52 protein-coding genes (1 of these 52 running past the window's edge) are annotated in these 57,671 nt (G+C 66.7%); 24 read left to right on the top strand and 28 right to left on the bottom strand.

Going from position 1 to position 57,671, the window contains the following annotated elements:
* A protein-coding gene (locus IRT45_RS27740) for a methyltransferase domain-containing protein (protein WP_194808802.1) crosses the window boundary here: on the bottom strand, window positions 1–406 show its 5' portion. The gene continues 434 nt to the left of window position 1, outside the view; 406 of the gene's 840 nt are visible here — the first part of the coding sequence; it begins with the start codon at window positions 404–406; its stop codon lies beyond the left edge, outside the window.
* A gap of 140 nt (window positions 407–546) precedes the next feature.
* On the opposite strand from IRT45_RS27740, the gene IRT45_RS27735 reads away from it, so the two are divergent.
* On the top strand, window positions 547–1,134 hold the full coding sequence (locus tag IRT45_RS27735) for an HhH-GPD-type base excision DNA repair protein (protein WP_062994662.1): 588 nt from the start codon (window positions 547–549) through the stop codon (window positions 1,132–1,134).
* A 15-nt stretch (window positions 1,135–1,149) separates the two neighbouring features.
* Here the strand turns inward: IRT45_RS27735 and IRT45_RS27730 are convergent, their stop codons facing one another.
* Together IRT45_RS27730 and IRT45_RS27725 are read right to left on the bottom strand one after the other, a co-directional pair.
* Window positions 1,150–1,905 (bottom strand): SDR family NAD(P)-dependent oxidoreductase, encoded by a 756-nt coding sequence (locus IRT45_RS27730; protein ID WP_194808793.1) that lies wholly within the window; start codon window positions 1,903–1,905, stop codon window positions 1,150–1,152.
* Between the two features lie 219 nt (window positions 1,906–2,124).
* Entirely contained in the window at window positions 2,125–3,276 is a 1,152-nt protein-coding gene (locus IRT45_RS27725) for an LLM class flavin-dependent oxidoreductase (RefSeq protein WP_039775402.1), read from the bottom strand.
* A 174-nt stretch (window positions 3,277–3,450) separates the two neighbouring features.
* Here IRT45_RS27725 and IRT45_RS27720 point away from each other — a divergent pair, with 174 nt between their 5' ends.
* Window positions 3,451–4,146 (top strand): hypothetical protein, encoded by a 696-nt coding sequence (locus IRT45_RS27720; protein ID WP_094024856.1) that lies wholly within the window; start codon window positions 3,451–3,453, stop codon window positions 4,144–4,146.
* A gap of 234 nt (window positions 4,147–4,380) precedes the next feature.
* Window positions 4,381–5,097, top strand: coding sequence for a hypothetical protein (locus IRT45_RS27715; RefSeq protein ID WP_194808801.1), 717 nt, complete (start codon window positions 4,381–4,383; stop codon window positions 5,095–5,097).
* Between the two features lie 98 nt (window positions 5,098–5,195).
* Here IRT45_RS27715 and bla read toward each other — a convergent pair whose 3' ends face one another.
* Window positions 5,196–6,140, bottom strand: a complete 945-nt coding sequence (bla, locus tag IRT45_RS27710; RefSeq protein WP_194808800.1) for a class A beta-lactamase — start codon at window positions 6,138–6,140, stop codon at window positions 5,196–5,198.
* Between the two features lie 127 nt (window positions 6,141–6,267).
* Between bla and IRT45_RS27705 the strand changes: the two genes are divergently transcribed.
* The 8 genes from IRT45_RS27705 (at window position 6,268) to IRT45_RS27670 (ending at window position 15,383) form a co-directional block, all read left to right on the top strand.
* Window positions 6,268–7,164, top strand: a complete 897-nt coding sequence (locus tag IRT45_RS27705; RefSeq protein WP_194808799.1) for a LysR family transcriptional regulator — start codon at window positions 6,268–6,270, stop codon at window positions 7,162–7,164.
* Window position 7,165: 1 nt separating this feature from the next.
* Entirely contained in the window at window positions 7,166–8,116 is a 951-nt protein-coding gene (locus IRT45_RS27700) for a serine hydrolase (RefSeq protein WP_194808792.1), read from the top strand.
* Between the two features lie 30 nt (window positions 8,117–8,146).
* Complete coding sequence (locus tag IRT45_RS27695; RefSeq protein ID WP_194808791.1) at window positions 8,147–9,367, top strand: acyl-CoA dehydrogenase family protein; 1,221 nt, start codon at window positions 8,147–8,149, stop codon at window positions 9,365–9,367.
* Window positions 9,364–10,794, top strand: a complete 1,431-nt coding sequence (locus IRT45_RS27690; RefSeq protein WP_194808790.1) for an LLM class flavin-dependent oxidoreductase — start codon at window positions 9,364–9,366, stop codon at window positions 10,792–10,794. Before IRT45_RS27695 ends, IRT45_RS27690 begins: the two co-directional genes overlap by 4 nt.
* A gap of 78 nt (window positions 10,795–10,872) precedes the next feature.
* Window positions 10,873–12,252 (top strand): styrene monooxygenase/indole monooxygenase family protein, encoded by a 1,380-nt coding sequence (locus tag IRT45_RS27685; protein WP_194808789.1) that lies wholly within the window; start codon window positions 10,873–10,875, stop codon window positions 12,250–12,252.
* 197 nt (window positions 12,253–12,449) lie between these two features.
* Entirely contained in the window at window positions 12,450–13,568 is a 1,119-nt protein-coding gene (gene sfnG, locus IRT45_RS27680; RefSeq protein ID WP_194808788.1) for a dimethylsulfone monooxygenase SfnG, read from the top strand.
* A complete protein-coding gene (locus tag IRT45_RS27675; protein WP_194808787.1) occupies window positions 13,565–14,821 on the top strand; it encodes an SfnB family sulfur acquisition oxidoreductase in 1,257 nt (418 codons plus the stop codon). Before sfnG ends, IRT45_RS27675 begins: the two co-directional genes overlap by 4 nt.
* 37 nt (window positions 14,822–14,858) lie before the next feature.
* Window positions 14,859–15,383 carry a flavin reductase family protein gene (locus IRT45_RS27670; protein ID WP_063006954.1) on the top strand — a complete coding sequence of 175 codons (525 nt, stop codon included), beginning with the start codon at window positions 14,859–14,861 and terminating at the stop codon, window positions 15,381–15,383.
* Here the strand turns inward: IRT45_RS27670 and IRT45_RS27665 are convergent.
* The gene (locus IRT45_RS27665) at window positions 15,366–16,037 is read right to left on the bottom strand and encodes a hypothetical protein (RefSeq protein ID WP_194808786.1); all 672 of its coding nucleotides are present in this window, start codon (window positions 16,035–16,037) and stop codon (window positions 15,366–15,368) included. The genes IRT45_RS27670 and IRT45_RS27665 overlap by 18 nt on opposite strands.
* A gap of 109 nt (window positions 16,038–16,146) precedes the next feature.
* The gene (locus IRT45_RS27660; RefSeq protein WP_194808785.1) at window positions 16,147–16,767 is read right to left on the bottom strand and encodes a hypothetical protein; all 621 of its coding nucleotides are present in this window, start codon (window positions 16,765–16,767) and stop codon (window positions 16,147–16,149) included.
* Window positions 16,768–17,068: 301 nt separating this feature from the next.
* On the opposite strand from IRT45_RS27660, the gene IRT45_RS27655 reads away from it, so the two are divergent.
* The gene (locus IRT45_RS27655; protein WP_194808784.1) at window positions 17,069–17,749 is read left to right on the top strand and encodes a hypothetical protein; all 681 of its coding nucleotides are present in this window, start codon (window positions 17,069–17,071) and stop codon (window positions 17,747–17,749) included.
* On the opposite strand, the gene IRT45_RS27650 is transcribed toward IRT45_RS27655, so the two are convergent.
* Window positions 17,743–18,600 carry an SDR family oxidoreductase gene (locus IRT45_RS27650; RefSeq protein ID WP_194808783.1) on the bottom strand — a complete coding sequence of 286 codons (858 nt, stop codon included), beginning with the start codon at window positions 18,598–18,600 and terminating at the stop codon, window positions 17,743–17,745. The genes IRT45_RS27655 and IRT45_RS27650 overlap by 7 nt on opposite strands.
* A 136-nt stretch (window positions 18,601–18,736) precedes the next feature.
* Here IRT45_RS27650 and IRT45_RS27645 point away from each other — a divergent pair, with 136 nt between their 5' ends.
* From IRT45_RS27645 to IRT45_RS27630, 4 genes are read left to right on the top strand one after another with little or no spacing between them, the layout of a single operon-like run.
* Window positions 18,737–19,288 (top strand): DUF3558 domain-containing protein, encoded by a 552-nt coding sequence (locus IRT45_RS27645; protein WP_194808782.1) that lies wholly within the window; start codon window positions 18,737–18,739, stop codon window positions 19,286–19,288.
* Between the two features lie 27 nt (window positions 19,289–19,315).
* Window positions 19,316–19,696 carry a hypothetical protein gene (locus tag IRT45_RS27640; protein WP_194808781.1) on the top strand — a complete coding sequence of 127 codons (381 nt, stop codon included), beginning with the start codon at window positions 19,316–19,318 and terminating at the stop codon, window positions 19,694–19,696.
* Window positions 19,697–19,701: 5 nt separating this feature from the next.
* The gene (locus IRT45_RS27635; RefSeq protein WP_194808780.1) at window positions 19,702–21,000 is read left to right on the top strand and encodes a hypothetical protein; all 1,299 of its coding nucleotides are present in this window, start codon (window positions 19,702–19,704) and stop codon (window positions 20,998–21,000) included.
* 28 nt (window positions 21,001–21,028) lie between these two features.
* Window positions 21,029–21,802: an ESX secretion-associated protein EspG gene (locus IRT45_RS27630; RefSeq protein ID WP_194808779.1), complete on the top strand. Its 774-nt coding sequence runs from the start codon at window positions 21,029–21,031 to the stop codon at window positions 21,800–21,802.
* Between the two features lie 162 nt (window positions 21,803–21,964).
* Here the strand turns inward: IRT45_RS27630 and IRT45_RS27625 are convergent, their stop codons facing one another.
* The 8 genes from IRT45_RS27625 to IRT45_RS27590 form a co-directional block, all read right to left on the bottom strand.
* On the bottom strand, window positions 21,965–22,228 hold the full coding sequence (locus tag IRT45_RS27625; RefSeq protein WP_194808778.1) for a colicin immunity domain-containing protein: 264 nt from the start codon (window positions 22,226–22,228) through the stop codon (window positions 21,965–21,967).
* 71 nt (window positions 22,229–22,299) lie between these two features.
* Window positions 22,300–22,743 (bottom strand): hypothetical protein, encoded by a 444-nt coding sequence (locus tag IRT45_RS27620; protein ID WP_194808777.1) that lies wholly within the window; start codon window positions 22,741–22,743, stop codon window positions 22,300–22,302.
* A gap of 394 nt (window positions 22,744–23,137) precedes the next feature.
* On the bottom strand, window positions 23,138–23,653 hold the full coding sequence (locus IRT45_RS27615; protein WP_194808776.1) for a hypothetical protein: 516 nt from the start codon (window positions 23,651–23,653) through the stop codon (window positions 23,138–23,140).
* A 537-nt stretch (window positions 23,654–24,190) separates the two neighbouring features.
* Window positions 24,191–24,676 (bottom strand): hypothetical protein, encoded by a 486-nt coding sequence (locus IRT45_RS27610; RefSeq protein WP_194808775.1) that lies wholly within the window; start codon window positions 24,674–24,676, stop codon window positions 24,191–24,193.
* A gap of 243 nt (window positions 24,677–24,919) precedes the next feature.
* Window positions 24,920–25,414, bottom strand: a complete 495-nt coding sequence (locus tag IRT45_RS27605; RefSeq protein WP_194808774.1) for a hypothetical protein — start codon at window positions 25,412–25,414, stop codon at window positions 24,920–24,922.
* Between the two features lie 325 nt (window positions 25,415–25,739).
* On the bottom strand, window positions 25,740–26,126 hold the full coding sequence (locus IRT45_RS27600) for a hypothetical protein (RefSeq protein WP_194808773.1): 387 nt from the start codon (window positions 26,124–26,126) through the stop codon (window positions 25,740–25,742).
* Window positions 26,126–31,048 carry a DUF6531 domain-containing protein gene (locus tag IRT45_RS27595; RefSeq protein ID WP_194808772.1) on the bottom strand — a complete coding sequence of 1,641 codons (4,923 nt, stop codon included), beginning with the start codon at window positions 31,046–31,048 and terminating at the stop codon, window positions 26,126–26,128. The genes IRT45_RS27600 and IRT45_RS27595 overlap by 1 nt, the downstream gene beginning before the upstream one ends.
* Window positions 31,045–31,371, bottom strand: a complete 327-nt coding sequence (locus IRT45_RS27590; protein ID WP_106957278.1) for a type VII secretion target — start codon at window positions 31,369–31,371, stop codon at window positions 31,045–31,047. The genes IRT45_RS27595 and IRT45_RS27590 overlap by 4 nt, the downstream gene beginning before the upstream one ends.
* 295 nt (window positions 31,372–31,666) lie before the next feature.
* Here IRT45_RS27590 and IRT45_RS27585 point away from each other — a divergent pair, with 295 nt between their 5' ends.
* Complete coding sequence (locus IRT45_RS27585) at window positions 31,667–31,900, top strand: hypothetical protein (protein WP_194808771.1); 234 nt, start codon at window positions 31,667–31,669, stop codon at window positions 31,898–31,900.
* Window positions 31,901–32,180: 280 nt separating this feature from the next.
* Window positions 32,181–32,501 carry a type II toxin-antitoxin system HicB family antitoxin gene (locus IRT45_RS27580; RefSeq protein ID WP_223273316.1) on the top strand — a complete coding sequence of 107 codons (321 nt, stop codon included), beginning with the start codon at window positions 32,181–32,183 and terminating at the stop codon, window positions 32,499–32,501.
* Window positions 32,502–32,539: 38 nt separating this feature from the next.
* Here the strand turns inward: IRT45_RS27580 and IRT45_RS27575 are convergent, their stop codons facing one another.
* The 7 genes from IRT45_RS27575 to IRT45_RS27545 all read right to left on the bottom strand — a co-directional run bounded on the left by IRT45_RS27575 (window position 32,540) and on the right by IRT45_RS27545 (window position 40,834).
* Complete coding sequence (locus IRT45_RS27575) at window positions 32,540–33,754, bottom strand: arylsulfotransferase family protein (RefSeq protein WP_194808770.1); 1,215 nt, start codon at window positions 33,752–33,754, stop codon at window positions 32,540–32,542.
* A gap of 86 nt (window positions 33,755–33,840) precedes the next feature.
* Entirely contained in the window at window positions 33,841–36,543 is a 2,703-nt protein-coding gene (locus tag IRT45_RS27570; RefSeq protein ID WP_194808769.1) for a fumarate reductase/succinate dehydrogenase flavoprotein subunit, read from the bottom strand.
* Window positions 36,544–36,658: 115 nt separating this feature from the next.
* The gene (locus tag IRT45_RS27565; protein ID WP_228535270.1) at window positions 36,659–37,414 is read right to left on the bottom strand and encodes an ABC transporter ATP-binding protein; all 756 of its coding nucleotides are present in this window, start codon (window positions 37,412–37,414) and stop codon (window positions 36,659–36,661) included.
* On the bottom strand, window positions 37,411–38,289 hold the full coding sequence (locus IRT45_RS27560; RefSeq protein ID WP_194808768.1) for an ABC transporter permease: 879 nt from the start codon (window positions 38,287–38,289) through the stop codon (window positions 37,411–37,413). Before IRT45_RS27560 ends, IRT45_RS27565 begins: the two co-directional genes overlap by 4 nt.
* Window positions 38,286–39,713 (bottom strand): ABC transporter substrate-binding protein, encoded by a 1,428-nt coding sequence (locus IRT45_RS27555; RefSeq protein WP_194808767.1) that lies wholly within the window; start codon window positions 39,711–39,713, stop codon window positions 38,286–38,288. The genes IRT45_RS27560 and IRT45_RS27555 overlap by 4 nt, the downstream gene beginning before the upstream one ends.
* Before the next feature lie 55 nt (window positions 39,714–39,768).
* Window positions 39,769–39,996, bottom strand: coding sequence for a ferredoxin family protein (locus tag IRT45_RS27550; protein ID WP_030516520.1), 228 nt, complete (start codon window positions 39,994–39,996; stop codon window positions 39,769–39,771).
* On the bottom strand, window positions 39,971–40,834 hold the full coding sequence (locus IRT45_RS27545; RefSeq protein WP_194808766.1) for a GntR family transcriptional regulator: 864 nt from the start codon (window positions 40,832–40,834) through the stop codon (window positions 39,971–39,973). Before IRT45_RS27545 ends, IRT45_RS27550 begins: the two co-directional genes overlap by 26 nt.
* A 474-nt stretch (window positions 40,835–41,308) precedes the next feature.
* On the opposite strand from IRT45_RS27545, the gene IRT45_RS27540 reads away from it, so the two are divergent.
* Entirely contained in the window at window positions 41,309–42,589 is a 1,281-nt protein-coding gene (locus IRT45_RS27540) for an ROK family protein (protein ID WP_194808765.1), read from the top strand.
* 193 nt (window positions 42,590–42,782) lie between these two features.
* Here the strand turns inward: IRT45_RS27540 and IRT45_RS27535 are convergent, their stop codons facing one another.
* Entirely contained in the window at window positions 42,783–42,995 is a 213-nt protein-coding gene (locus IRT45_RS27535; RefSeq protein WP_255535615.1) for a class I SAM-dependent methyltransferase, read from the bottom strand.
* 151 nt (window positions 42,996–43,146) lie between these two features.
* Here IRT45_RS27535 and IRT45_RS27530 point away from each other — a divergent pair, with 151 nt between their 5' ends.
* Window positions 43,147–43,323 carry a hypothetical protein gene (locus IRT45_RS27530; RefSeq protein WP_194808763.1) on the top strand — a complete coding sequence of 59 codons (177 nt, stop codon included), beginning with the start codon at window positions 43,147–43,149 and terminating at the stop codon, window positions 43,321–43,323.
* Here IRT45_RS27530 and IRT45_RS27525 read toward each other — a convergent pair.
* Window positions 43,304–44,923: a DUF2207 family protein gene (locus tag IRT45_RS27525; RefSeq protein ID WP_194808762.1), complete on the bottom strand. Its 1,620-nt coding sequence runs from the start codon at window positions 44,921–44,923 to the stop codon at window positions 43,304–43,306. The genes IRT45_RS27530 and IRT45_RS27525 overlap by 20 nt on opposite strands.
* Before the next feature lie 519 nt (window positions 44,924–45,442).
* Between IRT45_RS27525 and IRT45_RS27520 the strand changes: the two genes are divergently transcribed.
* Window positions 45,443–46,285, top strand: coding sequence for a neutral zinc metallopeptidase (locus IRT45_RS27520; RefSeq protein ID WP_309241180.1), 843 nt, complete (start codon window positions 45,443–45,445; stop codon window positions 46,283–46,285).
* 207 nt (window positions 46,286–46,492) lie between these two features.
* On the top strand, window positions 46,493–47,530 hold the full coding sequence (locus IRT45_RS27515) for a neutral zinc metallopeptidase (protein ID WP_228535268.1): 1,038 nt from the start codon (window positions 46,493–46,495) through the stop codon (window positions 47,528–47,530).
* Window positions 47,531–47,559: 29 nt separating this feature from the next.
* Here IRT45_RS27515 and IRT45_RS27510 read toward each other — a convergent pair whose 3' ends face one another.
* The 4 genes from IRT45_RS27510 to IRT45_RS27495 all read right to left on the bottom strand — a co-directional run bounded on the left by IRT45_RS27510 (window position 47,560) and on the right by IRT45_RS27495 (window position 52,838).
* The gene (locus IRT45_RS27510) at window positions 47,560–48,246 is read right to left on the bottom strand and encodes a TetR/AcrR family transcriptional regulator (RefSeq protein ID WP_194808761.1); all 687 of its coding nucleotides are present in this window, start codon (window positions 48,244–48,246) and stop codon (window positions 47,560–47,562) included.
* Entirely contained in the window at window positions 48,243–50,504 is a 2,262-nt protein-coding gene (locus IRT45_RS27505) for an MMPL family transporter (protein WP_194808760.1), read from the bottom strand. Before IRT45_RS27505 ends, IRT45_RS27510 begins: the two co-directional genes overlap by 4 nt.
* Before the next feature lie 87 nt (window positions 50,505–50,591).
* Window positions 50,592–51,902: an ammonium transporter gene (locus IRT45_RS27500; RefSeq protein ID WP_063063674.1), complete on the bottom strand. Its 1,311-nt coding sequence runs from the start codon at window positions 51,900–51,902 to the stop codon at window positions 50,592–50,594.
* 93 nt (window positions 51,903–51,995) lie between these two features.
* A complete protein-coding gene (locus IRT45_RS27495; RefSeq protein ID WP_228535266.1) occupies window positions 51,996–52,838 on the bottom strand; it encodes a hypothetical protein in 843 nt (280 codons plus the stop codon).
* A 426-nt stretch (window positions 52,839–53,264) separates the two neighbouring features.
* On the opposite strand from IRT45_RS27495, the gene IRT45_RS37180 reads away from it, so the two are divergent.
* Window positions 53,265–56,318, top strand: coding sequence for a DNA polymerase III subunit gamma and tau (locus tag IRT45_RS37180; protein WP_309241179.1), 3,054 nt, complete (start codon window positions 53,265–53,267; stop codon window positions 56,316–56,318).
* Window positions 56,319–56,617: 299 nt separating this feature from the next.
* A partial coding sequence (locus IRT45_RS27485) for an acetyl-CoA C-acetyltransferase (RefSeq protein ID WP_194808759.1) occupies window positions 56,618–57,671 on the top strand: 1,054 nt, incomplete at its 3' end.

Raw genomic sequence — 57,671 nt, 5'->3', positions numbered from 1 at the left:
AGACCCGCTCACACAGGGCGACGTCGAAGGTGTCACCGCCGAAGGGCAGCCCGTAGGCATCGCCGGGGACGAACCGGGCCGGCGAATCATGCTGGGCCGCACGGTGTTCCGCCCCGGCCAGCAGATTCGGATCGGGTTCGACGCCGACCGCGTCACCGGTCGGCCCGACGGCGTCGGCGAAGACCAGCACCTCCGAGCCGGTGCCGGAGCCGATGTCGACCGCGCTTTCGCCCGGAGCGACGGCCAGGGCGTCGTGCGCCCAGCGGCGTAGTCCGCGAATTCCGGGAAGTGCGGCCTGCAGATCGTGCACATCGATGAGTTGGTCGCGGCCCGCGCGGTCGAAGCGGTCCGGCCTCAGTCCCGAGGGTGAGGAATTGTCTGCCGAGGAGCTGTGTGTGGGCGCCATATCTTCCACCGTGGGTGTTGCCAAAGTGTCGGGCATGAAGATTCACCCTACGCGCGCAGAAAATCTACGGGTGGGTAGACATGTGAGTCCGGTCACGCCGGTCGGTAGGCGGATATTCGCTCGTCTGCCATGATCGATACATGGTGAGCCGCAAAGTGTGCCTCGCGCAGGAACCGGAGTCGGACAAGCTGTTGTCGGAGGACGACTTCGCCCTCTTGACCGGGATGCTGCTGGATCAGCAGTTCCCCCTCGAACATGCTTTCCGTGGTCCGAAGAAGATCGCCGACCGCATGAACGGTTTCGACATCCACCGGATCGCGGAGGCCGATCCGGAGGAATTCGAGGAATTGGGCGCGACCCCGCCCGCTATTCATCGCTACGGCCGGTCGATGGCCCGGCGGACCCAGGAACTGGCCCGGTACGTCGTCGAACACTACGACGGCACCACCTCCGAGATCTGGACTCGCGACGATCCCGACGGCAAGGAGGTGCTGCGCCGGCTGAAGGAACTGCCCGGCTACGGCGACCAGAAGGCGCGCATCTTCCTGGCGCTGCTGGGCAAACAACTCGGCGTGCGCCCGGCGGGGTGGGAGAAGGCCGCCGGCGCCTACTCGGAGCCCAATTCGCGCCGCTCGGCCGCCGATATCGTCGACAACGAGTCCCTGCTCGAGGTGCGGGCCTTCAAGAAGCAGATGAAGGCCGCCGCGAAGGAAGCCAAGGCGAAATAGGTTCCGCCGATCCGGCTACTGCGCGGTGTATCCGCCGTCGACCAGGTGATAACTGCCGGTGATGAACGTGGCCGCATCGCTGGCCAGGAATGCGACCAGCCCCGAGACCTCCTCGGGGGTGCCCAGTCTGCCCAGGGCGTGTTTCTGAGCGAGGAATGCCTGGGTTTCGTCGTCGAGGTTCGCGCCGAGCAGCGGCGTGTGGATGAATCCGGGGCCGACCGCGGTGACCCGCACCCCCTGGGCCGCGTATTCGAGGGCCGCGTTCTGGGTCAGGCCGAGCAGGCCGTGTTTGGCCGTGACGTACGCCGACGAATTCGCGAATCCGACGCTGCCGAGAATCGACGCCATATTCACGATGGCGCCACCGCCGGCGGCCGCGACGGCCGGAAGTTGTTCGCGCAGTGCGTAGAACACACCGTCGAGGTTCACCGACAGGACCTTGCGCCAGCCGTCCAGCGAATAATCACCGATCAACGCGCTGTCCCCGCTGATGCCGGCGTTGTTGACCGCGATCCGCAGCGGACCCAGTTCGCCGGCCGCCGCGACGCTGCGCCGGACGGTCTCCGGATCGGAGGCATCGCCGGCGAAACCGGCCGCCTGCCCGCCCGCACCGCGAATCTCCTCGACCACGGTGTTCGCGTTGTCCTCGTCGAGATCGAACACCAGGACGGCGGCGCCGCTGCGCGCGAGTTCGTGCGCGACCGCACGTCCGATCCCGGAACCGCCGCCGCTGACTATTGCCGCACGGTTGCTTACGTCGTATACGGCCATGATCGACACCCTCTCCGAGACATCGGTTAGCTCATGTACGGGGTTCTGATCGCTCGTCAACGAGTGTAGCTATGAGTTAGCGACTGTATAAATCACCCGGGTGAGCATGCGAAGAGGGTGCCGGCCGAGTGCGTGGCGGTCCGATTGCCGACACGCGGTAATGACAGTAGGGATCCGGGGCCCGCACCGCGCCGATGCGGACCCCGGACGTACGGGTGACTAGCTGCTGCTCGCGGCGGCGGTGGCGAACGGCGTTGTGGTGACGCGGTTTTCGCGGTGGGCGGGCGGCTGCCACAGTCCACGGCGCTGCAGGATCGGCAGGACACCTTCGCCGAACCAGTACGCCTCCTCCACATGCGGGTAACCGGAGAGGATGAACTGCGTGATGCCGAGGCGGGAGTATTCGATCAGCCGCTCGGCCACCTCTTCGTGCGAGCCGACCAGCGCCGTTCCCGCACCGCCGCGCACCAGTCCGACACCGGCCCACAGGTTGGGCGCGATCTCGAGCCGATCGGTGTTGCCACCGTGCAGTTCCAGCATCCGCCGCTGGCCCTCGGATTCACTCTGGGCCAGATTCGCCTGCACCCGTTCGATATCCGCGGGGTTCACCGCTTCCAGCAGACGATCGGCCTCGGCCCATGCCTGCTCCGACGTGTCGCGCGAGATGACGTGGATGCGCAGGCCGTAATCGAGAATGCGGCCCTCGTCCACCGCGAGCCGGCGGATCCACTCCAGCTTCTTGCTCACCGCGAACAGCGGCTCACCCCAGGTGAGGTAGGTATCGGTGTAGCGGGCGGCCACCGGTCCGGCGGCGGCCGACGAACCACCGAAGAACACCGGCGGAATCGGATCCGGCCGGTTGTTCAATTGCGCGTTGCGCACCCGAAGGTGTTTGCCTTCGAACGTCACCGGAGCGTCGGACTCCCACAGTTCGCGCACGATGTGCAGGAATTCACCGGTGCGCTCGTAGCGCTGTTCCTTGTCCAGGAAGTCGCCGTAGGCCTGCTGTTCGTGCGGTTCGCCGCCGGTCACCACATTCAGCAGCAGCCGTCCGCGTGAATGCCGCTGGAAGGTTCCCGCCATCTGCGCGGCGAGGGTGGGACTGACCACGCCGGGCCGGAAGGCGACCAGGAATTTCAGGGTTTCGGTGGTCTCCACCAGCATGGCCGTCGTCAGCCAGGCGTCCTCACACCATGCGCCCGTCGGTGTCAGCACCGCCTCGAAGCCGTTCTCCTCCGCCGCACCCGCGATCTGGTTCAGATAGCGCAGCGAGGCCGGACGGTCGCCCGACATCGAGGTGCCGTGACCACCCGCGACCAGATTGCGGGAATCGCCATAGGTGGGAAGAAACCAGTGGAACGAAAGGCTCATTTCGGACATGATGGCCGACGGCCGGAAGTGTGTCACCGGTTGTAATCGGGCTGGTTCTTAATCTGGCCCATCCGCATCGAACGCCCGCAAACTCCACCGATGCCGTGTGTCTGTGCCGGACACGGCAACCTGTGCTGCCGCGTGCCGGCAGTCGGAAAGTCGAGGAATCAAGCAGTGAAGATGAGGAAATTCGCCGTGCTCACGGCGCTGGTCGCGACGACGTTGGGTGCGCTGGCGGGGACGGTTCAGGCCGCTCCGGCCGCCGACGACGGCGTGGTGAACTATCAGGCGAGGACCACCGAGAACGCGGCGATCGTTTCGACCGACGCCGGGTCGCTGGATGTCGAGGACGGCGTCTTCAAGATCAAGGCCGCCAATGGAACCACCGTGGCCGGAACCCCATTGACGTTCCGGGTCGACGATTTCGAGTTCCCGATCGCGGCCGACATCTCCGGCCGCACGGCGACGCTGACCCCGCAGTTCGATCTGCAGCATGCGGTCTACAAGCCGGTCGCGCTCCCGTTCGAGGACAGCGCCCCGTGGAAGACCCCCTACGAGCGTGAGGTCGCCGCCTTCACTCGCCTCAAGGACACCATCGCCACCGGCGCTGCCATCGGCACCGCGGCCGGCGGTATCGGTGGCGCGGTCATCGGCTGCATCGCCGGCGCTGCCCTGGGTGCCGTCGCGACCGGTGCGCTGCTGACCCTGTTCGGCGCCGGCCCGCTGGGTGGCTGTGTCGCCGGTGCCGCCGCTGTCGGCTTCCTGGGTGTGCTGGCCGGTCAGATCTTCGTGACCGCTCCGGTCGCGATCGGCGCCGTGATCCAGTACTTCTCCACCATCAACGAGCCCTTCAAGGCCCCGGCCAAATGAAGCGGTTACCGGCCACACCCCTGAGCCGGTAATTATTTCAGCGGTCGAATTAAAAGGACCTTCGCACTTTCGAGTGCGAAGGTCCTTTTTTAATTTGTGAGATTCGATTTATTTTCCGGCTTCGGGGAATTCGAATCGACCTGGTTATTAACCTCGTCGCTTATTGGCATTCATCACAAACTGGATAAGGCCGCTCCGGCGGAATGCAATGCAATGAGTGATGAGGAAAAAGCAGTGAAGATGAGGAACTTTGCCGTGGTCGCGGCCACGGTGGCCGCCGCCGTCGGCGTGACCGCCGGCACCGTGAACGCCGCGCCCGCCGCACCCGACGAGGGTGCCGTCAACTACCAGGCATCGACGAACGAGAAGTCGACGATCATATCCACCGACGCCGGTTCGCTGGACGCGGAAAATGGTGTTTTCAAGATCAAGGCCGCCAATGGGACGACCCTGGCCGGAACCGAATTGAAGTTCCGGGTCGACGATTTCGAATTCCCGATCGCCGCCGATATCGCCGGGCGCACCGCCACCCTGACCCCGCAGTTCGATCTGCAGCACGCGGTCTACAAGCCGGTCGCGCTCCCGTTCGAAGACCAGGCGCCGTGGAAGACACCCTATGACCGGGAAGTCGCGGCCTGGACCCGCCTGACCAGCACCATCACCGCGGGCGCCACGATCGGCACGCTGGTCGGTGGTCTCACCGGCGGAGCGGTAGGCTGCTTGCTCGGCGGCATCGCCGGCGCGACCGTGGCCTCGGCGGCGATCGTCGGACTGTTCGGCGCCTTCGTCCCGGCCGCCGTGGTCGGTTGCGTAGGCGGCATCGTCGCGATCGGCGCGCTCGGCACGCTGGCGGGCCAGTTGCTCGTCACCGCACCGGTGGCGATTCTGGCCGTCGCCCAGTACTTCACCACCATCAATGCGCCGTTCAACCCTCCGGCTCCGGCCAAGTAGGGGAGAGCGGATCCCGCCGCGCACCTCGGGTCGATCGGCACCGACCCGAGGTGCGCGGCTCTGTGGAAAACCCGGTAGCGCACAGTGATTCGGCACGCTCAGCGCGGAATCGCAGTGCCGTCCAGGGTGGCGATCGCGATCGTGGCGGCACGAGCGATCGCCGCGTTGTCGTATTCGGCGTCCGGCCGATCGCGGGTGGACAGGATCGTCAGCACGATCGGCGCCCGTCCCGGCGGCCACGCCACGGCGATATCGTTGCGCGTTCCGTAGTCGCCGGCGCCGGTCTTGTCGCCGACCTGCCAGCCCGCCGGCACCCCGGCCCGGATCAGCGCACCACCGGTGGTGTTGGCACGCAGCAGACCGGTGAGCACCTCGCGATCGTCGGCGGCGACCGACGGGTCGAGCACGTAGTGCCGTAGATCGGCGGCCAGCGCGCGCGGCGTACTGGTGTCGCGCTCGTCGCCGGGCAGGGCCTCGTTCAGCGTGGTCTCGGTGCGGTCCATCCGCGTGGTCGTATCGCCGACGGCGCGCAGCCGCTGCTGCAACCCCTGCGGACCGCCGAGTTCGGCGAACATCAGATTGCCGGCGGTGTTGTCGCTGAACCGCACCGCGGCGTCCATGATCTCCCGCAACGTCATGCCCTGATCGACATGCTGTTCGGTGACCGGCGAGTTCGGCACCAGATCGGCGCGGGTGTAGGTGACGCGGCGGTCGAGTTCGGCGGTCGGGAGGGTACTCAGCAGCGCGCCCGCGGCCAGCGCCTTGAACGTCGAACAATACGGAAACCGCTCGTCCGGGCGGTATTCGACGGCTCGCCCGGTTCCGGTGTCGAGCGCGTAGACGCCCAGCCGGCCGTGCAGGCGAGCCTCCAGATCGCGGAATTCGGCCAGTGACTCGGCGGCGAGCGGAACCGTCGAGGTGGGCGCGGGGGTCGATGCGGGCGTGACGGGCGCGGCACTTCGATCGGCACCGCAGGCGCTCAGCGGTACGAGGGTGGCAGCGGCCGCGACCAGCACGGCCGAGCGGGTGAAGCGTGGGGGCATCATAGGCGTTCCTTGTGGATCGAGGGCGGTGAGCGCTCGCAGCAAGAGTGGCAGCCCGCGCACATGCTGTCCAAGACACCTGTGGCGGTATCCATGCCGATTCGGCATAGACTGCGCGATCGTGGATATGGTCGCCGCCTGTAAGGCCTTCGTCGCGGTGAGCGGTCTCGGGAGTTTCACGGCGGGAGCCGCCGCCGCGCAGATCCCGCAGTCGGTGGCCAGTCGCCGGATCGCGGCGCTGGAACGGCACTTCGGCGCGCGATTGCTCGAACGGACCTCGCGCACCGCCACATTGACCTCGTTCGGCCGCGATATGTTGCCGTCGGCGCGACGGCTGGTCGAGGCGGCCGAGGCCCTGGAGGAACATGCCGAGCGGGCCCGGCAGCGCCCGTTCCGATTGGCGCTGCCCGCCATCTGCGGGCCGGTGCCGCTGGCCGGGCTGGTCGCCGAATGCCGCCGTGCGCGGCTGCGGCTGGAACCGGAGCCCGCCGAGCCCGGCCGGCGCGCGGAACTCACCCGCACGCACGAGGTGCGTGCCGCGATTCTGGCCGTCCCCGCCGATCGCGGCATCTGGCGCGTGCCATTGGGCCTGGCCGACGCCACCGGCACGCACAGCTCGCCGATCTATCTGGAAACCCTTCGAGTACTGCGGCTTTCGGAACAGCAACGCCGGCGCAGCGTGTGGATACAGCCCGAGGACGATGTGCCGCATATCCGCGACCGGATCATCCGGCTGCGCGATTCGCTGGGCTTGCGCCCCGCCCAGGTGGTGGTCGCGCGGTCGCTGGTCACCGCGGTCGCCGAGGTGCTCGACGGCACCGATCTGCTGTTGTGCTCGCCCGCCCAGGCCGCCGAACTCGGCCTGCATTGGCGGCCGATCGGGGAGTTGGAACTTGCCAGGGGCTACGACATCGCGGCGGGATCACGCGAGGACGCGGACCGGGTTCGCGCAGTGGGCGCAGAACCGATCGGCCGCTGTCTCGGTGTGCCGGACACCGTCGACGCACGCAACGAGGGGAGCTGACATGGGCGTCTCGACCGCACTGCGACGCGCGCGCACGGAACTGCGCGACGCCGGACTCGACGGCTCCATCCTGGTGCGCGATCTCGACACCGGTGACGAGCTGGGCCTCGACGCCGAACTCGAATTGCCGATCGCCTCGCTGGTGAAGGTGCCGCTCGTGCTGGCGACGATGGAACGGGTGATGCGCGGCGAGATCGACCCGGCGACCCCGATCCGGGTACTGCCCGGTCGCAGTACGGTGGCGGGTCCGACCGGGTTGAGCAGATTTCGACATCCCGCCACGGTCGCGGTCGAGGATCTGATGTATCTGAGCATCGCGATCAGCGACGGCGGCGCCACCGACGCCCTGTTCGAGCTGACTCCGCCCGACGCGGTGACCGCCGAATTGCGCCGCCTGGGCCACGAGGGCATCGCGGTCCGGCATCTGGCCGACGATCTGGTGCGGACCCCGGCCGAGCAGTTCGCCCCCGCGGACGGTCACCTCGCCCACGCCCTGGCGATCGAGGCCGCGACGGCCGGACGCGGACATCCGGTCACGCAACTCGACATCAGCCATGCCAACACCGGCACCGCGCGGGCGTTCGTCGACCTGCTCGCCGAATTGTGGCGGCCGGTGCGGGCCCACCCCGACGCCGCCGCGAGAGTGCGAGAGTTCCTGTCGGGCAACCTTTTACGTCAACGACTCGCCCCCGATTTCAGCTCCGACGCCACCCGGTGGTCGTCGAAGACGGGCACGCTGCTGAATCTGCGCCACGAGGCGGGCGTAGCCGAACACGCCGACGGGCAGACATTGGCCGTGGCCGTGCTGACCCGATCGCGGGTGCCCGCCGTGGTGCAACCCGGCGCGGAGGCCGCGATGGCGACGGCGGCGCGGATCCTGCACGACGAACTGCGGATGCGGCCTCCTCAGCGTGTGACGGATAGTTATGTTCCCGCTGCGTGTAACGGGTGAGCTAATCGCGCCGCCGGGTCATCGTCGGGTATGGCCTCCACAGCACCGCAGCAGATCTCCGATCGCGACCTCGACGACATCTTCGGCCCCGTTTTCGACCGCATAGCCGCCGGGGCGGTGGCGCGTGAAATCGATCGTCGCCTGGCCTACGAGGAGGTCGACTGGCTGCGCCAGGCCGGATTCGGGGCGCTGCGGGTGCCGGCCGAATACGGCGGTTTCGGCGTCAGCGTGCGCCAGCTGTTCCGGCTGCTGATCGACCTCGCGGCCGCGGAATCCAATCTGCCGCAGGCACTTCGGGTGCACTTCTCCTTCGTCGAGGATCAGCTGCTGGCCGAGCCCGGTCCCGCGCGTGAGCACTGGCTGCGCGCGGCCGGATCCGGTGCCCTGGTGGGCAACGCCATCACCGAACCGGGCATCGGCGCGGTCGACCGCTACCGCACCCGGCTGACCCGCGGCTCCGGCGACGACTGGCTGCTCAACGGCACCAAGTACTACAGCACCGGTTCGCTGTACGCGGACTACATCCTCGCCGCGGCCGATCGTGACGGGGAGCGGGTATCGGTGCTGGTCGACGCGAACGCCGACGGGGTGCGGCAGAGCGACGACTGGGACGGTTTCGGGCAGCGGCTGACCGCCAGTGGCACAACGGAATTCAGCGATGTGCGGATCTCCGGAGACCGGGTGCTCGGCCCGGGTTACGGCGCGCCCGGCCGCACCTACGCCACCTCGTACCTGCAGCTGGTGCAGTTGGCGGTGCTGGCCGGCATCGCCCAGCGGGCCGAATCCGACGTGCGGGCGTGGGTCGCCGACCGCACCCGCAGCTACACCCATTCGGCGGCCGATCTGCCGCGCCACGATCCGCTGGTCCAGCAGGTGATCGGGAAGCTGTCGGCCGCGGCGTTCTCCGCGCGAGCCAGTGTGCTGGCCGTGGCCGACCTGCTGGACGACGTGCTGGCCGCCGGCGCCCAGGACGACGCGGCGCTGGACGCGGTCGAATTGGCCTCGGCCCAGGCACAACTCGGTGTGATCGACACCGTGCTGACCGCCACCACCCAGCTGTTCGAGGTCGGCGGCGCCTCGATCACCTCCGAAGATCTGCGACTGGACCGGCATTGGCGCAATGCGCGCACCATCTCGGTGCACAATCCCGCCGTGCAGAAGGCGCGGGCGATCGGCGATCACCTGCTCAACGGAACCGAACTGCCGTATGCGTGGAGCGCGGGCAGCCGCGAGAGCCAGGTGCGGTCATGACCCGGCGGATCCATTTCAACGCCTTCGATATGAACTGTGTGGCGCACCAGTCCCCGGGACTGTGGCGCCACCCCGAGGATCAGTCGCATCGCTACAAGGAGCTGAGCTACTGGACCGAATTGGCGAAGCTGCTGGAACGCGGTCGTTTCGACGGGATCTTCATCGCCGACGTGCTGGGCATCTACGACGTCTACGGCGGCAACGACATCGCCGCGCTGCGTCAGGGCGCGCAGGTGCCGGTCGCCGATCCGCTGCTGCTGGTCTCGGCGATGGCGGCGGTGACCGACCATCTGGGCTTCGGCATCACCACCGGCACCGGGTTCGAGCATCCCTTCCCGTTCGCCCGGCGGCTCTCGACGCTGGACCATCTGACCAACGGCCGCTTGGGCTGGAATGTGGTGACCGGATATCTGCCCTCGGCGGCCGCCAATATGGGTGAGTCCGAACATCTCGACCACGACGAGCGCTACAACCACGCCGACGAATATCTCGAGGTGCTGTACAAGCTCTGGGAAGGTTCCTGGGAGGACGACGCGGTCGTGCGCGACCGGGCGCAGGGCATCTACGTCGATCCGGCGAAGGTGCATCACATCGGCCACGCCGGAAAGCACTTCACGGTGCCGGGCATTCACCTCTCGGAGCCCTCGCCGCAGCGCACCCCGGTGATCTACCAGGCCGGCGCCTCACCGCGCGGCGTGGCCTTCGCCGCCGAGAACGCGGAGGCCATCTTCGTCGCCGCACCGTCGAAACGGGTTCTGGGACAGACGGTGACCCGCATCCGCGACGCACTGGAGGCGGCCGGCCGCGACCGCTACGCGGCCCGGATCTACGCGCTCGCCACCATCATCACCGACGCCACCGACGAAGCGGCACAACGCAAGTACGACGAATACCGCTCGTACGCCAGCGTCGAGGGCGGTCTGGTGTTCATGTCCGGCTGGATGGGTATCGACCTGTCGCGCTACGACCTCGACGACCCGATCGGTGAGGTGAACAGCAATGCGATCCTGTCCGCCGTCGCCGCGTTCCAGGAATTCGACGACGACGGCCGGGAATGGACCGTGCGGGATATCGCGGCATGGGCCGGCATCGGCGGGATGGGACCCGTATTCGTCGGATCGGGGACGTCGGTGGCGGATCGGCTGCAGGAATGGGTCGACGAGACCGATATCGACGGCTACAACCTGGCCTACGCCATCACGCCGGGAACGTTCGAAGATGTTGTGCGGCATGTGATTCCGGTGCTGACCGAGCGCGGCGCCTATCCGAATGAGTACGTCCCGGGCACCCTGCGCAACGCGCTGTTCGGCGCGGGCGACCGGCTGCCGGACGACCATCGCGGCGCGCGCTACCGGCTCGGCGGACCGGGTTCGACGGCGCTGCCGGACGAACAGGTGCGTCCGCAGGCGGGCGTCACCGCGACCTGACCGATCGGCGGTGCGCGACATCGATTCCCGGTGATCGCAACTGTCAACGAAAGCCGCTGGCAAGCGCACTATTTCGTTATGACGAACCAGAATTCGAAACGCACCGCCGCCATCGTCGGCGCCGGCATCGCCGGCGTCACCGCCGCTCTCGGACTGCAGCAGGCCGGGTTCGATGTCACGGTCTACAGCGATCGCGATCAACGCGGTCTGCGTGACGACATCCCCGCCACCGGAACCGCGCTCATCTTCGGTGAGGCCCAGGCCGCCGAAACCGCCCTCGGACTCGACACCTACGTGAATCGGGCCCCGCAGCACACCGGACTCAGTGTGCGGATCGCGGGCCCGGGGCCGGAACGGCCCGAATTGATCGGATTCGACGGCGATTTCGACGGCTTCGTCGGCATCGCGGTCGACACCCGGCTCAAGGTCGACGAGCGGCTGACCGCATTCGTCGAGGCCGGTGGGCGCTTCGTGGTCGAGAAGGTGACCCCGGAGAGCCTGGACGGCATCGCCGCAACGCACGATCTGGTGCTGGTCGCGACCGGTAAGGCCGGTTTGGCGGAGCTGTTCCCGATCGACACCGAGCGCACCGTCTACGACGCGCCGCAGCGCAGCCTGCTCACCGTCACGGTGACCGGATTGGGTTACGAACCCGAGGTTTTCGCGCACCGCAGCACCTCCGGCGGGCAGCACAGCGGATTCTCCATCTTCGCCGAACAGGGTGAGGCGTGGTGGGGTCCGTATCTGCACAAGGACGCCGGGCCGAGCTGGGCCTTCCTCGGCTGGGCGCGGCCGGGCAGCGAATGGGAGAACCGGTTCGCCGCCGCCGATTCCGCCGAGTCGGCGCACCGCATCGTCACCGAGCTGTATCGCGACTACATCGACTGGGATCTGCCGGAAGTGCTGGCCACCAAGGTGATTGCCGAGGACCCCCACTCCTGGCTGAAGGGCGCGGTCCGGCCGGTGGTCCGGCACGGCGTCGGCCGCACGGCGGGCGGGCATGTGGTGGCGGCGCTCGGGGACACCGCGGTCGCCTACGACCCGATCGCCGGACAGGGCGCGCAGAGCGGACTCATCCAGGCGCAGCGGCTCGTCGCGGCCGCCTCCGCGCACGAGGGGCCCTTCGACGCCGAGTGGATCGAGGAGCAGTACAACGCCTTCCTGCTGGCCCGCTCCGATGCCGCCGCCAAGGTGACGCGCCTGTTCCTCGGCGATCCGGAACTGGCCGAGATCGGCAACCGGTTCTTCGCCGCCGCGGCCGTCGACCCGCGCGTCGCCTCGGTGCTGGTGAGCACGCTGCACAAGCCGCAGCCGCTGCTGCAGATCAACTCCCTCGCCGACGCCGACGCGCTGCTCGAGCAGATCACGGGTGAGGGCGCCGACGAGTTGGTGGCCCGCTTCCAGCCCGCGGGCCGATTCGAGCGCTCGGGGTACGGCTCGGCGGTCGCGTCGGCATAACGCCGACTGCCGGCTCGGACGGGCGCGCTGATCCGATCCTGAGGATTCAAACCCTCGTCCCCGCCGGTCAGCGGTGTTGAAGTGGAGGTGCGCCGGGTGCACGGTTGCCGCACTCGGCGCACCGACCACGGAGTGCGTACCGAACAGCCCGGCCGTCGGCGCGACCGGGTAAGGATGTCCCAATCACAGGAGTGTCGATGACCACCGAGAAGATCGCCGCGCAGACTCAGTTCGCCTACTGGGTGCCCAACGTCAGTGGCGGGCTGGTGACCAGCACGATCGATCAGCGCACCAGCTGGGATTTCGAATACAACAAGAAGCTGGCGCGCACGGCCGAGAACAACGGCTTCGACTACGCCCTCTCCCAGGTGCGCTACACCGCCTCCTACGGCGCGGAATATCAGCACGAGTCGACGTCGTTCAGCCTCGCCCTCCTGGGCGCCACCGAGCGGCTGAAGGTGATCGCGGCCGTGCATCCGGGGCTGTGGCATCCGGCGGTGCTGGCGAAATTCGGAGTCACCGCCGACCATCTGTCCGGCGGGCGCTTCGCGATCAATGTCGTATCCGGTTGGTTCGGCGGGGAGTTCACCGCGCTCGGGGAGCCGTGGCTCGAGCACGATGAGCGGTACCGGCGCAGCGCCGAATTCCTCGAGGTCGTCCGCAAGTTGTGGACCGAGGACGAGGTGAACTACGCCGGGGACTTCTACCGGATTCGCGACCTGACGCTGAAGCCCAAGCCGCTCAACACTCCGGAGCGGCCGAATCCCGAACTGTTCCAGGGCGGGAACTCGACGGCGGCGCGGCGCAACGGTGGCCGCCACGCCGACTGGTACTTCTCCAACGGCAAGGATTTCGACGGCGTCACCGAACAGATCGAGGACGTGCGCGCGGTCGCGCGCGAGCACAACCGTGAGGTCAAGTTCGGCCTGAACGGATTCATCATCGCCCGCGACACCGAGGCCGAGGCCCGCGACACCCTGCGCGAGATCATCGAGAAGGCCAACCGGCCCGCCGTGGAGGGTTTCCGCGACGCGGTGCAGCAGGCGGGCGCCTCCACGCGGGACGGTAAGGGCATGTGGGCCGATTCCACCTACGAGGATCTCGTGCAGTACAACGACGGCTTCCGCACGCAGCTGATCGGCACTCCGGAGCAGATCGCCGAGCGGATCGTCGCCTACCGCGATCTCGGCGTCGACCTCATCCTCGGCGGCTTCCTGCACTTCCAGGAGGAGATCGAATACTTCGGCGCCAAGGTGCTGCCGCTGGTCCGGGAGTTGGAGGCCCAGCGGGAACCCGAATTGGCGGCGAGTCGATGACTGCCGTCGCCGCCGCGCGGATCACCTCCGCCGCCCAGGCTCACGAGACGGCGGCACGCCTGGCCGCGCAGTTCGCGGTCGATGCGGCCCGGCGCGACCGCGACCGCGAGTTGCCGCACCGGGAACTGGATCAGCTGTCGGCCAGTGGGCTGCTGGCCGTCACCGTGCCGGCCGAATTCGGTGGCGCGGATCTGGCGCCCGCACAGGTGGCGGAGGTGTTCCGGCTGCTGGCGGCGGCGGATCCGAATATCGCGCAGATTCCGCACAGCCATTTCGTCTATCTGAATCTGCTGCGGCTGGCGGGAACTCGTGCCCAGCGGGAACGCTATTTCGGACGAGTGCTGGCCGGTGCGCGGATCGCGAACGCGCAGTCGGAGCGCAGCAGCGCGACCATCGCCGAAATCGGCACCACCGTGCGTCCCGTTGATGGCGAATTCGTTGACGGCGAATTCCGGATCGACGGAACCAAATTCTATTGTACGGGTTCACTTTTCGCGGATCTGCTGGCCGTGCTGACCCGTCTGGACGATCCCGACGGGCGTAGCGGTCTCGATCCCGGCGAGTACATCGCCTTCCTGCCCGCCGATACCGCCGGCGTGACGATCGTCGACGACTGGAACGGCATCGGCCAGCGCACGACGGGCAGCGGGACGGTGACACTCGATGCGGTGCGAGTGACCGCCGACCAGCTGATTCCGCGGGCGGCGGCGGTGCGCGCCCCCACCGGTTACGGCGCCTTCGCGCAATTGCTGCACGTCGCGATCGATGTGGGCATCGCCCGCGGTGCGCTGGACGCGGCCACGGACTTCGTGCGCACCAAGAGCCGCCCGTGGTTCGAGGCGGGGGTCGATCGGGCGAGTGAGGATCCACTGGTGATCCAGCGCATCGGCGAGCTGGCAGTCACCGTGGCCGCCGCCGAGGCGACCTTCGAGGTGGCGGGCCGGACGGTGGATCGCGTTGTCGCGCAGACGAACGTCGGTGACCTCGACACCGAGACGGCGGCCGCGCTCGCGGCGGAGGCATCGATCGCGGTCGCGACCGCGAAGATCACCTCGGACCGGGCCGCGAACGAGGTATCCGCCGCCCTGTTCGAGGTGAGCGGGACCCGCAGTGCCGCGGCGAATCTCGATCTGGACCGGTTCTGGCGCAATGCCCGCACACATACGCTGCACGATCCGGTGCGGTGGAAGTACCAGCACATCGGGCGCGCGGTGCTCAACGGCACCCCACCCCCGTTGCACGGCGTCGTCTGATACGGCGACCGCGAAGTAAGCCGAGAAGTGGGTAACCATGTCTGATCTGATCGAAATACCCGCCGACAGTACGGGTTTGCGTCGCGCTTTCGCGCATTTCCCGAGCGGGGTGGTCGCGGTCTGCGCGGAATTCGACGACGTGCCCGCCGGATTGGTGGTGAGCACCTTCGTGCCCGTATCCCTGGATCCGCCGCTGGTGTCGTTCTGCGTGCAGAACAGCTCGACCACCTGGCCCAAGCTGGTCGGCGCCCAGCGCTTGGGCCTGAGCCTGCTCAGTGCCCACCAGGACGAGGCGGCGCAGCGGATGAGTAGCCGCCACGGTGACCGCTTCGGCGATGTCGACCTGCATCGGGGAGAGGGCGGGTCCATCTTCGTCGGCGGCGCGGCGGCCTGGTTGGAGGGCACCGTGCACACCCAGGTGTCGGCCGGCGACCATCAGGTCGTCCTGGTGCAGATCACTCGCCTGGCGACGCGCTCCCAGCACGAACCGCTGGTCTTCCACGGCAGCCGGTTCCGCCGCCTGCATCCCGGCGCCGATCCGGCCTCAGCCGAGGTCGCGTAACCCGTCCGATCCGGGCCGCGAGGGCCGGAAACAGAGCCGCCGCCGCGGTCCGGGATCGGGAGCGGTGTGATCGAGCACCGTGGAGGCGAGCCCGCGCGCTCGCATCCCCGCGCGGTCCATGTCCTGACTCAGCGCGTCCAGGTGAATCAGCGTGTGCCGTAGCAGAATCGGGCCGATATCGGCCGGTTCGACGCACGCGTCGTGATAGGCCCGCACCGCACGCGGATCCTCCGTGAGTGCGGCGATGCCGCCCAGTCGTACGCGTTGCGTCAATCCGGTCCAGATCCGCTCGTCCTCCGCGTTGCGCAGATCCCGCCAGCCCCCGCGGTAGTCCAGGTCGCGGATGATCGCGTCGGCCGGTTTGCCGGTCCGCGTCTCACCGACGACCGCCCAGAGCGCCAGCAGCCAGCTCAGGGCCCAGAGAACGGTATCCGGCTCGCTGCGGTACAGCGTGTGCAGATCCGACCACGCCTCGTACTGGGTGAGCAGATTGGCCCAGTCGAATACCAAGGTCTCGACCTCGCGCAGTAGCGGAGCGGGCAGGTCGTCGTCCGAGGGCCGCACGATCTCGACCGCGCGCCCGGACACCGGATCGCGCAGTTCGACCATATCGGTCTCGCCTGTGGCGACCCATCTATACGGTTCCCCGGCCATCCTTCGGATTGAGCCACGAATTCGCCGGGGGTGCAAGCGAAAACGCCTGAGAATTCGCCGAAACCGGTGTCGCGGCGCGGCGCGGTCCGCTCCGCGACACCGGTCCGGATCAGGGCTGCCCGCTGACGACCGCGTTGACGGCGTCCAGGAACGGCTGGCCGCCCATCGCGTATCCACCCGCGATGGCGCCGACCACCATGCCGATCGGCCCGGTGATGATGCTGAAGAAGCCCATCCCGAGTACGGCGCCGATCAGGCCGCCGAGCACGCCACCGGCCACCAGGCCGACGACGTTCTGATTGATTTCGTTGGTGAGCCGCGCCATCGAATTGATCGGCTGCATCTCGCCGATCTCGGTGGCGGTGGCCTTGGGCTCGAGCACGACCTTGTGCCCGTCGTCGCTGATGTGTTGCGCGACGTGAACCGTGCTGCCGGCCATCCGGTACGTCAGCGGCACCGTGACGAGGTCGGTGCCGTTGTCGGACTTGAGGGCGACAGCGGTCGCATCCTTGTTCACCTCGAATCGCCCGTGCTCGACGACAGTGGTCAGGACTCGCGAAAAGTCGCTGAGCACAGCGTGGTAGGTGACTCCGCGGTCGGTTCCGGAGGTGGTGATCTCCTTGGCGGCGGCCGGTGGTGCGGCCGGGGGACTGGCGTTCACGGTTCCCGCGGTGATCCCGACCGTGGCCACCGCCAGGATCGAGGTTGCGGCGAACGTGCCGAACTTCATTCAGGATTCCTTCTCACGAGACTTCCGGCCGAACGGCCCGGACGGAAGCTGACAATAACGCGTCGAGCGCTTTTTGCCAGACTCGGGAATTGCGAAACCTCTACGGCGGCAATGTTGCACGATTGTGATCGTCGGGAATTAGTGAAAAAGAAAGATTTCTATTTTCCGACCCTGGGTCCCGCGGTGGCCTCGACGCGAACGGCCGGATCGTGTAAGCATTTGCGAGGTCTGCAAATCCGCAAGTGTTCTTCGATCATCGTTCGGGGTGGTTCGAAGTGTTACCGCTCTGGAGGACGAGTACGTGTCGCGCCGACGTGTTCAAGCCGGTGTCACCCTGACGGGTTTCGTGATTGCCGCTGCGCTGTCGGCGGCATGTCTGATCGCCGCCGCGCTGTCGTTCACCGCCGGGCGTCATCATTCGGACGAAACCCATGCCGCGGCAGCGGTATCACCGACCACCACCGTCGCTCCCGTTGCCGCCGAGGCGCCGGCCCAGCCGCCCGGCACCAGCGTCACCGCCTCGACCTCGGACGAGCCGCTGGTGCTGAACAAAGGCGCCGATCAGAAGCATGAGGGTGAGACGGTGGCCGTCGGCGATTGTGTGGCGGCGGTCGTCGCCGCGACCGACGCCGGTGCTCCCGTTCAGAAAACCGCCTGTGCGAGTACCGATTCGCGTTACAAGATCACCGCCAAGGCCGTCGCGGGCGCGCACTGCCCGGCAGACGCGGATCGCGCGGTGGCCGAGACGCTGCCCGGCGGCGCCACCGACACGCTCTGCCTCGACTTCAACTGGGTCACCGGCAGTTGTATGAATATCGCCGACGGCAGCCCCACTCCCGTCGACTGTGCCACCGCCGCCCCCGGCCGGGTGCGGGTGGTGGAGATCAAGAACGGCACCACCGACGTCAACAGCTGCTCCGACGGTGATCGCGGATTCGTCTACAACGAAAGGCGTTTCGTGGTCTGCGTGACGCACTACTGAGTGCCGCGCGCCGGCGCAGGCAGCAGTTTCGCGAACTCGCGGTTGGCGATTCGCGCCACCACCTCGTACGGCCACGCGAACTTGCGGGCGAACCAGTACCCGATGCGGATATCGGGCGAGGTGTGCACCAGGAAGCGATTGTGCCGGACACCGGCGATGATCCGGTCGGCGACTTTTTCCGGCGTGACCGCATGCCCCTCGAACAGCTTCACCATCCGCCGCACCCGCGGATCGTCGCGATCCACACCGACGATCTGCACGGTGCCCACCAGCGGCGTGCGCACCGCCCCCGGCACCACCAGGCTCACGCCGATGTCGTGGCGCTCCAAGTCGAATCGCAGCACCTCCGACACTCCGCGCAGCCCGAATTTCGCGGCGCTGTAAGCGGCATGCCACGGCAGCGCGAGCAGTCCCGCGGCCGAGGAGACATTGACCAGATGACCGCCGCGTCCCGCGGCCACCATCGGCGGCACGAAGTTCTCGATGATGTGGATCGGGCCCATCAGATTCACATCGACCATCGACTTCCAATGCCGGTGTTCGAGGTTCTCGACCGTGCCCCAGGTGGCGATGCCGGCGATATTCATGACCACGTCGAGGCTCCCGTACTCGTCTTGCACGCGCTTCGCCCACGTGGTCACCGCCTCGTAGTCGGAGACGTCGAGCACCTGCTCCTCGAGCACCTCACCCCCGCCGGCACGGATACCGGCGGCCGTCTCGGCCAGCCCGTCGGCGTCGATATCGGTCAGCACCAGCCGCATCCCCGCTGCCGCGGCAGCCATCGCGGTCGCCCGGCCGATCCCGCTGGCAGCGCCGGTGATCAGGCACTTCCGGCCGGTCAGATCTTTCATCGTCGTCTCCCCTTTTTTACGAACACTGATGTTCACAATAGAGGTTTTTCCGCGCGGCGCCAGGCACCCTAGGGGGCGTCTCGACCACCCCGTCCGGTTGAACCGATTTGATAAAGTCGCCTGACCAGGTGCAAGCATGATCAACCGAAGGGGGCGGACGGTGGCTGCTCGCCGACTCGCGATAGTTCTGCTGGCGGCGGTCGTGCCGGTGCTCGCCGCATGCAACAGCGGAGACGACGGGGGGAGCGGGTCCACGACCAGCGCTGCGGCGGTGAAGTTGTGGGATCCTTGTACGCAGATCCCGGATGATGTGTTGCAGAAGACGGGGGTGGATCCCGCGACGAAGGAAAGCGGGATCGCGGGGGTGCATCAGAGCGGATGGGAGATCTGCAACTGGAAGGGGAAGCAGTACACCGTCAACGTGCTGTCGGGTAAGCGCTCTGTGCAGGAGATCCAGAACAAAGAGGGCAACGTCGACTTTCAGGACGTAGTACTTGCCGGTCGCAAGGGACAGCAATATCGGGTCGAGGGTGCATCCAAAAACGACACGTGCGACGCCGTTTTCGCTGCTCAGCAGGGCATCGTCGAAATAGTGATCACCAACAGCCTCATCGTGGACAATCCCGGTGATCCGTGCGCCACACTGCACAACGTCGGCGAACTGCTTGTCCCGCTGCTGCCGGCGTGATTGTCGACCAGAAGGGGAGGAACAGACATGGCCGGTGAAGTAGAGACGTGGAAGACGTTCGCCGAGCAAGCGCGCGGCGGCGAACTGTATCTGGACAACGAAGCCGTTGCTCGTGAGTGCCTCGCGGCCTGCGACACACGACTGACAGAGCTGCAAGGGCTGTTCAACGTTGCGCAACTGACTCAGCGCGTCTCCGGCTTCGGCGACTTCGACATGGGCCACGCCCTCGAAGGCGGCTACCTGAAACAGGCCACCGGCGAACCGAATTCGGTCGACCAGGTCATCAAGGACCACATCGAAACCGTCAAGAACATGCGCGAGGTGATGGCGCAGTCCATCAAACACCTCACCGGCCAGGACGTCGGCAACGCCGCGCAGATAGCAGCCACCGACCCGGCGGGCAGGTAGTCGTCATGAGTTATTTGCCGGAGGGGTTCGGCGCGTTCGTCGGCGAGGTTCTTACGAACTGGACGCAGGGGCGCGATCCCTCGCATATCCAGAATCCGTACGAATTGCAGGGCAAGTTCAACACCACGCGCGACGGCGTCCGGAACGACGCCCGCGCAATCGGTTTCGAGGGCGATTTCCGCACGCCGTCGGTGCAGACCACCGACAACTTCGAACGGCACGACCTCGCTACCCTGCGCGAGAAGGTCGACAAGATCGACCTGGAGGCGGTCAACAACCTCAAGGATGCCTGGAACAAGATCGGCACCCAGGAAACCGCCTCGTTGACGACGTTCCAGCAGGCAATGAGCAAGGCCACCAACGACGGCATCTGGCGCGGCCAGTCCCGCAATGCCGCGGCGAAGGCAGTGACGGACTACACCTCGCAGGCGTCCAAGGTTGCCAAAGCCGCCGCGCTGACCAGTAACAAGCTGGCGGAGCTGGCGACGGGCCTGGCGCCGACGAAATCGCTGGTGCCGCATGTGCCGGGCCACCGGTCCGGAGTCAGCAACGCGGTGAATCTCGTTGTGGGCAAGGGCTGGCGAGACGATGTCACGGCCTACAACAACGCGTATACCGAGGCCAAGCGTGTGTTGACCACCGTCTACGCCCCGGTCGTCCACGAAAGCGATACCGGCGTCCCGGTCATTCCGAAACCGAACACGCAGGATCCGGCCGGACCGGGCGACCAGCCGCCGCCGACCTCGTGGCGCCCGGGCGGCAACGGTCCCGGACCGTCCGGCCCCGGCGGTACGCACGACACGAACCAGCCCAAACCGGGTGATCAGAACCAGAACGGCCAGGGTTCGAATTCGCAGACGTCGCAGACGAATCCGTCCGGGAACGGCCAATCGGACGGCTCGCAGAATGCCGGCGATCAGGCCCGCACCGATCCCTCGTCGGCGACGACTCCTTCCGGTCTCGCCCCGAGCTCGCTCGGCTCCTCCGGTTCGTCCCTGTCGGGCGGCAGCGGTCTCGGGGGTGGCCTCGGCGGGGCCAACGGCCCCAACGGACACGGCAGCAGTGTGCCCGGCGGAGTCCAGCCCGGTGCGCTGGCCGGAGCAGGCGGACGCGCCGCGGCCTCGGCGGCTCGGGCAGGCGCCAGCGGTATGCCCGGCATGGGTGGCGCCGGGCGCGGCAAGGGCGACAAGGAAGAAGAACGCACCAAGAGCGTCGCCGACTACCTGATCAACCAGGAGAACGGTGACGAGTTGACCGGTATCCCGCAACTTCCGAAGACCGTTCCTCCGGTCATCGGCGAGTAGTGGCGGTCGTGGGCAGGAGTTCGGTGCGATGAGTGATAGAAGATGGCGGTTCGATGCGGCCGAGTTCCGTGTGCTGTGGGATGCGACGGGACGCGATGTGCTGCCGTATCCGCTGGCACACCGGTTCACCGCCGAACCGACGCTGGAGGATGTGAACCGCACGCGACAGCGCATCGCGCAGGTCCTGCTGCCGCAATGGGACGAGGATCTCGACCGTGCCATCCAGGTGCTGTTCGATCCCGAGGTCCGCATCGAGATCGCGGGGTTCCGCGGGCGCGGCCGCGAACACCGGATCCGCGTCCACGCCGCCGTGCGGGATCGCCACGGCGTGATCGCGGTGCAGGAGCCGGGACCGGAGGATACGGTCGGCGGCGCGGTACACCTCTCCATTGTCGAATCCGATCGCGTCGCCGCCGCGGTGATTGCGCAGCTTCCCGAATGTGCTGAGGGACAAGGCAAACCGCTGAACATCCCGGTCGAAGATCTGGAAGCCCCCGCAGCCCACGTCCGCGATCCCTGGCTCGTCGGCCCGAAGGAACAGCTGTCCCGCTTCCTGAAACGCCCCACCACCGCGACCTTCCACATCGCCGCCTACCCATGGGGCAGCCCCGACAATCGGCATACTCAGGGCCGCAAGGACTTCCAGATCACCGATTTCGTCGACGACGGCCGGTACGCGATCTTCGGCGACCGCATCCTGCGCATCAAACCGACCGATTCCAGGCGAATGACCGCACAGGTGCGGGACATGATCACCCGCACCACCGCGGAGGTACGCGAGGGCGTGCATTCGCGCCCCTGATCGGCGAATTCTCCTTCGTCGAGCCACTGCTCGATGTGATCGAGAGTCGTTGCGGGAGGGATTATTTCGTCGTCTTCCGCGTCCAGCAGCCGTCCACGCGCCGGGCACCGTTCTCCCCTGGCGTAGAAGGATTCGCTCGCTGGTGGCGACCCTGAGCGCAGTTCAGAGTGCCCGCAGCCCGTGCAGCGCATCCTGCACAATCCCGCACAGCGCAGCGTCCGTGAGATCCCCATCCTCGCGCTGAGCAGGATCAATGGCGTACTCCTCGAGGGCATAGAACACGCAGTCCAGCAGCCGTCCGAACGACTCTCGCACCCGTTCCCCTGACCGTAGCGAAGTCCGCCGCGCTCTCAACCACGCCCGAGCAAAATCACCCCCGGAAATCGCGCCCGCAACGAACAACTCCATCGAACTCAGTTGTTCCACGACCCCACTGCCGGACGCCACCTCCGATGGCCGTGCCCAGGTCTCGATCCTGTGCACCCGACCACGCCCTTTCAGTAGTCAGAGAAGAAGCCCAAATAGTCATACTCGTCTTCGAGGACCGAAGCGACCGATCGCCCTCTGTGTGCGATGAAGTCGAGGTTGTTTCCGATGGAACCTCGTAACGACGAAATACTTTGGGCTCCGCTGACGTCACATTGCATCCAGGCGAAATATTCGAATCCTGTACTGCAGTAGAATCGCGATTCTAACTGAGCATCATGCAGCAACTCGGAGTACCACCTTTCGATAATCTCTGGGCTGGCGGAGCTGGCGATAGTCGTGTTCGGCCGCGTGGACAACTTGCTGAATGTATCCAGCTGGCTCAGAGCCTCTCGGGGCACTTCTTCGTGCGTCAGAAACTGCTCAACACGAATACCCTTTAGTCGATGGGCGAATGCATCCAGACTCTTCTCCTCACGATGGCGGGCCAGCTTCTTCGCGAGGTCTTCACTCATCGGCCATCCTCTTCGTCATCGTCATCCACACGACCACCGTCGACGCACGCCGTTTTGAAAACTCGGCCCGTGGCGCTTTGAACCGGCAGCCGACACGTGCGGAACATACCTTTTCAGAAAAAGTACTCTTCTGCAACAGCAATCGCAAAGCGAACGAAGGCTACATCAGCTCGCCCGTGAATGCTCACATATAAATCTCCTCGCGATTCATCCTGTCCGCCGACAATCACAATGGGACTGGTCGTACCCTCTTTTCGGAATTCCAACTCATCGCACTCGTCGCTGACGTTAGCAATCGACTAACGGATATCCTGCGTCCGTCGAACACTCTTGAAGTCAACATGAAGCTCTCCGATGCATATTTTCCGACCCGATTCTGAGATAAGTCGATCATTCAGCTGGAACGCCTTCGGTCAAGCTGTTGGGTAGCAGCTTCACGAATTACTTCTTCGTCCGACAGTGACAATCTGTCAATCGCCTTCTGAGCTGCCCGGCCCGGGGTTGGTCCGAGCCCCCATATCGCTTTCACTGCTAGTGCTCTGTGCTCGTCGAATGCAAGGTAGTCGGGTACCCACTGCGTTGCGTGATACAAAGTCTCTGTGAACCGAGGATCCTTGCCGGCGCTGATAACTTGCACGATGTCCTCGTGACTGTGATGCCAGGCCTCGGATTCCAGTTCGCATAAAATTGGCAATGATCGATCGTCGAATCCGAACACGCTGCAAACGATGAGCGACAATTCCAGCTCGTCGGCGTCATTGTGCTCGACAGCCATGTTCAGCAATCTACTGCCGAGCTTGATTCCGTCGGTCTCGCCAAAGTGTACGAGTATCTCGTCCGGTGTGGCGGTGGCCGGTGATCCGGGCGCGCTAACCATTTGTAGAATGAGTTCCTGATCTTCTTTCCTCATAGTGGAATCTCCCTGAAAGCTGAATCCTCAGCACACCTTGATCCGCTCCGACACCAGAAGCGCTGGCCTTCACAAACATTCGGCGATTATAGAAACGATGTCCTTTCACCACGGGCTGCTGCAATTCGGACAGCTCTCGATGTACTTGTGTGTGCGTTACCGTTCGATCATGTCAAGCACGGGGCTGACCGAGGTCTCGATGGTCAGAGTCAAATATCTCCATAGGCAATTCGGGCACGCGACCGGCGTATCGGTAGCCATCACGGCGCCATCGAAATCGGAGTAGTACGGCGCATCTTCGCAGATATCGAGGTCCAAACGCTCGAAGTCCGTTCCATCACTCCAGTGCAAAAACAACGGCAGCGTTGCTCCCCAGGGAAGTGAACATCGATACGGCGAACCGACTCGGATCGACTGAGATAGTCTGCGAGGTCGACACGCCACCGTTGCGCGGTGGATTCAACCCCGACTTCGAGCTCCATCGGAAATAGTAATCGACGGAATGCCGGTCAAATGGTATCTGTTTCGAATCGTGCATTACAGCTGAACGTTCCAAACGCAGCCTTCGCGCAAGAGATCGTCGAAATCTTCCGCGATCACGGTTACCCGAGCACCGGAGCCGGCTGTGAAACTTCGAAAGTCATGAAATTGTGGGCCGCTCGGAGCGAGTTCTTCGCCCCGGACGGCGAGAGAGCGGGTGAGGTCACTGAAGCGAACGGTGCTCGGGATATCGTCATTTCCGTAGTCGATGATCCGCGGCAAGGCTTTCTCCCAGCGTAATCGATGTACAGAAACTATCAGACTGAAGCAGCGCCACTCTCCCTCGACATGCCTAGTGAACCCGGTCTCGAAAAGGCCGTAGTCTCTGCGCATCGTTCTTTTATGTTTGTCCACTTCTTCCACGCACGAATCGCCGTCAAATACTTTATCGAATGCAGTTGAGGGCGACCCGAGAGTCAATCCGAAGATCGACCTTGTCTGAATTGCGCCGGCTACGAAGTCGGTGATCTCGGTTTTTGCCATATGGCTATAGTCCTTTAGTGGACGTATCAGTGAAGTTTGGCGACGCATCAACTCGGTCCGCCAGCGCTCGGCGTTGGTTTTGTCGCCCCAGCCCACCGGCTGCGATAGCGCAAGACCGCTGCGGGAGTAGCGTCCTCGTATCCGAATTCGACACCGCAGCGATCGCAGATCTCGAACGTCGCCGCCTTCCCATCGGGCCCCCACGGGGGTTCACCCTGCACGAGCCCGCAAACTCGGCACGCGTCAGGCGACATGGTCATCGTTACAGTCCATCAAATCGGTCAGTCGACTGTAAGAAAGAGCGTGGCAGAATGACGATGCGACGACCTTCTTGTCTATCCCTTCGAAGCTCATCGAGTCTAGCGGGATGGCTACCGTGTCAATCGCATGTTCGCGCGACCGCTTGATCGCGACAAAACGCTTGGAAAGCATCTCGCTAATTGCCGACTTGCCAGGTTCGGGGTGGCTGCCCCTGAAGTGCGGAGCATAGCTCGGCGTTGCTACGACGAGACGTGGGGCAGTATCGCCGAGGTTGTTCACCAGCACCTGGGCCTGCTTCGGAATTGCACGGAAGCCGTAGCGGTCGTGTGCAAAGACCCCCGGCAATATCAGGGCGTCGCAATCTCGCGTCAGCTCGGGCATGATACCGATGCGAATCTCGACGTGTTTCAGATGTCCCAACGATTCCTCGGTCTCCACGAGTTCGGGCTGATGGGATGCAAATATGACGATTTTCATTCAGCCTCTACGCCGTTGAGCCAGTTGACTACGGTTGCTATCGATGCTTGCCAGTCCTCTTTCGAGCGAAGGTGCTGGCACGACATTTCTTCGCTCTCGAAGTTCTGTACCTGCGCTCGAAAGGATCTTGCCCGACCTCGACGTCTGCTTCCCGGTCGCTTCACGCTTTCTTGGTTGGCTGACCACCAGAACAAGAAGCTATTCGTAGGCCTACGCATTGGCTCGATCCATGGGTGCTCGGACTCTTCGAAACCGGCGTCTCCCTAGGAAGCCGTGTCCAGCAAGTAAGGTGCTAATGGACTGGAGAAGGCTGCGAAACTCGCAATTATATATTTGTCGGGAAGATGTCGACTCTTCCCGGCTTGAAAGTGACAATTTCTCCTATTTTGACTTCCGTAGCGTGATCGTCAGGATCTATCAGCACGTTGCCGCCGCTTCCGATGTCGAGAGCGATTAGGCCATCTTCATAAGCTACGGTAACTCGGCCCGTAATCTGCAGTCCGTCTTGATCTTCATAGATGCCTAACGGTTTGTCATCGCCGCTGATCGCGACCTGCCACCCATGAATGTCATCTATCGATACTTCTATATCGCATAACGAGCCGGGGGAAGAGGGTTGGTTTCCGCGCCATGTCCCATGCCAAAGGTGGCCCGCTGATTTGACTAAAAGGTTGGATCCGGGGCTGGCCTTTTCGCACATTTCTACTATCATTACCAAGATCCTTTCGGGAAGGGTACGCGGACCACGCGGTTATCGATGTGCCAGTGGTTCTTCGCCGGGTCGTAGTTCCAGGTCTCTTCGTGATAATGGAACTTCGTTGGCTTGCTTCCCATTTCGTGCCCCCCGAATCGTATACTGCGCCGACCGTCTGCCGATACGATCCGATCGGGATCGGGCAGGCCCGTTCGGGGGTGCAGATTCGTGTAGGGGCCTTGCCCTAAGAATTGGCGCCAGCGATCGAGTACATTTTCGGGTTTGACCGGCTTCGGGTCGATGTGCTCATGTTGACTGACAGTCGCGGGCGTGTTGGGCGAGTTCTGGGAATTCTTGCATTGCAAGCCCAGGGGATCGGCCCATGTAACCGGGTTCGACGGATAGGTATTCGGGTTCGGATTCGGTGCGAGGCCCAGCGGGTCGGGGGTAAGGTATCGTCCTGTCTCCGGGTCATAAAATCGATGGTAGTTGTAGTGCAATCCGGATTCGATGTCCAAGCTCTGTCCCTGGAATCGGATCAGCGATTGTGTTTGCCCTTGCCAAATGGCCTGACCCCAGAGGTAGATCTGACTCGTACCACCCACCCGGCCGGACGCAACGTCGTGAAGGGCGCTCGGGCAGCCGGAGAGATCAGTAAGCACTCCCCAGAACTGGCGGTCACCGTCGAGCGTGTCTCTTATCTCGGAAATGGGGATATGAGTACCCGGATGATGGGCCCAATGATGACGCGTAGGACTTCCAGACCGTTGATGAAACATAACAGCCTCAAAGAGATCGTTAGCATCCCACGTATATCCGATGTGCTCGAGGAGAGCACTGCCATCGGCCGTAAAGTGCTGTTTCGACGTGCGATGGCCGAGCGCGTCATACGTGTATCTCCACCACTCCTTCCCCGGCGTATAAACATCCGTCAGCTGATCGAACCCGTTGTATCGGAAGTGCCAGATGTCCGGCTTGCGCGAAAGCCGCGTGACCTCCTTCCGGATCAAACGCCCAGCCGCGTCGTAGAAGTAGCGGGTTCGTCCGTTGCGGATCAGGAGGTTGTTGCGGTATTCGCGGCGGCCGTTCGGGGTTTGGCCGGGTAGCGGGGTCGATGCGTCGGGGGCGTGGGTGGTGGGGAGGGGTGACGGGGTGGTCGGGGGTGGCAGCGTGCTGGTGATGTTGGAGAGGGCGTCGTAGCTGTAACGCTCGGTGGGTCGGCCGTTGTCGGTGATGGTGGTGATTCGGCCGGCGGGGTCGAGGGTGTAGGTGCGGTGTTGCGGGGTGGTGCCCGCGCGGTGGGTGGTTTGGGTGGTGAGGTAGCCGTCGGGGCGCCAGGTGTAGTCGTCGCGGCGGATCAGGCGACCTGAATTGGGAACGGGAGGAGTCCCCGAGCCGGGTGTGCCCGTGTGGTTGCGGACGGATGCGTCACCCGGGCCGTGACCAGGCATCGGTCCACCACTGGGCTGTCGGCCGGGCATCGGCATACCACTGGCGTGTTGACCGGGCATCGGCACGCCACCGGAATGTTGACCGGGCATCGGCGCACCACTGCCGTGTTGCCCCGGCATCGGCGCACCACTGGGGCGTTGGCCGGGGATTGCTCCGGGTTGCTGCCCACCGGTCGGGTCCGAAGTCAGAGGTCCCGCCGACCCCGGGACATGCGGTGCCCGCGCCGAAACCTGGCGGCTCAACACCTGGCCCACCGGTGAGAGCGCTTGCTCCACCACCAGATTTCCCAGGGTCCATCCGGTCGGGCGACCCAGCGCGTCGTGCGCGAAGGTCGCACGATGCCCGTCGATGGTCATCGAGGTGACGCGGCCGGCGGGGTCGTATCCCCAGCCTGTCACCGCTCCGGTGGGGGTGCGGCGGGAGGTGCGGCGACCGTGCTCGTCGTGTTCGAACAGCATCGGTGGGCGGTCGTCGACGCGTTGGGAGACGAGGTTGCCCGCGGGGTCGTAGGCGAATTCGACGGTGTGGGTGCGGTCGTGGCCGACGCCGGAGATCGCCGTGCGGAGACGGCCTACCTCGTCGTGGGTGTAGAGCTGGTATTCGCCGGTGTCACAGCGGATTTGGGTGAGACGGCCGAGGATGTCGTGGGTGTGATGGCGGCGGACGCCGGTGGGGGTGGTGACGACGGCCAGGGTGCCGTCCGGGTTGTGTTCGTACGCGGTGGTGGCGCCGTTGTAGTCGGTTTCCGCGGCGAGTCGTCCGGCGCGGTCGTAGCTGTAGCTCCACGAGTCGCCGAGGGGGTTGGTGACGGTGGTGAGCCGGCGTTCGGTGTCCCAGTTGTAGACAGTGCTGGTGCCGTCGGGGTCCGTGCGATAGGTGAGCAGGTCGAAGGCGCCGTATCTGTGGAAGGTGAGGTTGCCGGCGCGGTCGGTGTGAGTGAGGAGGTTGCCTTCGCCGTCCCACGTCCACGATTCGGAGTATCCGTCGGGGTCGGTGCGGCGCAGCGGTTTTCCGTCGGGCGACCATTCGTGGCGAGTGATACCGCCGAGTGCATCGGTGACGGCGACGGGCCGCCCGAAATGGTCGCGTTCGATATGGGTGACCGCGCCGTACGGATCGGTGACGGCAACCGGAAGTCCGGCAGCGTCGACATCGAAAGTCGTGGTCGCCCCAGTTGATTCCGTGACCGAAGTGACGGCACCGCTGGGTGAGTGGTCGAAGGTGGTGCGGCGTCCGGCTTCGTCTACGGTGGCGGCCACATTGCCGTGCGCGTCCCATTCCTGTCGGCGGGTCGAGCCGTCGGCATCGGTGACCACGGTGGGCCGGTTGCGCGCCGCGTAGTCGATTCTGATCGACTTCTGGTCGGGCCGAACGACTTTCGATAGATCACCGTCGGGCGTGTAGGTGTAGTACGTGATCCCGCCGTTGGGAGCGATGACGCGCAGCGGCTTCCGGTCGGGTGTGTAGTCGGTGTGGAGCCGTCCGCCGAGCGGGTCGATCACATCGCGCAGCTTGTGGTCCGGGTCGAAGTCGTAGATCGTGGCCGCACCGGTGGAATCGGTGACGGTGGTGCGGCTTCCGCTGCCGTCCGGGTAGGTGAAGTAGTCGAAATCGGCGTCGAGGATGCCGTTGGTGCCGCGTTGGCGGACGACGCGACCGGCCGGGTCGTAGGTGTTGGTGAGCGAGTTGCCGTTGGAATCGGTCCACGCCGTCATCCGCTGCTCGGCGTCGTAGGTGTAGGTGGTGGTCGCGCCGACCCCGTTCGTGACACCGACCAGGGCGCCGGCTTCGTAAATGAAAGTCCGGACGGCAGTGGCGATTTCGCGTTCACCCTGCTCCGATTCGCCCGGCACCCCCGCACTGCGATCCGCGCCGGTTCCGCCGGACGCGGATTCACCGCGGCGGCCGACCACCGCCAGTCCGGTGACCCGCCCCGCCTCGGTTTCCACCCGCACCCGGTACCCACCCGAATGTGAGATCTCGACCGGTGACCCGTCGCTGTCGTAGTGGAATCGGATCAGATTGTGGTGGCGGTCGACGATCGCGCTGATCGCGTAGTTGCCCAACCGCACATCGAGACCGTCGAGTGCGGTCTCGGGCTCGAAACACCAGCTCAGCTCGCGGTCCGGATCGGTGACGCGATAGCCGCCGGTTTCGGTCCGCACCAGCGGCCAGCGCAATTCACCGTTCAGCGGCAGGACCGGAGTATCGGGTTCGGTGTGCGGATAGGCGAGCATGATCCCGTCGTCACCGATGAAGGTGACGGTCGCCGACTCGACCACGATCCGGATATCCAGTGTCGCCGACCACGACGGGCCGAACCAGCGGCCGAATCGGTAGTCGGAGCGATGCCTGCGTCCGAGCACCAGCGGCAGCACACCCGGAAGTTCGAGATCCGTTTCCGGCAGCAGGAATTCACCCGTCGCGCCGTCGACCGGGTCACCACAACCGGTGACCTGCTTCTCGGTGCGGGAATTCTCCGGTCCGGATTCCGCGGCATGTGTGCCGCTGCCCTGATCCTTGTCGGCTTGCTGGTGCGGATCGTTCTTGGGTTTACCGGTCGAGCCGTCGTCCGGATGGCCGGAGTCGTCGTGTGAGGTGCTGTGGGTATCGGCGCCGTCGTCGTGTGGTTTGCCGTTCGGTGAATCCGGATTGTGCGAACTCGGATGTGTCTCGGCGGGAGGGGTTTTCGTATGCGGTTTCGCGCCGTCGACATGCGTGCCGCCACGTCCGCGCTTCAGCGCCTTCATGATGTCTTCCCACGCGCCCTTCAGCTTGTGCAGCAGGGGCGTGAGCTTCTTGAAGGTCGAGGCGAGTTTGCGGAACAGTTTGGCGATCGTGGTCAGCACCTTCGCCACGAACGTGGTCGCCTGCGCGGCTACCAACGGAGTCGCAACGCCCAGCGTGCACACCTCTTCGGCCGCCCACGCGGCCAGCCGGCCCACGGCCTGAGCGATGAGGTCGCGCACGGTCTGGCGCACGAATGCCACCACGCCCCCGGCCATCTCGATCGCCGACGAGGCCGCCGACGCCGCGTTCGATGCCGCGGTCAGCAGTGCGTTCGTCTCGGCCGCGTGGGTTCGGTACGCATCCCCGGCGCTGCCGGTCCAGTCGGCCACGTCCTGATCGACGGACTTCTTGTGATCGTCGGCGACCTGTTTGATGTGAGTGGAGACGTTCTCCCATGTCTTGGCGTAGGCCTGCACCGTATCCGGATCGCCGGCCACCCAATCCAGCGCTTCCTGCAACGGTTTGACGTGCTCCATCAGGAATCCGACGCCGTAGGAGGCGAGCGTGCCGAGCGGGTCGACCGCCAGCGACACCGCCTCCATACCGGCGCCGAGCACCGCGAGACCGCCGTCGACCCAGGAGCCGGAGGAGATCGCGTCGTGGATGTCGGCAACCGATTCCGCGACCCCGATACCCGTGTACCACTTGGTGGAATCCTCCCGCTGCGCGATGAGCGGGTTGTCGGCCTCGGTCGTCACCAGGTGGCCTCGGGCCGCACCGAACCCAGATCACTCGCGTTCGCCGAATCGGTGTTCTGCAGCGAGGTCGCGACCTGTTCGAGTGTGCCCGCATCCGCGTTCAGCGCATCGGCGGCGGTTTTGATCGCCTCGAGCCCGTCGTCTTCGACCGTGTCGATGAACAGCGGCGGCAGGAAGGAGCACAACTTCCCGAACGCATCCGTCGGCACCGAGACGGCCTGCCCCGCCTGCAACGCCACGCTCAGTGAATCACTCACGCCCTGAATATTTTTCGCGTGTGTGCGGATCTTGTCCGGATCGACCTGGACCTGTTTGCTACTCATCGGCCTGACCCGCCCGGTGTGTGGTAGCTACCGGATGCGTTCACGTCGCCCCCGCCCCCTTCGTCCGAACCGCGCAACCCTGTCGAGCAGGGGCGCACAGCGAATATAACGAACGGGGACCGCCATTTTCGATCCGAGATCAGGAGGCGCTCGATGCCGGAACATTGCCCGCTCGACACCGTCTTCGATCTCTGACATCCCTTTGCGCAAGTGGTTCTGAAAATCGGCTGTAACGCATCGCGCACAGCGAACGACTAGTTACTGCAATCACAACAACGAGCGAGGGGTAATTCTTGTGAGCATCATCCGATTTGCCTTCTCTGCGTTCGCCGCTGCCGCGGTGATCGGTGTCGGTGTGGGCGCCGCCGAGGCTGCCGCTCCCGCGGTCGCCATCGACGACACGACGCCTACCGATCCGTCGACCGGTACGGGTAGCGCGGCTCTGCTGCCGTCGCTACTACAGGCGCTGGCCTCCGGTAGCGCCCAGTCGGGCGGCACCACGACCACCGCGCCGGGCACCAACGGCTGAGTCGCCACCGCGAAAAGCGGCCCCCACACCCGAACGAGGGTGCGGGGGCCGCTTTCGGTCCGCCTCCGAGCGAGTTGCCGGCTCGGCCGAGCGTGCAGTACCGCGAAGCGACCTACCGGAGTGATCTCATATGCGAGATCGTCCGCAGCATGACGGCCGAGGAGAAGATCGACAAGCTGGTGCAGAGGGACCCTCGCGTCCATATTTAGGCTGGTGGCGCGAAGGCCTAGCCGTACCAGGTCAGGCAGGTGCTGACCGCGATCGCGAAGAAGGAGGCGTTGTGAACCACTACTCGTATCGCGTGATGTGGTCGCCTGAGGACGGTGAATGGGCCGGTACCTGCCTCGAATTCCCATCCCTGTCACATTTGGATGGCGATCCGCTCGACGCACTGCGGGGCATCGCCGACCTGGTGGAATTCGCGGTAGCAGACCTGGAGGCCAACGGCGAGCCGGTGCCGGTGCCGTTGGCCGATCGCACGTACAGTGGCCAGTTCCTGGTCCGCACATCCGCGGATATGCACCGGCGACTGACCATCGAGGCCACCGAGCGCGGGATCAGTGTCAACAAATGGGTCAACGAGAAACTGGCCAGTGCTTGAAAATTTTCCGGACGTGACGCGCCGGGTCGTGCCAACCCTCACTTCGGAGTCGGTGCCCAATCTGCCGGGAAGGCGCGATAGGTGCCCAGGGGCAACAGGGCGTCGTAGACCATGTCGCCGGTCGGGCCGAATTCCGAGATGTGCGGTGCCATACCCCAGCCCACCAGGGTGTTCCCGTTGGGTAGCGGCTGGGCGTCGCCCATGGCGAAGGCGGTCAGGCCGTCGGGGTGGGTCTGGTTGCGTACCAACGTGGCTCGGTGGTTGTCGAGGTCCAGGTGGATCCACTGCACGCTCGAGACACCCAGCGTTTGGAAGCCGCTGGAGTTGTTGTTGAACAGGCGCAGGGTGCTGGGGTCGGCGAATTCCGCATCGTGCTGGAAGGCGAATGCGACGCCGGGGCCGAGGTCGAAGGTCGAATGCAATCCGCCGAGTTGCCAGTTGATCGCACCGGTGTGGATGTCCACGTCGTAGACGGTGGAGGTGTCGCGCATCGAGATCACCAGGTTGCCGTCGGGGTCCAGCGCGATCGAATTCATGTGGTACGGGTCGTAGGTGTCGCTGCCGGGAAGTTTGCCGGGGGTGGTGGTGTCGGTGAGCGGGACGTGCTCGGCCGCACTCCAGCGCAACAAGACTCGCTTGGTCGCCACGTCGACCACCGTGGCGACGGTGTCGTACATCGTGCCGTTCTTCGGTCCGCCGATCGTGGACAGATCGGCGTCCACCTCCTGATACGACGTGATCAACGCTCGGCCGTCGGGTGTCAGGCGGAATTCGTGGACGTCGCTGGGAACGCCTCCGGCGTCGAGGGTTTCGATGACGTTGCCGTGTTCGTCGGCGATGTAGTCGGCGCCCGAACCGTGCCCGCCGACGGTTCCGCCCTGCCACCAGGTCAGCACCCGCTTGCCCTGATACGTCTGGGTGCGGAAATTGGAGACGTCCTGCCCGGCGGGCGGGGTGTAGCGCCAGACCTCGTGTCCGGCCTTGTCCACGACGATATTCGCGGGCGCGGTCGCCGGAACTGCCGATAACGCCTTACCCGCCCCGGGCACCAGCGCCGCCGCACTGACACCGTTGCTGTAGTAGATGTAGCCGGGCGCGGCGGCCGGAGTATTCACATCCACGGTGTATTCGGGTGCGCCGATCGGGAAAGTCGGCAGCGGCGCCGCGCTCGCCGTCGACGCCGCACCGACCCCGACCGAGGTCGCGACCAACGTTGCGGCGACGCGCCGAAGATTCCTCGCGATCCGGGTCATCAGTGTTCCTTTGCTGATTCGACCGACAATTGCGCCGAGCGTAGACCCGATTCCCGAGGAGGTGATGAAGGCGGCCCCGTACTCGCTCAGGCGGCCTCGAGCGTGCGGCGGGCGTAGGCGCGGACGTCGGCGTCGGTGTCGGCGAGTACCACTTGGAGGGCGGCTCGGACGGCCGCATGGTCGGGCCAGTGGGACAGCGTCAGGACGGAGGCTTTGCGGACGTCCGGGTGGGGGTCGGTCAGGGCCGGTTCCAGGGCGGCGGCCGCGGATTCGGGGCCCAGGCCCGCCCAGCCGCGGGCGCCGCCCTCGCGGACCTGCCAGGCCGAATCCTTCAGCGCTGCAGCCAGAATCGTCGCGTCGGAGGAATCGCCGAGTCGGGCCAGCGCCGCCAGAGCCGCCGCGCGGACGAGCGGATCACGGTCGCCGACCAGGGCGCGGACGGTGTCGGCTCCGCCGGCGCCGACCTCGGCCAGGCCGCGAGCAACAGCCACCCGCACCTCCCGGTTCTCGTCGAATGCCGCGGCGGTGAGTGCCGGCCAGTCGTCGAGCGAGACCAGCGCGCGCACCCCTTCGATGCGCACGCGGTGGTCGCTGTCCACCACCGCCTTGCCGAACAGGTCGGCCGAGCCGCGGCGCTGTGCGCGCAGCAGATCCACTACGGCGGCTCGCACGAACGGATCGGGCGAATCCGCGTGTGCGGTCAATTGCTCTGCGGGCGGCAGGATTTCGATCAGCTCACGCAGGCCGGAGACGGCGGCCGCGCGCACCGCGGCGTCATCGTCTCCGAGTGCGGCGATCAGGGCATCGGCGAATCCGTCCGGAGTGCCCTCGGTCAATACCGACAGGGCCGTGGCTCGCACCCGCGGGTCGGTGTCATCGAGGTAGTCCCGGAGTTCGGCAACCGTCGGGCCGTCCAGGCTGAGCAGAATCGCGATCCGGGGTGCGGCGGAGTCGTCCGCGGCAGCGGGGATCGTGATGCCCGGCCGGGGCGCGGCGCCGGTGGCCGCGCCTGCCGTCCGGGGCGGGCCGGCGATCAGTTCCGGCTGCGCCACAGCGACCGGCTCGAGGTCGGCGCGCGGGAGGTCCTCCCATTCCGGCACCGGGACGAAATACGGCGCGACCGGGCGCTTCAGGAATTCCATCTCGCCGTCGGCGCCCTTGCGCAGGTTCAGGTGGTAGCGCCAGTCCTCGTCGTTGCGTTCGGGCAGGTCGGCGCGGTCGTGGTACAGACCCCAGCGCGATTCGGTGCGGGTGAGTGAGGAGCGCGCCGCCATCTCGGCGCAGTCGCGGATGAAGTCGACCTCGGCGCAGCGCATGAGTTGGTGCGGGGTGTCCGCGCCCATCTGGGCGATCTCCTGCCGCATCCGCTCGAAGGTCTCCACCGCCAGCGACAGTTTGGTCTGCGTCTTCGGCGGCGCCACGTAGTCGTTGACGAAGCGACGCAACTTGTATTCGACCTGCTGCTGCGGCGGGCCGTCGGGATGGCGCAGCGGACGGTAGATCAGTTCGTGTGCCGCGGACAGCTGATCGGCGGGAAGTGATTGGGGCGCAGCGACTTCCGTGAGTGTCGACGACGCGTGCTCGCCCGCCAGATCCCCGTAGACGAACGCCCCGATCATGTAGTTGTGCGGTACGCACGCCAGATCGCCTGCCGCGTACAGTCCCGGCACCGTGGTGCGCGCATGTTCGTCCACCCAGACGCCGGACGCGGAATGCCCACTGCACAAACCGATTTCGGAGATATGCATCTCGATGTCGTGCGTGCGGTAGTCGTGGCCGCGGTTGGCGTGGAAGGTGCCCCGGGTCGGCCGCTCGGTGGTGTGCAGGATGCCCTCGAGCGCGTCGAGTGTCTCCTCGGGCAGATGCGAGACCTTCAGATAGATGGGCCCCCGCGCGGACTCGATCTCCCGCTTCACCTCGGCCATCATCTGCCCGGACCAGTAGTCCGAGTCGACGAAGCGCTCACCGGCGGCGTTCACCTGATATCCGCCGAACGGGTTCGCGACATAAGCGCAGGCCGGTCCGTTGTAGTCCTTGATCAGCGGATTGATCTGGAAGCATTCGATGCCGGACAATTCCGCGCCGGCGTGATACGCCATCGCGTACCCGTCGCCGGCATTGGTCGGATTCTCGTACGTGCCGTAGAGATATCCCGACGCCGGCAGACCCAGTCGCCCGCACGGGCCGGTCGCCAGGATCACCGCCTTCGCGCCGACCGCCACGAACTCCCCGGTCCGGGTGTTCAGCGCGGCCGCGCCGACCGCGCGTCCGTTGTCGGTGAGGACCCGTACCGGCATGAGACGGTTCTCGATCCGGATCCGTTCCCGCATCTTGCGTTGCCGCAGAACGCGATAGAGCGCCTTCTTGACGTCCTTGCCCTCCGGCATCGGCAGCACATAGGAGCCCGAGCGGTGCACGCGGCGCACCGCGTACTCGCCGTAGGCGTCCTTCTCGAATTTCACGCCGTAGCGTTCGAGCCGCTGCACCATGGCGAAACCGCGGGTCGCGGTCTGATACACCGTGCGCTGGTTGACGATTCCGTCGTTCGCGCGGGTGATCTCGGCGACGTAGTCCTCCGGCTCCGCCTTACCCGGGATGACGGCGTTGTTCACGCCGTCCATGCCCATGGCCAGCGCACCGGAGTGACGCACGTGCGCCTTCTCCAGCAGCAGAACGTTCGCGCCGTTCTCCGCGGCGGTGAGCGCGGCCATGGTGCCGGCGGTTCCGCCGCCGATCACCAGCACATCGCAGTCCAGCCGCACGGTTTCGGACAGCTCGGGAATCTTCATCAGCACACTCCACAGAGGTGAATAGTCGGGGCGGCAACGCACGCCGGTGCCGGGCGACCGGAACGGCGCTGCCGCAGCCGGGTCGCCGAGGGGGTGCCTCGTTCGAACGATGGGCTCAGGCGGCGGTTGGCTGGGACGAATGATCGAGGGCGGCAAGGATTTCGGTGCGCTCGGCACTGCGGTCGACGTCCTTGGCGCGCGGATTCGGCACCGTCAGCAGCGATCGCAACGCCCGGTCGGTACCGCCGAGGACCGCGACGCGGTCGCCGAGGGTCAATGCCTCGTCCACATCGTGGGTGACGAACACGACCGTGGTCGGATGTGTCTGCCAGGTCTGGATCAGCAAGCGCTGCATGGTGATCCGCGTCGGCGTGTCCAGGGCGCCGAACGGTTCGTCCATCAGCACCGCCCGCGGTGCGCCCGCCAGACCGCGGGCGAGTTGGACGCGCTGGCGCATACCGCCCGACAGACTCTTGGGCAGGTAGTCGCCGAAGCCGGTGAGTCCGACCTCCTCGATCCAGCGCTCGGCCTGTGCCGCGCGACCGGTCCGCGGCACGCCGCGCAACTTCAACGCCAGGTCGATGTTGGAACGTACTGTGCGCCAAGGCAACAGCGCGTTGTCCTGGAACACCATCGCCCGATCGCGCGAGGGGCCGGTGATCTCGTCACCGTCCGCGAGTGCCCGCCCCGAGCGGGGCGGCAGCAGCCCGGCCAGTGCGCGCAGCACCGTGGACTTCCCGCATCCCGACGGCCCGGTCAGCACGAGGATCTCGCCCGCGCGGATATCGAGTGTCAGCTCGTCCAGCACGGGAGCGCCACCGTAGCGCAGTTCGACCTTGTCTAGCCCCAGGCTCATCGCGGTGCCGGTCATTTCGAAACCTCCTGCGCCCGCGGCAGCCAGCGAGTGGCGCGCCGTCCCAACAGTTCGATAGCCGCCGAGGTGGCGAAGCCGAGCACGCCGATGGTGATGATGCCGACGAAGACGCCGGGATAGTCGACGATGGTGTACGCCTGCCAGGTGCGATAGCCGACGCCGAGCCGCCCGGAGATCATCTCCGCCGAGACCACACAGATCCAGGCCACGCCGATCCCGACCGACAGGCCGCTGAACACGCCCGGCAGGCTACCGGGCAACACCACCCGCACCAGGACGTCCCAGCGGCTGCCACCCAGCGTGCGCACCGATTCCTCCCAGATGGTCGGCAGCGCCCGCACCGCGTGCCGGGTGCTCACCATGATCGGGAAATAGGCGGCGAGGAAGGTGATGAAGACGATGCCGGCCTCGTCGGTGGGAAACAGCAGAATCGCCACCGGCACGATCGCGATCGCCGGAATCGGCCGGGCCAGCTCGGTCAGCGGTCCGAAGATATCGGCGAACCAGCGGGAACGCCCGAGCGCCACGCCGGTCGCGACGCCGATCACCGCGGCCAGGCCGAACCCGCTGAGAATGCGGATCAACGACTGCCCGAGGTCCAGCCAATAGGTGTCGGTCTGCAACTGCAGCCGCAGGGTGTGCACGATCTGGGTGACGGTCGGCAGCGTATCGAAACGCACCCACAACCGAACGTGGTTGGCGGTCAACAACTGCCAGGCGACCAGTGCGACGACGATCGACGCCACCCGCACCAGCCGCGACGTCCACAGCCGCGTCGCCGGCACGCCCGCGGCGCTGCCGCGCTCGGCGACGGCGGCGGGAGCAGTGGTGGCCGGAACCGGCGCGTCGACGGGCAGGGTGGTGGCGCTCATGACCGCACCTCACCGATGGCCTGGTCGTAACTCACCGCGACCGCACCGGGATGGCGGGCCTGATACCGCTGCACCGCACTGGGGGTGATGAAGGGCAGGTACGTATCGCCCTCGCGCACCCACTGCGCCTTGTCCGCGAACCAGCGGGTGCCGAGTTCGGCATCCGGCACGTACGCCGCTCGGATCTTCTTCACTTGCGCCCGAGCGGCTTTCACCGCACGCAGCAGATCGGTCGGGCTGCCCGCCGGCTGGGCGGTGGACTGGCCGTCGAACCAGATCTCGCCCGTGAGGGCCGGATCGGACACCGGCTTGCCGGTACTCGGGTCGGTGCCGGTGATCGGCGCCGGATTGGCGAAATTCGCCACGGCCGCATCGTAATTCGCGCCGCGCTCGGCGAAGGACTTGCGTAGCGGGGCATCGTCGACGAACTTGTCGATGTCGAAATCGGCGAAATCACCGATCGACTTCAGATACGGAACGTCACCCTTGAATGCCTGGACCAGCTGCGGCTTCAGGGGAGTGTCGAATGAGGTTCCCCCGGGTCCGTTGTAGAGGTAGACGACCTCCGCCGGCAGTCCGGAGTTGTCAGCGACCAGCTGCGCGGCTTCGAGCGGTTTCGCGTGCAGGAAATCGGTGGCGTCAAGTTGCGCCTGCAGGAATGCATCGAGCACCTCGGGATGGGATTTCGAATAATCACGACGTGCCACCACTCCGTGGAACGTCGGCACGTTCAATTCGGCACCATCGTAGAGCAGCTTCGCCTTGTCCTGGAAAACGAGCAGGCCGGGCCATGCCACGAATTGCGAAAGTGCCTGCACCTGACCGGATTCCAGTGCGGACGCGCCGATCTGCGGTTGCTGATTCAGCACGTCCACCCCGTGGGCCGGATCGATGTTCGCGCGGCTCAGCGCCTGGCGCAGCGTGCCGTCACCGGCGGAGCCGACGCTCGCGGACACCTTCTTGCCGGCGAGATCCGACAGCGTCGTCGCCGTCGAATTCGGCGCGGTGACAACCATGTTCAGCGATCCGCGCGGCTGGTAACCGGTGATCGAGACCAGTTCGGTGGCCGAACGCTCATTGGCCGAGGTCCGGGAACCGTTGATGAGCAACGGATAATCACCCATCGAGCCGATGTCGATCTTCTCCGCGACCATCTGGGCGGTGATCGGCGCCCCGGTGTCGTAGTCCTGCCATTCGACCTGATACTTCGGCCCGCCCTTCGCGGTCAGGTCGTTCAGGCGCTTTTCCAGGAAACCCTTGGCGCGCAACAGAGTTCCGGCGGTGACGGTATTGATCGTCTTGGACTGATAACCGACGACCACCCGGACGGTGTCCCCGGATCCGGTCTGCTCGAGCGAGCATCCGGCGGCCAGAGTGGCGATCAGGGCGGCGGCCGCCAGTATGCGGGCACGACGGTACTTCATGGTATTTCCTCGAAATCGGGCCGAGGGCGGCCACTGTAAGATTCCGCTGCGCGATTCAGCGCAGCAGATACGGCATGTTCACGGTCACGGCGCCGGTGGGACAGCGTGCCGCGCACGGACCGCAGTACCAGCATTCGTCGACGTGCATGAACGCCTTGCCGTTGTCCGGATTGATCGCCAGCGAATCCAGCGGGCAGATCTCCACACACAGCGTGCACCCTTCGATGCACAGCGATTCGTCGATGGTTACCGGGACATCAGCCCGCTGATTGACCGACGCCATGGCGGCTCAGCCTCCAATCGTTGCTTTCCGTGGTGCGAATCAGACTGTCGCGCAGGGTGATCCGATCACCACGCATGCGTATGTACTCCAGGTCCACCGGCCGCCCGTCGGCGAGATAGGTCAGTCGCTCCAGTAACAGCAGGGCACTGCCCTCGGGGGCCTGCAGGGTGGCGGCGCTGTGGATATCGGCGGTGATGGCCTCCACCGCCAGGTCGGCGGACCCGAGCGACTGGCCGCTGATCTGTTCGATGAGTCCGAAGATGTCCTCGGATCGCAGATCGCAGTCGAGTACCTGCTCGCCGATGTCCGGGGCCAGATAGGTGTGGTCCAGGCTGAGCGGGAGATCACCCAGATAGCGCAGCCGCTCCAGGTAGACCGCGGATTCGCCCGGTTCGAGACCGAGCCGGTTGGCGACCGCGGGCGGTGGTGTGAGGCGCAGTGCCGCGCGCACCTCGTTGCGCACCTCGCCGTGGCCGCGCAGTGTTTCCTTCAGGCCGCGCAGGCTGTCCAGGCCGTGATCGTATTTACGTTGTGCCACATAGGTGCCCACCCGGGGAACGCGGCCGATGAGGCCCTCGTCGCGCAGCAGTGCCAGTGCTTCGCGCACCGCGTTGCGGGACACCGCGAATTCCGCGGCGAGTTCGGATTCGGTGGGCAGCGGGTCCGGGCACTGTCCGGTGTGGATCTGCTGGCGCAGGACGTCGGCCACCTGGCGGGCCCGATCGGCCTTGCGAATGGTGCGGGCGCCGGCGCCGGGCGCCGTCGTCTCCGCCCCGGTGGCCGGGTGGTCGGCAGCGGAGCCGCGCTGCTGCCGCAGGGGTACCGGATCGGCCGTCATCTCCACCTCCTAACGCTTGTGACCTGCGGTTTCCGAGCGTAACGGGGGTGTCGCGGCCGGGGTGCCGCCCGCACGGCCGGCGGCGGCCGGGTGTGCGGTTATCCGCCGCCCGCGCGGGCGGCCGACCTGCTGAAATTCGGGTGATCGAAGGTAATGCGCCACCTGCGGCGATGCGGGTCCGCATTCAAATCAGTGTGAGCGCAATATGTGCCGTGACCATTCGCTGGCGCGGCGCGGAATCGGGATGTTACCGTTTTACACATGTCCACCAGCCGTTCGAACCGCGCACGGGTCACCTACGTGACCGTGGCGCTCGGTGTGCGGCTGCCGCGGCAGCGGGAACTGTGTTGTTCCCGGCCGCGCAGCTGAGACCGCTCCAGTCGTCCGTCTGTCGACCCTTTCGGGCCCTTCTCGCTGCCTTGTTGCCGATGTAGTTCCGTCTCTTCACGAGACTTTCGACAAGGACTTCGCCCCATGACGAGCCCCACCCTCGAACGACAGTCTTCCCCCTCTCGTCCGCGGCCGGTACGCAGTGCGCCGCGGCCGGTGGTTCCGCCGGAATTGCGGATCACCGACAACCCGGCGGCCGCCGTCCTGCGCGCCGCCACCCGCGGGCCGATCTTCCGCGACAATGCCGCTCAGACAACGGGTTTGAGCATCGCCACCGTGAACCGCCAAGTGTCGGCGCTACTTTCGTCCGGCCTGTTGCGAGAACGCGCTGATCTCACCGCATCCGGTGCGGTCGGGCGTCCGCGCGTACCGTTCGAGGTCGAGACGGACCGCTTCGCCACGTTGGGCGTCCACATCGGTGCGAATCTCACCCGGATCGTGGCCGCCGACCTGTCCGGCCGCATTCTGGGCGGGCTGGAGATCGCCACCCCGCAGGCCGCGCAGGAGGCGGCCATCACCATCATCGCCCGCAGCGCGAAGGCCTTCCTCGACCGATTACCGCGGCGCCGGCCGTTGTGGGTCGGTGTGGCGCTGGCCGGACGGGTCGATCCTGTCGCCGGCGTCGTGGATCACCCCCGCCTGGATTGGCAGTCGGCGCCGGTCGGCCCGATCTTCGCCACCGTGCTGGACCTGCCGGTTTCGGTCGCCGCCCACGTGGAGGCGATGGCTGCCGCCGAACTGCTGCTCACCACCGGTACACCGGATCGTTCCGGTGCCCAGGACCGGCCCGGCAGCAGCCTCTACATCTACGGCCGGGAGACGGTCGGTGTCGCGGTCACGCTGCACGATCGCGTCTACACCCCGGCGAACGGCCCGGGTTCGATCGCGCATCTGCCGACCGGATCCGATATCGATTGCTCGTGCGGCCGGCGCGGCTGCTTGGAGGCCACGGTCGGTGAGGCGGCGGTGCTGGCTCGCGCCGTGCGCGCCGGCATCGTGCCGAAGCGGGAGGCGCCGCGGAAGCCGGTGATCGCCGAGCTGTACAAGGCCGCCGAACAGGGTTCCGCCCCGGCTCGCGACATGCTGTTCGAGCGGGCCGAGATCCTCGGCAACACCGCGGCTCTGGTGCGCGACATGTTCAACCCTGATCGGGTGGTGCTGGGCGGACAGGCCTTCACCGGTTACCGGCCGGGACTCGAACGAGTCGTGCAGGCCTTCGGTCGCGCCACCACTCTCGCCCCGGCCGACCTGCGGATCAGCCGATTCGGCGGGCGGGTCCAGGAGCATGCGGCGGCCGTCACCTCGCTCAGCGTCTGCTACGCCGATCCGCTGTCGGCACTGCGCCGGGCCACGCGCTCGCGCTGAGCCGGCGCATACGGTCGGGGTGGTACGGCCACCCCGACCGAGGTCGCTCAGCTGGGCTTGACGCCGGTCAGCACACCAGTTGACGGCTTGATCGTCCGATATTCGAGGTCCTGAAAACCCGTCTCCCGCAGCGCTTTCCGATACCGTCTGATATCGATCTCGGTGGGATCCATATGCCTGCTGAGTCGCTTCGTCAGCTGTCCGTGCACGCCCCGGGCGCCATATCGGCGAGCAGCCCTCGTCCTCCGGGCCGTAGTACGCGCGACCTCTCCGCCAGCGCGCGACCACGGTCCGCCTCGGGAATGTGGTGCATACCGAACGTGCAGGTGACCACGTCGAACGCGGCATCCGGCAGCTCCAGCGACTGTGCCACGCCGTAGTCGAAGCGGCAGTTGGCCCGCGGCAAGGACGACCTGCTCGTGGTGAGCGGGACCGAATTCCTGCGTGCGGCGCTCGCCCGGCGCTCCGGTGACCCGATACGAGCCGTCATCGAACTGGCCGAGGGACACCCCGAGGTCTAGCGGGCGCTTCTGGACCCGAAGAGCACCATGGTCGTCGTGCGCGGTACCCAGCGGATGATCGCCGGAATCCTGGCCGATCAGGGCAGTGCGGAGCCCGACACCACATTCCTGTCGTGGGGTCTGGTCGGGCTGCTGCCCGCCGTGGCCGAAGGCCGCACCACCGCCCGGGCGGCCTACGAGGTCGTCCGGCGGATCAGTGACCCGACGTCGTGAACAGTCCCTCCAGCGCGGTGATGAAATACGGGAAATGCCCGGCGAACCGGTGCAGATTCCGGTCGCGGTCGAAGCCGCCGAACCAGTAGAGCCCGGCCTGACGGTCGGCCCCGGGATCCACGTCGCGGAAGGTGCGGATCCAGTTGTCGGCCCGGCCACCGATGATCGTGAACGGCAGCGCCCGCGAGAACAGCAGTTCGCGATCGGCCGGCGGGATCTGATCGGGCCGCTGGGCGTCGAGTCCGTTCTGCAGCGCCTTCACCTGGGCGGCGAGTGCGCGGCCCGCGGCGGTCCGCACCGGCAGATACCGGCCGAGCAGCAGGACGGCCGCACCGCCGAGCGCGATGGCCACGCCGACCAGTGCGTACCCGCCGGCGATGGCGAGGCCGACGGTGGCTCCCACCCCGGCCACCAGCAGCGCGATGCCGATCCAGAAGGCGAGCCCGCGCCGGTCGTGATCGATCAACGTGCCGCGCTCGACCGCATCGCGACGCAGCGCCGAGCGGACGGGCTCGGCGGCGACGCGTCCCGGCGCCCGCAGTTCCGACAGCAGCACCGAGTCGGCGCCCTCGGGCAGCAGTGTCGTGTAGACGTGCTTTTCGTAGCTGCGCAGTTGATCATCGGCGGGATTCACCCGGGTGATGCGCCAGTCCGAATCGCTCACCGCGGCGATCCACAGGTAGCGCCGCACCGCCAGATCGACCACGGTGGCGGCGATATCGGCGGCATCGGCGGAGCCGTCGAGCAACAGGCCCGCCTCACCCGGCAGGATGCCGTCCGGGGAGACGAATTCGGTGTGGTTTCCGTTGCGCTGCACCGGATCCAGGGTCTCGGTGGAGGTCAGGGCTGCGCTGTCCTGGCGGCGAGACCGGGCCAGATAGGCGCCGAAGGCGGCCAGCGCCGCCAGCAGGACACCGAAGGCGATCAGCACCGGGGCGGTGACGGCGAAGGCGCCCGACCCCCGGCCGCCGCGAATATCGGCGTTGGCCTTCACCGTGCCGGGCGGCACCTGCAGTGTCACATCGAGGATGTCACCTTTGTGCAGGTTCTCCTCGTGCATGGTGAGGACGCCGTCCGGCTCGACGCGGGCGTCGTTGCATTTGCGGGTACTACCCACCGAGCCGACCGTGCAGTCGGCGATTCCCATCTGATAACTCGGGCTGATCACCGAACCGTCGAACGAGGCGACATCGGTGTTGAGGACCCCCGTCCAGTGGAACACCTGCGTACCCGGCGCATCGGCGACCGTCCCGTGCACGGTGTACTTGAACGACGATTCCCCCGGCGGCGCGTCCACGCTGAACACATCGCCCGCCACCTTCGCCGAACCCGGTCCGGTACTGGAGATGTCGGTCACGCCGAAGCGGCGTTCGCTCCCGTCGTCGCGTCCCACTCGCAGCGGCAGCGCCATATGGAACTGCCCACCCGGCGGCACTTTCACGGTTTCGGCCACCTCGAGCAGACCGCCCTCGCTGAGTTTGACATCCGCGATGATCGACACACCCGTGGGCTCCTGCGCCCGAGCGGCCGGTGCTGCGGCGAACAGCCCGACCGCGGTCAACAACAGAGCGCCGAATGCGCCCCCCCGAAAGATCAGCATGGGGCAGTAGCTTAGCGGTGGGCCACTGCGCGAGCAGGGGTCGCGAATCTGGCGGCTTGCTATTCTGCGTCGGCGGCTGTCGCCGGAGAGCGGTGGCTGTCGCTGGATGAGGAACGGACAAGGGGGAGTGGGGGAGTGAGTCGACCACCCTACGGGCACGGCCCGAATCCGCCGGGCGGACGGCCGGTTCCACCCTATGGTCCGGGCGGCCCGCGGCGCCCGGGACCACCGCCGGGATACGGTCCCCCGCCCGGCCACTCGGCACCGCCCGGTTATCCGCCTCCACCCGCTTATCCGCCCCCTCCGGGGTACGCGGCGCCCGCCGGATCCCCGCCGCGTGGATACCCCACGCCCGCCGGTTACGGCGGGAACCCGGGATCCGTTGCGGGACAGGGTTATCGGGCCGTCGCGCCGCCCGGCCATCGTCCACCGATTCCGCCGCCGCGGCCGTACGGCCCGGCCGGCCCACGCCCCGCTCCGCCGCGCAAGCGAGGCGGGGGATTCGGCGCGGTCGTCGTCGTGATCTTGCTGATCGTCACCTCGGGCCTCATCCGCTTCGCCGTGCGGACCGGATTCGACGCCGCCTCCCATACGGGGGAACACGGCAACTACAGCTACAACCCCCCGCCCGGAAAGGATTCCGCCGGCGTCGCCGAAACCGGCGCCAATCCACTACTGGCCGACCCGGGTTCGCCGCTGAGTCCGGCGCGCTGCCCGTATACCCCGTGGAGCACGCAGGTCGACGCCGCGCGCGCATTCTTCGACAGTGCCGCGGCCTGTCTGGCCGACGCCTGGAAACCGGTGCTGGAGAATGCGAAATTGAAGTTCACGCCACCGAAACTCGTCGTCACCGCGACCACGTCGGGCATCACCACGCCGTGCAGCGGATCCAGCAGCAATTTCGCGGCCTTCTACTGCGGTGCGGATCAGACCATCTACATGCCGATCAGTCAGCTGCAGACGGACATGTTCCACGATCATTGGGAGATCTACCTCTCGGTCTTCGCCCACGAATACGGTCACCATATCCAGGCGCTGTCCGGGATCCTCGGCGCCGCGAACAAACAGCGCCGCCAGACCGGCCTCTACAGCGACGAGGGGCTCGACCTCTCGCGACGAATCGAACTGCAGGCCAACTGTTTCGACGGCATGTACTTCGCATCCTCGGCCGGGGGGAAATCGCTGACGCCGGTGCAGGCGCAATCCGCGCGCAAGGACGCCTACGGCCGAGGTGACAGCGCCGGCGATATGCGCAGCCACGGCACCGCCGAACACGCCGGCGACTGGTGGAGTACCGGATTCGACAAGAACGCGACCGCGCCCTGCAACACCTTCATCGCGCCGTCCGGACAGGTGAGCTGAACCGCCATGCCGCAACCGCCGAGATATCCACCGCCGCACGGGGTTCCGCCTCACGGTCGCCCGCCCTACGGCCCGCCGCCCGGGTACGGGCCACCACCCGGATACGGCCCGCCTCCGGGGTATCCACCACCCGGTCCGCGCCCACCGTACGGTGCGCCGCTACCACCGCCGGGGGCATATCCGGTCGGGCCCTACGGCGGACCGCCGTTGCCGCCGCCCGGCTATTACGGCCGTCCCTATCCGCCGCCGCGATCCGGTGGCGGTGCGGTCGGGGCGGTCCTCGCGGTGCTGTTCGTCTTCGTGGTGGTCGGCGGGCTGGTCGCGTTCGCGACCATGGGCGGTCGCGACAATTCGTCGGCGTCGTATTCGACATCGACGCCGAGCTTCACGTATACGCCGCCCACCTGGGCCACGAGCACCAGCGAAACCGCCACGACCGCGCGGTCCACGACGACGCCGTATCCGTCCACGACGAAGCCCTACTACCGCACGACGACTGTCGTGCCGACGACGAAACCGGCCGGCCCCCAGCCCGTTGCGGCCACGGCGGCCAATCCGATCTTCGACGATCACAACTCCGGGCTGATCAACATCTCTTGCGGCTACCCCCGATGGGGTTCCGATGTCGCGTCGGCGACAGCCTTCTTCCAGGCGGCGAAATCGTGTCTGGACCGGATGTGGCAGCCGGTACTCGTGGCGCAGAACCTCCCGTTCTCCAGCCCCACCGTGAGTGTTCCGGCGAGTGGCGCGAACGCGGCGTCACCGTGTGGCAGTTCCGGCAGTTACGCCGCGTTCTACTGCTCGGCCAACAATACGATCTACATGCCGCTGGATCACATTCAGACCGAGGTGTACGGCGACCGCTGGTACGTCTACCTCGGGGTCTTCGCGCACGAATACGGCCACCATGTACAGGCCATCTCCGGCATCATGTCCAAGATGAGCCGCGACCGCTACAACGCCGGTACCAATTCTGCTGCGGGCCTGGAGCTTTCGCGTCGGCTGGAGTTGGAGGCCCAGTGCTTCGGCGGCATGTTCATCAGCTCCTCCGAGGTGGCGGGCACGGTCTCCAACGATCAGGCCTACTACGTGAAACAGGACAACTATCAACGCGGGGACGATCATTCCGACGTGCGCGACCACGGGGCCAACCAGCACTACGGGGCGTGGTACGCACAGGGGGAGGACAACAACCGGACCTGGATGTGCAACACCTGGAACTCCCCGTCGGATTCGGTGTCGTGATCGGCGCCGTGATCTCCCCGGCCTGAGCGTTACCGGTCCTCGCGCAACTGCGCCAACCAGCGCGCACCCTCGTCGGGGTTCGGTGTCTCCCCGCCGATGACCTCCAGCACCGCATGTCCGAGGCAGGCCGCCGCCATGACCCGGTCGGCGACGGCCTCGGCATCGCCCCACGGCAGATGAGGTTTGGCGATGAGCAGCGACGCGATACCGTGCGCGGCGGCCCAGAGCTCGAGCACCAGCGGCATCGGGTCGCCGGGTGCGAGTACGCCGGAGTCCATCGCCTCCCGCACGGTCTGCGAAAACCGTTGGAACGCACCACTGCCCAGCACCACATCCACCGCCGAGGGGCCTTCGCCGGGCGAGGCGGCGGTGGCGACGCGGTATTGACCGGGGTGCTGTAGGGCGAAGCGCACGTAGGCCAGCCCCTGCTGACGCAATCGGGACATGGGCGAGACGGTGGGGTCGCTCGCGGCGCCGATGGCGGCGTCGAGATCTTCGAACACCTCCGCCACCGCGGCGTCGATGAGGTCGTCCTTGTCGGCGAAGTGGCGGTAGATCGACGGTGCGGTGACGCCGACCAGCCCGCCGACCTCACGAATCGACACCGAATCGGCATTACCGGTGCGCGCCAGCAACTCTCGTGTCGCGGCCAGGATCTCTGCGCGCAGCTCGGTACCGGAGCCGCGGGCCGAACGGGGACGGCTGGAACGCGTCACGGCCGCCCCGCCGGAGCCGGTTCCGCCGTCGGTTGCGGCGCTGCGGGCGTGGGGTGTTCGGTGAGGCCGAACCGTTCGTGCCAGCGCGCCAATGGCCCCGGGGCCCACCAGTTCCCGCGGCCCATCAGGCGCATCAGGGCCGGAACCAGCAGCATGCGGATGACGGTGGCGTCGGCCAGCACGGTGATCGTGAGGCCGAGTCCGAACATCTGCATGAACGACACCTTCGCGGTGATCATGGCGCCCAGCACGATCGCCATCAACAGCGCGGCCGCGGTAACGATGCGACCGGTCCGGGCGACGCCGATGGCCACCGAACGGTCGTTGTCCGCGGCGGTGCGGTCGGAGGCCAGCCAGGCCTCGCGGATACGGGAGAGCAGGAACACCTCGTAGTCCATCGACATGCCGAAGGCCAAGCAGAACATCAGAATCGGCATGGTCGGCACCAGGAAGCCGGTGGGCGTGAAGCCGAGCAGCCCCGAGAAGTGTCCCTCCTGAAAGATCCACACCATCATCCCGAACATCGCGGTGAGCGACAGCGAGTTGATCACCACGGCTTTCAGCGGGAGCACCACGCTGCCGGTGAACAGGAACAGGACCACGAAGGTCGCGAGTGCGATCAGCGCGATCGCCAGCGGCAACCGTTGTCCCAGTGCGTTGAGCGAGTCCACGTTCATCGCCGCCGCACCGCCGAACAGCGCCGGTGCGGGCGCGGGCACATCGCGCAACGCCTGCAACTGATCCTTGGCCTGTGGCGAGTAGGGATCGAATGCCGATGTGACGGTGAGGTATTGACCCGAGTCGTTGGCCATACCCGGCGCGGCGCCGCCCATCCGCGCGCCGGACACGTAGACACCGCTGCTGGACAGCACCGCGTTCACGCCCTCGACCTTCGACAGTGCCGTGGCATAGCCGCTGATCGCCTGGGGTTCGCTCGGCGCACCCGGCAGCACGATCGTCGTTCCCGTGCCGGAATTCACGGCGGGGAACTCCGCTCGCAGTTCGTCGCCGACCGCGCGGCTGGTCGAACCGGTGGGCAGCACCCGGTCGTCGGGATAGCCGAACTTCACCCCGAGGAACGGCGCGCCGACCGCGAGCAGTACCGCGATGATCGCGACGGAGACGGGCAACGCCCGCCGCATCACCCAGGTGACCGTGCGATACCAGCCGGATTCCCGCTCCGGTCGCGAGGTGGGCTCGGGCCGCCCGAGCAGTTTCCGGATCGCCACCCGCAGATTCCAGGAATTGATCCGATCGCCGAGCAGCACCAGCGCCGCGGGCAGGATCACGATCGAGGCGATCGCCGCGGCCGCCACCACCGCGACCCCGGCATAGGCGAACGATTTCAGAAAGTACATGTCGAAGACGCTGAGCACGGCCAGCGCCAGCGCGACCGTCAGCGCCGAGAACAGCACCGTTCGCCCCGCGGTCTGCACCGCGCGCACCGCCGCCGCCTCGTGGCCGGAACCGGCGGACAATTCCTCGCGATATCGGCTGACGATGAACAGGCTGTAGTCGATCGCCAGCGCGAGTCCCAGCGCGGTGGTCATATTCAACGCGTAGATCGACACATCGGTGAAGAGGGTGAAACTGCGCAGGATCGCGAGCGTGCAGAGAATCGCGAAGATTCCGACCGCCAGCGGCAGCGACGCCGCGATGACGCTGCCGAACACCAGGATCAGCACGATCGCCGTGAGCGGGACCGCGATGCCCTCGGCCATCGCCAGATCCTTGGTGACCTGGGTGTTGACATCGTGATAGACGGCGGCGATTCCGCCCGCCCGCACGGTCACACCAGGTGTGGAGACGGGCAGGGTGCTCGCGATCTCACCGGCGGTGCGCTGAGCCTTGTCGTCGCCGCCCGTCAGGTAGGCCATGACCAACGCGCTCTTGCCGTCGGTACTGCGCAGGGCGGCGGCCAGTTGCGGTGGACTGGTCCAATACGACCGGACGCCGACGGTATCGGAGCGACTGCCGAGCCGGGCGGCGATATCGGCGCCGACCGCACGGGCCGCGGCCGACTCCACACCCTCGTCGGCGTGTACGAGCAGCACCAGATTGGGCTGGGCGCCATTGAACTGATCGGCCACCAGTTGTGCCGCGCGGGTGGATTCGGCCTTGTCCGAGGTGAATCCGCCGGCTTGCAGATGGGCCGTGACCGTCGCGCCGAAGCCGCCGCAGATCAGTGCCAGGGCCAGGGCGGCGAGGAGTACCCGCTTCGGATACCGGGTGGCGAGCCGGGCGATTCGGGTCAGCATGAGTGCTCCTCGGGCGGCCGGTATGGGTAACGGTGTTAGCGTAACGCCGTTACCCCAGCGCGGCGCAAGAGGAGGGGCGGATCGGCGTCAGCGATCCCCGTCACCGGCGGGACGCTCCCCGCCGCCGTGCGGATGATGGCCGAACAGGCCGCGCGGTGCGTGGCCGTGCACACCCTCGACATACGCGGTCTCGGCGTGCAGCGCGAAGTCGATACCGCCGACCTCGTCCTCCTTGCTGACCCGGAAGCCCATCACCCGATCGATCACCTTGCCGATCAGATAGGAGACGCCGAACGCCCACGCCGCGACCACCACGACGCCGACCGCCTGTTTGCCGAGCTGCGCGAGTCCGCCGCCGTAGAACAATCCGCGCGCTCCGCCGGTCATCACCCGGTTCGCCAGCAGGCCGATCAGCAGAGTGCCGACCACGCCGCCGGTGAAGTGCACGCCGACCACATCGAGCGAATCGTCGTAGCCCGCCTTGAATTTCCAGCCGACGGCGAACGAACACACCACGCCCGCCGCCAGGCCCACGATCACCGCGCCGAGCGCGTTGACCGAACCGCACGAGGGCGTGATCGCGACCAGTCCGGCGACCGCGCCGGAGGCCGCACCGAAGGTGGTCGGGCGTCCGTCGCGGATCTGCTCCACGATCAACCAGCCGAGCATGCCCAGACAGCCCGCGACCAGAGTGTTCAGGAACACCGCGGCGGCCAGTCCGTCGGCCTTGAACGCGGATCCGGCGTTGAAGCCGAACCAGCCGAACCACAGCAGTCCGGCGCCCAGCAGCACGAACGGCAGATTGTGCGGGCGCATCGCGTCCACCTTGAATCCGATCCGCGGTCCCAGGACCAGGGCCAAAGCGAGAGCCGAAGCGCCGGAAGCGATTTCGACCACCAGGCCGCCCGCGAAATCGAGTACGCCGAAGGAGGCCAGCCAGCCGTTCGGACCCCAGACCCAGTGCGCGATCGGAGCGAACACCACCAGCGCCCACACCGGGACGAACACCATCCAGGCGGAGAATTTGGCGCGATCGGCGATGGCGCCGCTGACGAGTGCGACGGTGAGGATCGCGAAGGTCAATTCGAAGGTCGCGTACAGCAGTTCCGGAACGCCGCTGCGCACGGTGCCCGGGGTGATGCCGGTCATCGCGAAATGTTCCAGCCCGCCGATCAATCCGCCGCCGGCGTCGTCACCGAAGGCCAGGGTGTAACCGAACAGCAGCCACACCACCGTCACCAGCGGGATGGAGATGAAGCTCATCATCAGCATGTTCAGCACGCCGGTCGTGCGCACCATGCCGCCGTAGAAGATCGCCAGGCCGGGGGTCATGAGCAGGACCAGCGCGGTGCTGGTCAACAGCCACGCCGTGGCGGCGGGGTCGATGGTCGGGGGCACGGACAACTCCTTTTCCACACGCGTTCGCGTGGCAAGAAACTACCGAACCTCCGGTGTCGCGCCGATGAGCGAGTCTGGTACTTCCGTTCGGATTCAATTCCCGCGCTTGCGGGCCTGCCGGGTCAGCGCGCGCCGACCGCGGGCCCCGGGAACCGGCAGATCGTCCTCGAGCGCGAGCCATTGCGCGGTGACCAGCCACTGCTGCTGGGCGCGAGCGTCGGCGGTGTCGTTGAAGACGCGGCGGCCACGGTCGTCGCGCAACTCGTGCGCGAGGATCGACCAGCGCGGCGGGCGGCCGTGCGTGGTGCGGTAGGTGTCCAGGAACGCGGCCACGAGGGTGCCGATGGTGTTGACCGGGCGCAGCGACACGCGGTTGCCGTATTTCGCGGAGTGGAAACGCCGGGCCGCGCACAGCGATCGCGGTGTGGCATCGAAGGCTATCCATCCCGCGCGCTGCGCCCGTTCGACGAGCCACAGATGTTTGACCGCGTTCGGGGCGATATCGCCGACGCGTTCGCGGATCAAGGTCACCATCGGTGCGGCGGTGAGAATATCGCGGCGGGTGGGTCCCATCTGGTGGGTGTTTCGATAGTCCTCTGTCAGCTCGGCGAGTGTGCGGCCGAATTCGTCGATACTGCGCTGTGCGCGCCGGCCCAGCCGTTCGATGCGGGCTGCCTCGGCGCGTATCCGATTCTGCGCGATCAGGGTGTCGATCGCCGACAGCGTCGGAACCTGGCCCCGATCCAGCAATTCGAGAATGGCGCCGGCGGTGGCCGGATCGGCCGCGGCCGATACCGGCAGCGAATCGCGGTTGCGCGAGAAATCGCGGGGGCTGATGGCGCGGCGGAGCAGATCCGTGGCGGCCCGATCGCCGGCGAAATCGGTGTGTGAGAGCCAGGCGGCGGCGATGTCGTCACACGACGGCACGGTCGTCATAACCCGTCATTACCTCCGAAACATTGTTGTGCCCCGGTCGGGATGAGGGACCGACCGGGGACACCAACCTGATGAAGGTTTGGCTACCGAAGTTGCCGAAACCAACGTTAGTCAGCAGAGTGGACCGGGCGCTAATCGGGTGACGGAATCGTTACGTCCATAATTTGGGTCGCAAACGGGGAGCGTGTCCAAAAGATTTCGTCACTCGGCGGCTCGCAGACGAAATCGCTGTTAATTTCACGCTGTTTCCGATTGCCGAGCGCAAACCGATTGTTGACCAGGTCGGTTGTCCGCGCCGAGATCGGACGAAAAGAATGCTTGTGATGTAGATCATAGTTTATTCATGGCCGTGATCGGTTCGGCGGGCGGGGTGGATACCCGGTGCGCGAATGGTTTCCTGTCGGTGTTCGCCGGTACCCTCGGGCCGTGGCTCTGTACCGGAAGTATCGACCGGCAACCTTCGCCGAGGTAGTGGGGCAGGAGCACGTTACCGATCCGCTGAGTACCGCGCTCGACACCGGGCGGATCAGTCATGCCTACCTGTTCTCCGGCCCGCGAGGTTGTGGCAAGACCTCCTCGGCGCGCATTCTGGCGCGCTCGCTCAACTGCGTCGAGGGCCCGACCTCGCGACCGTGCGGAGTGTGCCCGTCGTGTGTCGCGCTGGCCCCGGGCGGGCCCGGCAATCTCGACGTCATCGAACTCGACGCCGCCAGCCACGGTGGTGTGGACGATACCCGTGAGCTGCGTGATCGTGCGTTCTACGCACCTGCGGAATCGCGGTACCGCGTCTTCATCGTGGACGAGGCGCATATGGTCACCACGGCCGGATTCAACGCGCTGCTGAAGATCGTCGAGGAGCCGCCGGCCCATCTGATCTTCATCTTCGCCACCACCGAGCCGGACAAGGTGCTGCCGACCATTCGCTCGCGCACCCATCACTATCCGTTCCGGCTGCTGCCACCGGCCACCATGCGCGGGCTGCTCGGCAAGATCTGCGAGCAGGAGCAGGTGCAGGTCGAGGAATCGGTCTATCCGCTGGTGATCCGGGCCGGCGGTGGTTCGCCGCGCGACAGCCTCAGCGTGCTCGATCAGCTGCTGGCCGGCGCCGGGCCCGAAGGTGTCACCTATCCCCGGGCGCTGGCCCTGCTCGGCGTCACCGATATCGCGCTGATCGACGAGGCCGTCGACGCGCTGGCCGCCGACGACGGTGCGGCCCTGTTCGCCACCATCGATCGAGTGGTGGAGGCCGGCCACGATCCACGCCGCTTCGCCACCGACCTGCTCGAGCGCATCCGCGATCTGATTCTGCTGCGTGCGGTTCCCGATGCCGCCGAACGCAACCTGGTCACCGGCCCCGGCGATGTCATCGACCGGATGTCGGCCCAGGCCGACCGCATCGGCCCGGCCACCCTGGCCCGCTACGCGGAGCTGCTGCACGAGGGTCTCGGCGAGATGCGCGGCGCGACCGCACCCCGCCTCCTGCTCGAGGTGGTGTGTGCCCGCATGCTGCTGCCCTCGGTCTCGGAAGCCGAATCGGCGGCGTTGCAGCGGCTGGAACGCCTGGAGCGACGGATGGAGTCGGGTGGAGTCCCGGCATCCGCGCCCGCCGCCGCGCCGCAGCCCTCCGCCGCGCCCGCCGCCCCGGCGCCGGAATCTGCCGGTGGCGCGGCCCAATCGTCCGGAGAGCCGCGTCGCCGTGGCGCGGAAGCGCTCGCCGCGATGCGGGAGAAGAAGAGCGCGCCGCATCCGGCGCAGCGGGCACAGTCGCCGACCGGCCCGCAATCACCGGCGACGCCGCAGACGCAGAACGAATCGGAAGGGCAACGGCCCCAAGGGCTTTCGGCCGATCCGCACGCCGCGGCCTCGGCCGGTGGCCCATCCTCGGATGATCGGTCCGCGCCCGGTACCGCCGATGTTCCGGCGCCCGGTGAGCGGGTCTCCGCGCCCGGCTCCACAATGACCGCCGCTGCCGACCGTGAAACCGGTCGCCCGGCGTCGACCGGGGACGAAAAGGGCACGGCGACAACCGTTTCCGGTCCCGCAGCCGACAATGAGAGTCGGGGCGCCGGATCCGAACCGCATGCCGGATCACCCTCCGGCGCGCAGTCGGTTGCCGATGCCGAGCGTCATGACGGAGCGCTGGAGTCCGCTCCCGATCGGGGCGCCGCCGCAGTCGAATCGGAGGCCGTCGATCGGCCGTCCGCCGCGGATTCCGGCGCCCGGCCGGAATCGTCCGACGTGCCACATCACCAACCTGGCAGTGCTGCCTCCACTGCCCGCCGAGGCGGCCCGGGGTCGCCCGGATCCGATGAGGGCGCCGAGCACGGTCACGAGGGGCGCAACGCCGCCGCTTCCGGCGCCGTCGTGGACGAATCGGAAGCAGGAGGTCCGTCGGGTCCGGCCGCGCACACCGCGGGGTCCTTCGAGCCGGACGGCGACTCGGATCCTGCGGGACGGCCGACGAGTGCCGAGGGTTCGAACGGTCCGGAGGCCGGCGCGGGTCCGGATTCCCACGGCGCCGAGTCCGAGTCCGCCGCCGCTTCCGGCGACGGTGCTGGTGCTGGTGCAGCCCGAGTTTCCACCGCCGAACCTGCTGCGGCCGCCGGCCCTGGAACGCCGGATGTGTCGGGCCCGGACTCGGTGGGCCACGCCGCAGATGAGGCGCCCGCGGAACCGGTGACGTCGCCCGCCGAGGCCGGCGGTGGCGATGTGCTGCGGGAGATCGAGGCCGCCTGGGCCGATATCCGAGCCAAGGCGCGGGAGTCGAGTGCCGCCCTGCCGGCGCTGCTCTCGGGTGCGGTGGGGGCCGTCCGGGTCGAGGGCGACACGATCGTGTTCGCGCATCCGCATGCTCCGCTCGCGCAACGGTTGTCCATTCCGCAGAACATCGACGCCGTGCGGGCCGCGGTGCACGCGGTGATCGGCCGGCAGTACGGCGTCCGGTGGGAAGTCGGGTCGGGTGAGGCCGGTGGTGCGCGCGCCGGCGGCGCGGCAGCCGAGCGACCTGCGCGAGGTGGCGCCGAACCACCGGCAGGCCGTGGCGGGCGCGGGGACAGTCCGGGCCAGTCGCAACCGCCGCGATTCGTCCGGCCCAGCCAGAGTCAGGCGCAGTCGGCGGAGGGCGATACCCGCGGCGGTCAGACCGATACCCGGGGCGCGGCGGCCGATCGTCGCGACGGGCAGGGGCAGGCGCAGCGGCGGGAGTTCCGCCCGCCGCGCGGCGCCGGCGCCGGCGACCGAACCGCGCCCGACGACGATATTCCGCCGCCCGAGGCGCCGGACCTCCCGGACGACCCCGGGCCGTCGGACTACTCGCCGGTAGGTTACGACGGTGTCCCACCTGCGTTGACGCCGGAAGAAGAGCAGGAGATGCTCGCGGAATCGGCGCGACCGGTCCCGCCGGAACAGCGCCGCGACCCCGATGAGGTGGCCTTGGAGTTGCTGCGAACTGAGTTGGGTGCCACACATCTGGGTGGTTGACAGTCACCTGCCGGAATACGTTAAGTTAACCGGAGTTCGCATCCCGCTGTACTATGAACGGGTGGTCGTCAGCATCGGTGCTACGAGGTTCTATGGTATGCCCAGGCATACGGGCACCCCGGAGCCTCGTAGGTCGATGCGTGTCGGCGTTTGTACAGCGTTATGCGCTCGGCGGACTTCCGGAGGGAACCGTGTGTGACCTCCCGGTTCGCCGGTGTGGTGTGCCTGAGGGCTCGCCGGGATCGAACACGGTCGGTCGGATGGCCGGTCGGCACCTTTAAGGAAGGAAACACTCCGATATGACCACAGAGGCCTACATTTTCGAGGCCATCCGCACCCCGCGCGGCCGCAACAAGAAGGGCTCGCTGCACTCGGTCAAGCCGATCGATCTGACGACCGGTCTGGTCCAGGAGCTGCGCAACCGCTTCCCGAACCTCGACGAGGATCGCATCTCCGACATCATCCTGGGTGTCGTGTCGCCGATCGGCGACCAGGGTGCCGACATCGCCCGTACCACCGTGCTGACCGCGGGCCTGCCCGACACGGTCGGCGGTGTGCAGATCAACCGCTTCTGCGCCTCCGGCCTCGAGGCCGTGAACATGGCCGCGCAGAAGGTCCGCTCCGGCTTCGAAGACCTGGTCATCGCCGGTGGTGTCGAGTCGATGTCGCGCGTTCCGATGGGCTCCGACGGCGGTGCGCTGTTCGCCGACCCGACCACCAGCTACGACCTCTACATCGCGCCCCAGGGCATCGGTGCCGACCTGATCGCCACCATCGAGGGCTTCAGCCGCGAGGATGTCGACACGTTCGCCGTGCGCTCGCAGGAGCTCGCCGCGGCGGCCTGGTCCGGCGGCTACTTCGCCAAGTCCGTGGTCCCGGTCAAGGACCTGAACGGCCTGACCATCCTCGACCAGGACGAGCACATGCGTCCCGGCACCACCGTCGAGGATCTGGCCAAGCTCAAGCCGTCCTTCGCGGGCATCGGCGAAATGGGTGGCTTCGACGCCGTCGCGCTGCAGAAGTTCCACTACATCGAGCAGATCGACCACGTGCACCACGGCGGTAACAGCTCGGGCATCGTCGACGGCGCCGCGCTGGTGCTGGTCGGCACCGAGGAGGCCGGCGCCGCTTCGGGTCTGACCCCGCGCGCCCGCATCGTCGCCACCGCCACCAGTGGTGCCGACGCCACCATCATGCTCACCGGCCCGACCCCGGCGGCGCACAAGGCGCTGGCCAAGGCCGGTCTGTCGGTCGACGACATCGATCTGTTCGAGATCAACGAGGCCTTCGCCTCGGTCGCGCTGAAGTTCCAGAAGGATCTGAAGATCCCGGACGAGAAGCTGAACGTCAACG

The sequence above is a fragment of the Nocardia sp. BSTN01 genome (assembly GCF_015354405.1).
Taxonomy (GTDB): Bacteria; Actinomycetota; Actinomycetes; order Mycobacteriales; family Mycobacteriaceae; genus Nocardia.
The sequence above is the reverse complement of the archived record's forward strand: the minus strand, read 5'-3'. Positions and strand labels throughout refer to the sequence as shown.

Excerpts from the sequence above, each read along its gene's own strand:
- IRT45_RS27630 (WP_194808779.1), top strand. The coding sequence starts at position 21,029 with ATGAGTGATAGAAGATGGCGGTTCGATGCGGCCGAGTTCCGTGTGCTG.
- IRT45_RS27695 (WP_194808791.1), top strand. The coding sequence starts at position 8,147 with ATGGCCTCCACAGCACCGCAGCAGATCTCCGATCGCGACCTCGACGAC.
- IRT45_RS27570 (WP_194808769.1), bottom strand. The coding sequence starts at position 36,543 with ATGAAGATTCCCGAGCTGTCCGAAACCGTGCGGCTGGACTGCGATGTG.
- sfnG (WP_194808788.1), top strand. The coding sequence starts at position 12,450 with ATGACCACCGAGAAGATCGCCGCGCAGACTCAGTTCGCCTACTGGGTG.
- IRT45_RS27735 (WP_062994662.1), top strand. The coding sequence starts at position 547 with ATGGTGAGCCGCAAAGTGTGCCTCGCGCAGGAACCGGAGTCGGACAAG.
- IRT45_RS27590 (WP_106957278.1), bottom strand. The coding sequence starts at position 31,371 with ATGAGTAGCAAACAGGTCCAGGTCGATCCGGACAAGATCCGCACACAC.
- IRT45_RS27690 (WP_194808790.1), top strand. The coding sequence starts at position 9,364 with ATGACCCGGCGGATCCATTTCAACGCCTTCGATATGAACTGTGTGGCG.
- IRT45_RS27620 (WP_194808777.1), bottom strand. The coding sequence starts at position 22,743 with ATGAGTGAAGACCTCGCGAAGAAGCTGGCCCGCCATCGTGAGGAGAAG.
- IRT45_RS27700 (WP_194808792.1), top strand. The coding sequence starts at position 7,166 with ATGGGCGTCTCGACCGCACTGCGACGCGCGCGCACGGAACTGCGCGAC.
- IRT45_RS27565 (WP_228535270.1), bottom strand. The coding sequence starts at position 37,414 with ATGACCGGCACCGCGATGAGCCTGGGGCTAGACAAGGTCGAACTGCGC.
- IRT45_RS27550 (WP_030516520.1), bottom strand. The coding sequence starts at position 39,996 with ATGGCGTCGGTCAATCAGCGGGCTGATGTCCCGGTAACCATCGACGAA.
- IRT45_RS27540 (WP_194808765.1), top strand. The coding sequence starts at position 41,309 with ATGACGAGCCCCACCCTCGAACGACAGTCTTCCCCCTCTCGTCCGCGG.
- IRT45_RS27615 (WP_194808776.1), bottom strand. The coding sequence starts at position 23,653 with ATGAGGAAAGAAGATCAGGAACTCATTCTACAAATGGTTAGCGCGCCC.
- IRT45_RS27650 (WP_194808783.1), bottom strand. The coding sequence starts at position 18,600 with ATGAAAGATCTGACCGGCCGGAAGTGCCTGATCACCGGCGCTGCCAGC.
- IRT45_RS27675 (WP_194808787.1), top strand. The coding sequence starts at position 13,565 with ATGACTGCCGTCGCCGCCGCGCGGATCACCTCCGCCGCCCAGGCTCAC.
- IRT45_RS27670 (WP_063006954.1), top strand. The coding sequence starts at position 14,859 with ATGTCTGATCTGATCGAAATACCCGCCGACAGTACGGGTTTGCGTCGC.
- IRT45_RS27505 (WP_194808760.1), bottom strand. The coding sequence starts at position 50,504 with ATGCTGACCCGAATCGCCCGGCTCGCCACCCGGTATCCGAAGCGGGTA.
- IRT45_RS27705 (WP_194808799.1), top strand. The coding sequence starts at position 6,268 with ATGGTCGCCGCCTGTAAGGCCTTCGTCGCGGTGAGCGGTCTCGGGAGT.
- IRT45_RS27665 (WP_194808786.1), bottom strand. The coding sequence starts at position 16,037 with ATGGCCGGGGAACCGTATAGATGGGTCGCCACAGGCGAGACCGATATG.
- IRT45_RS27555 (WP_194808767.1), bottom strand. The coding sequence starts at position 39,713 with ATGAAGTACCGTCGTGCCCGCATACTGGCGGCCGCCGCCCTGATCGCC.
- IRT45_RS27605 (WP_194808774.1), bottom strand. The coding sequence starts at position 25,414 with ATGAAAATCGTCATATTTGCATCCCATCAGCCCGAACTCGTGGAGACC.
- IRT45_RS27610 (WP_194808775.1), bottom strand. The coding sequence starts at position 24,676 with ATGGCAAAAACCGAGATCACCGACTTCGTAGCCGGCGCAATTCAGACA.
- IRT45_RS27495 (WP_228535266.1), bottom strand. The coding sequence starts at position 52,838 with ATGACGACCGTGCCGTCGTGTGACGACATCGCCGCCGCCTGGCTCTCA.
- IRT45_RS27640 (WP_194808781.1), top strand. The coding sequence starts at position 19,316 with ATGGCCGGTGAAGTAGAGACGTGGAAGACGTTCGCCGAGCAAGCGCGC.
- IRT45_RS27560 (WP_194808768.1), bottom strand. The coding sequence starts at position 38,289 with ATGAGCGCCACCACCCTGCCCGTCGACGCGCCGGTTCCGGCCACCACT.
- IRT45_RS27730 (WP_194808793.1), bottom strand. The coding sequence starts at position 1,905 with ATGGCCGTATACGACGTAAGCAACCGTGCGGCAATAGTCAGCGGCGGC.
- IRT45_RS27525 (WP_194808762.1), bottom strand. The coding sequence starts at position 44,923 with ATGCTGATCTTTCGGGGGGGCGCATTCGGCGCTCTGTTGTTGACCGCG.
- IRT45_RS27685 (WP_194808789.1), top strand. The coding sequence starts at position 10,873 with ATGACGAACCAGAATTCGAAACGCACCGCCGCCATCGTCGGCGCCGGC.
- IRT45_RS27645 (WP_194808782.1), top strand. The coding sequence starts at position 18,737 with ATGATCAACCGAAGGGGGCGGACGGTGGCTGCTCGCCGACTCGCGATA.
- IRT45_RS27600 (WP_194808773.1), bottom strand. The coding sequence starts at position 26,126 with ATGATAGTAGAAATGTGCGAAAAGGCCAGCCCCGGATCCAACCTTTTA.
- IRT45_RS27725 (WP_039775402.1), bottom strand. The coding sequence starts at position 3,276 with ATGAGCCTTTCGTTCCACTGGTTTCTTCCCACCTATGGCGATTCCCGC.
- IRT45_RS27575 (WP_194808770.1), bottom strand. The coding sequence starts at position 33,754 with ATGACCCGGATCGCGAGGAATCTTCGGCGCGTCGCCGCAACGTTGGTC.
- bla (WP_194808800.1), bottom strand. The coding sequence starts at position 6,140 with ATGCCCCCACGCTTCACCCGCTCGGCCGTGCTGGTCGCGGCCGCTGCC.
- IRT45_RS27660 (WP_194808785.1), bottom strand. The coding sequence starts at position 16,767 with ATGAAGTTCGGCACGTTCGCCGCAACCTCGATCCTGGCGGTGGCCACG.
- IRT45_RS27635 (WP_194808780.1), top strand. The coding sequence starts at position 19,702 with ATGAGTTATTTGCCGGAGGGGTTCGGCGCGTTCGTCGGCGAGGTTCTT.
- IRT45_RS27545 (WP_194808766.1), bottom strand. The coding sequence starts at position 40,834 with ATGACGGCCGATCCGGTACCCCTGCGGCAGCAGCGCGGCTCCGCTGCC.